The 55,998-nt window shown below is 69.2% G+C and carries 50 protein-coding genes and 8 pseudogenes; 14 read left to right on the top strand and 44 right to left on the bottom strand.

The genetic code is table 11. The features are described 5' to 3' along the window. Positions 1–50: 50 nt before the first annotated feature. The 11 genes and pseudogenes from KCH87_RS48665 to KCH87_RS50655 all read right to left on the bottom strand — a co-directional run. Positions 51–212 (bottom strand): annotated as a pseudogene (locus KCH87_RS48665) (DedA family protein); the annotation flags it as partial. After that, positions 209–334, bottom strand: coding sequence for a hypothetical protein (locus KCH87_RS49965; RefSeq protein ID WP_282612913.1), 126 nt, complete (start codon positions 332–334; stop codon positions 209–211). The pseudogene KCH87_RS48665 and the gene KCH87_RS49965, both read right to left, overlap by 4 nt. A gap of 5 nt (positions 335–339) precedes the next feature. After that, positions 340–1,116, bottom strand: a complete 777-nt coding sequence (locus tag KCH87_RS00540) for a phosphatase PAP2 family protein (RefSeq protein ID WP_210583212.1) — start codon at positions 1,114–1,116, stop codon at positions 340–342. A 428-nt stretch (positions 1,117–1,544) separates the two neighbouring features. Continuing rightward, positions 1,545–2,225, bottom strand: coding sequence for a TetR/AcrR family transcriptional regulator (locus KCH87_RS00535; RefSeq protein ID WP_210583210.1), 681 nt, complete (start codon positions 2,223–2,225; stop codon positions 1,545–1,547). 597 nt (positions 2,226–2,822) lie between these two features. Continuing rightward, complete coding sequence (locus KCH87_RS00530) at positions 2,823–3,914, bottom strand: LLM class flavin-dependent oxidoreductase (RefSeq protein WP_308298703.1); 1,092 nt, start codon at positions 3,912–3,914, stop codon at positions 2,823–2,825. A 57-nt stretch (positions 3,915–3,971) separates the two neighbouring features. Further along, entirely contained in the window at positions 3,972–5,186 is a 1,215-nt protein-coding gene (locus tag KCH87_RS00525; protein WP_210583208.1) for an NAD(P)-binding domain-containing protein, read from the bottom strand. Then, positions 5,176–5,907, bottom strand: a complete 732-nt coding sequence (locus KCH87_RS00520) for a CE1759 family FMN reductase (protein ID WP_210583206.1) — start codon at positions 5,905–5,907, stop codon at positions 5,176–5,178. Before KCH87_RS00520 ends, KCH87_RS00525 begins: the two co-directional genes overlap by 11 nt. Then, positions 5,904–6,395: a MarR family winged helix-turn-helix transcriptional regulator gene (locus KCH87_RS00515; protein WP_210583204.1), complete on the bottom strand. Its 492-nt coding sequence runs from the start codon at positions 6,393–6,395 to the stop codon at positions 5,904–5,906. The genes KCH87_RS00520 and KCH87_RS00515 overlap by 4 nt, the downstream gene beginning before the upstream one ends. Next, positions 6,395–7,582: a CE1758 family FMN-dependent luciferase-like monooxygenase gene (locus KCH87_RS00510; protein WP_210583202.1), complete on the bottom strand. Its 1,188-nt coding sequence runs from the start codon at positions 7,580–7,582 to the stop codon at positions 6,395–6,397. The genes KCH87_RS00515 and KCH87_RS00510 overlap by 1 nt, the downstream gene beginning before the upstream one ends. Before the next feature lie 162 nt (positions 7,583–7,744). Next, positions 7,745–7,999: pseudogene (locus tag KCH87_RS00505) on the bottom strand (aldo/keto reductase); the annotation flags it as partial. A gap of 347 nt (positions 8,000–8,346) precedes the next feature. After that, positions 8,347–8,559, bottom strand: a complete 213-nt coding sequence (locus KCH87_RS50655) for an integrase core domain-containing protein (RefSeq protein WP_374198944.1) — start codon at positions 8,557–8,559, stop codon at positions 8,347–8,349. Between KCH87_RS50655 and KCH87_RS48660 the strand changes: the two genes are divergently transcribed. Beyond that, entirely contained in the window at positions 8,512–8,766 is a 255-nt protein-coding gene (locus tag KCH87_RS48660; protein ID WP_247195513.1) for a hypothetical protein, read from the top strand. The two genes, KCH87_RS50655 and KCH87_RS48660, sit on opposite strands and share 48 nt — an antisense overlap. Positions 8,767–8,815: 49 nt before the next feature. Next, a pseudogene (locus KCH87_RS00495) lies at positions 8,816–9,121 on the top strand (hypothetical protein); the annotation flags it as partial. Here the strand turns inward: KCH87_RS00495 and KCH87_RS50360 are convergent. After that, positions 9,073–9,554, bottom strand: a pseudogene (locus KCH87_RS50360) (helix-turn-helix domain-containing protein); the annotation flags it as partial. The pseudogenes KCH87_RS00495 and KCH87_RS50360 sit on opposite strands and share 49 nt — an antisense overlap. 869 nt (positions 9,555–10,423) lie before the next feature. On the opposite strand from KCH87_RS50360, the pseudogene KCH87_RS00485 reads away from it, so the two are divergent. Both KCH87_RS00485 and KCH87_RS00480 read left to right on the top strand, forming a co-directional pair. After that, positions 10,424–11,401 (top strand): annotated as a pseudogene (locus KCH87_RS00485) (ScyD/ScyE family protein); the annotation flags it as partial. 209 nt (positions 11,402–11,610) lie between these two features. Next, a complete protein-coding gene (locus KCH87_RS00480) occupies positions 11,611–12,615 on the top strand; it encodes an NAD(P)-dependent alcohol dehydrogenase (protein ID WP_308298702.1) in 1,005 nt (334 codons plus the stop codon). A gap of 97 nt (positions 12,616–12,712) precedes the next feature. On the opposite strand, the gene KCH87_RS00475 is transcribed toward KCH87_RS00480, so the two are convergent. Continuing rightward, on the bottom strand, positions 12,713–15,496 hold the full coding sequence (locus tag KCH87_RS00475; protein WP_210583193.1) for a LuxR family transcriptional regulator: 2,784 nt from the start codon (positions 15,494–15,496) through the stop codon (positions 12,713–12,715). A 493-nt stretch (positions 15,497–15,989) separates the two neighbouring features. On the opposite strand from KCH87_RS00475, the gene KCH87_RS00470 reads away from it, so the two are divergent. After that, positions 15,990–16,544, top strand: coding sequence for an ester cyclase (locus tag KCH87_RS00470; protein WP_210583191.1), 555 nt, complete (start codon positions 15,990–15,992; stop codon positions 16,542–16,544). A gap of 690 nt (positions 16,545–17,234) precedes the next feature. Here KCH87_RS00470 and KCH87_RS00465 read toward each other — a convergent pair. Next, a complete protein-coding gene (locus KCH87_RS00465; RefSeq protein WP_210583190.1) occupies positions 17,235–18,104 on the bottom strand; it encodes a LysR family transcriptional regulator in 870 nt (289 codons plus the stop codon). A 145-nt stretch (positions 18,105–18,249) separates the two neighbouring features. Between KCH87_RS00465 and KCH87_RS00460 the strand changes: the two genes are divergently transcribed. The 3 genes from KCH87_RS00460 (at position 18,250) to KCH87_RS00450 (ending at position 20,789) form a co-directional block, all read left to right on the top strand. Further along, positions 18,250–20,040 carry an amidohydrolase gene (locus KCH87_RS00460; RefSeq protein ID WP_210583188.1) on the top strand — a complete coding sequence of 597 codons (1,791 nt, stop codon included), beginning with the start codon at positions 18,250–18,252 and terminating at the stop codon, positions 20,038–20,040. 220 nt (positions 20,041–20,260) lie between these two features. After that, on the top strand, positions 20,261–20,449 hold the full coding sequence (locus KCH87_RS48655; protein WP_210583186.1) for a transposase: 189 nt from the start codon (positions 20,261–20,263) through the stop codon (positions 20,447–20,449). 112 nt (positions 20,450–20,561) lie between these two features. Beyond that, positions 20,562–20,789 (top strand): hypothetical protein, encoded by a 228-nt coding sequence (locus tag KCH87_RS00450; RefSeq protein ID WP_210583185.1) that lies wholly within the window; start codon positions 20,562–20,564, stop codon positions 20,787–20,789. Between the two features lie 706 nt (positions 20,790–21,495). Here the strand turns inward: KCH87_RS00450 and KCH87_RS00445 are convergent. The 19 genes and pseudogenes from KCH87_RS00445 to KCH87_RS00360 all read right to left on the bottom strand — a co-directional run bounded on the left by KCH87_RS00445 (position 21,496) and on the right by KCH87_RS00360 (position 40,427). Then, on the bottom strand, positions 21,496–22,104 hold the full coding sequence (locus tag KCH87_RS00445; protein ID WP_247195582.1) for an MFS transporter: 609 nt from the start codon (positions 22,102–22,104) through the stop codon (positions 21,496–21,498). Further along, positions 22,101–22,295, bottom strand: a complete 195-nt coding sequence (locus KCH87_RS48650) for a hypothetical protein (RefSeq protein WP_247195688.1) — start codon at positions 22,293–22,295, stop codon at positions 22,101–22,103. The genes KCH87_RS00445 and KCH87_RS48650 overlap by 4 nt, the downstream gene beginning before the upstream one ends. A 213-nt stretch (positions 22,296–22,508) precedes the next feature. Then, positions 22,509–23,702 (bottom strand): FAD-binding oxidoreductase, encoded by a 1,194-nt coding sequence (locus KCH87_RS00440; protein ID WP_210583183.1) that lies wholly within the window; start codon positions 23,700–23,702, stop codon positions 22,509–22,511. Beyond that, positions 23,699–25,066 (bottom strand): FMN-binding glutamate synthase family protein, encoded by a 1,368-nt coding sequence (locus KCH87_RS00435; RefSeq protein ID WP_210583181.1) that lies wholly within the window; start codon positions 25,064–25,066, stop codon positions 23,699–23,701. Before KCH87_RS00435 ends, KCH87_RS00440 begins: the two co-directional genes overlap by 4 nt. A gap of 13 nt (positions 25,067–25,079) precedes the next feature. Next, on the bottom strand, positions 25,080–25,763 hold the full coding sequence (locus KCH87_RS00430) for a glutamate synthase (RefSeq protein WP_210583180.1): 684 nt from the start codon (positions 25,761–25,763) through the stop codon (positions 25,080–25,082). Further along, positions 25,751–26,623, bottom strand: a complete 873-nt coding sequence (locus tag KCH87_RS00425) for a glutamine amidotransferase (protein WP_210583179.1) — start codon at positions 26,621–26,623, stop codon at positions 25,751–25,753. The genes KCH87_RS00430 and KCH87_RS00425 overlap by 13 nt, the downstream gene beginning before the upstream one ends. Before the next feature lie 98 nt (positions 26,624–26,721). Then, on the bottom strand, positions 26,722–28,041 hold the full coding sequence (gene glnT / locus KCH87_RS00420; RefSeq protein WP_210583178.1) for a type III glutamate--ammonia ligase: 1,320 nt from the start codon (positions 28,039–28,041) through the stop codon (positions 26,722–26,724). Next, positions 28,038–29,063 (bottom strand): DUF3445 domain-containing protein, encoded by a 1,026-nt coding sequence (locus KCH87_RS00415; RefSeq protein ID WP_308298701.1) that lies wholly within the window; start codon positions 29,061–29,063, stop codon positions 28,038–28,040. The genes glnT and KCH87_RS00415 overlap by 4 nt, the downstream gene beginning before the upstream one ends. Beyond that, entirely contained in the window at positions 29,060–29,992 is a 933-nt protein-coding gene (locus KCH87_RS00410) for a PDR/VanB family oxidoreductase (RefSeq protein ID WP_210583177.1), read from the bottom strand. The genes KCH87_RS00415 and KCH87_RS00410 overlap by 4 nt, the downstream gene beginning before the upstream one ends. Then, entirely contained in the window at positions 29,989–30,504 is a 516-nt protein-coding gene (locus KCH87_RS00405; protein ID WP_210583176.1) for a dimethylamine monooxygenase subunit DmmA family protein, read from the bottom strand. Before KCH87_RS00405 ends, KCH87_RS00410 begins: the two co-directional genes overlap by 4 nt. A gap of 1 nt (position 30,505) precedes the next feature. Continuing rightward, entirely contained in the window at positions 30,506–30,865 is a 360-nt protein-coding gene (locus KCH87_RS00400; protein WP_210583175.1) for a cupin domain-containing protein, read from the bottom strand. An 85-nt stretch (positions 30,866–30,950) separates the two neighbouring features. Continuing rightward, positions 30,951–32,306, bottom strand: coding sequence for an NAD(P)-binding domain-containing protein (locus KCH87_RS00395; RefSeq protein WP_210583173.1), 1,356 nt, complete (start codon positions 32,304–32,306; stop codon positions 30,951–30,953). A gap of 44 nt (positions 32,307–32,350) precedes the next feature. Beyond that, positions 32,351–34,657, bottom strand: a complete 2,307-nt coding sequence (locus KCH87_RS00390; RefSeq protein WP_210583171.1) for a DUF1989 domain-containing protein — start codon at positions 34,655–34,657, stop codon at positions 32,351–32,353. A gap of 186 nt (positions 34,658–34,843) precedes the next feature. Further along, on the bottom strand, positions 34,844–36,193 hold the full coding sequence (locus KCH87_RS00385; protein WP_210583170.1) for an ammonium transporter: 1,350 nt from the start codon (positions 36,191–36,193) through the stop codon (positions 34,844–34,846). A 135-nt stretch (positions 36,194–36,328) separates the two neighbouring features. Next, positions 36,329–36,991 (bottom strand): XRE family transcriptional regulator, encoded by a 663-nt coding sequence (locus tag KCH87_RS00380; protein ID WP_210583168.1) that lies wholly within the window; start codon positions 36,989–36,991, stop codon positions 36,329–36,331. Between the two features lie 542 nt (positions 36,992–37,533). Further along, positions 37,534–38,415, bottom strand: a complete 882-nt coding sequence (locus KCH87_RS00375; protein ID WP_210583166.1) for a helix-turn-helix transcriptional regulator — start codon at positions 38,413–38,415, stop codon at positions 37,534–37,536. A gap of 159 nt (positions 38,416–38,574) precedes the next feature. Further along, positions 38,575–38,994 carry a nuclear transport factor 2 family protein gene (locus KCH87_RS00370; protein WP_210583164.1) on the bottom strand — a complete coding sequence of 140 codons (420 nt, stop codon included), beginning with the start codon at positions 38,992–38,994 and terminating at the stop codon, positions 38,575–38,577. 133 nt (positions 38,995–39,127) lie between these two features. After that, positions 39,128–39,679 (bottom strand): annotated as a pseudogene (locus KCH87_RS00365) (transposase); the annotation flags it as partial. 559 nt (positions 39,680–40,238) lie between these two features. Beyond that, positions 40,239–40,427: a hypothetical protein gene (locus KCH87_RS00360; protein ID WP_210583162.1), complete on the bottom strand. Its 189-nt coding sequence runs from the start codon at positions 40,425–40,427 to the stop codon at positions 40,239–40,241. Positions 40,428–40,505: 78 nt separating this feature from the next. On the opposite strand from KCH87_RS00360, the pseudogene KCH87_RS48640 reads away from it, so the two are divergent. Next, positions 40,506–40,613 (top strand): annotated as a pseudogene (locus KCH87_RS48640) (carbohydrate ABC transporter permease); the annotation flags it as partial. A gap of 78 nt (positions 40,614–40,691) precedes the next feature. Here KCH87_RS48640 and KCH87_RS00355 read toward each other — a convergent pair. After that, a complete protein-coding gene (locus tag KCH87_RS00355) occupies positions 40,692–41,180 on the bottom strand; it encodes a hypothetical protein (RefSeq protein WP_210583160.1) in 489 nt (162 codons plus the stop codon). Positions 41,181–41,589: 409 nt separating this feature from the next. Here KCH87_RS00355 and KCH87_RS00350 point away from each other — a divergent pair, with 409 nt between their 5' ends. Both KCH87_RS00350 and KCH87_RS00345 read left to right on the top strand, forming a co-directional pair. After that, positions 41,590–42,081, top strand: coding sequence for a hypothetical protein (locus KCH87_RS00350; protein ID WP_210583158.1), 492 nt, complete (start codon positions 41,590–41,592; stop codon positions 42,079–42,081). A 64-nt stretch (positions 42,082–42,145) separates the two neighbouring features. Further along, positions 42,146–43,387, top strand: a complete 1,242-nt coding sequence (locus tag KCH87_RS00345) for an IS701 family transposase (protein ID WP_210583156.1) — start codon at positions 42,146–42,148, stop codon at positions 43,385–43,387. Positions 43,388–43,966: 579 nt separating this feature from the next. Here KCH87_RS00345 and KCH87_RS00340 read toward each other — a convergent pair. The 4 genes from KCH87_RS00340 to KCH87_RS00325 form a co-directional block, all read right to left on the bottom strand. Further along, entirely contained in the window at positions 43,967–45,412 is a 1,446-nt protein-coding gene (locus KCH87_RS00340; RefSeq protein ID WP_210583154.1) for a carboxylesterase/lipase family protein, read from the bottom strand. Positions 45,413–45,493: 81 nt separating this feature from the next. Next, complete coding sequence (locus tag KCH87_RS00335; RefSeq protein ID WP_247195511.1) at positions 45,494–46,399, bottom strand: MBL fold metallo-hydrolase; 906 nt, start codon at positions 46,397–46,399, stop codon at positions 45,494–45,496. A 128-nt stretch (positions 46,400–46,527) separates the two neighbouring features. Further along, positions 46,528–47,493 (bottom strand): SMP-30/gluconolactonase/LRE family protein, encoded by a 966-nt coding sequence (locus KCH87_RS00330; protein WP_210583151.1) that lies wholly within the window; start codon positions 47,491–47,493, stop codon positions 46,528–46,530. Between the two features lie 183 nt (positions 47,494–47,676). Continuing rightward, positions 47,677–48,576 (bottom strand): helix-turn-helix domain-containing protein, encoded by a 900-nt coding sequence (locus KCH87_RS00325; protein ID WP_210583150.1) that lies wholly within the window; start codon positions 48,574–48,576, stop codon positions 47,677–47,679. Between the two features lie 224 nt (positions 48,577–48,800). Between KCH87_RS00325 and KCH87_RS00320 the strand changes: the two genes are divergently transcribed. Then, positions 48,801–49,439 (top strand): serine hydrolase, encoded by a 639-nt coding sequence (locus KCH87_RS00320; protein ID WP_308298700.1) that lies wholly within the window; start codon positions 48,801–48,803, stop codon positions 49,437–49,439. Positions 49,440–49,647: 208 nt separating this feature from the next. Here the strand turns inward: KCH87_RS00320 and KCH87_RS48635 are convergent, their stop codons facing one another. Beyond that, positions 49,648–49,986: a C40 family peptidase gene (locus KCH87_RS48635; protein WP_308298699.1), complete on the bottom strand. Its 339-nt coding sequence runs from the start codon at positions 49,984–49,986 to the stop codon at positions 49,648–49,650. A gap of 231 nt (positions 49,987–50,217) precedes the next feature. Beyond that, positions 50,218–50,370: a hypothetical protein gene (locus tag KCH87_RS00310; protein WP_210583148.1), complete on the bottom strand. Its 153-nt coding sequence runs from the start codon at positions 50,368–50,370 to the stop codon at positions 50,218–50,220. A 234-nt stretch (positions 50,371–50,604) separates the two neighbouring features. Here KCH87_RS00310 and KCH87_RS00305 point away from each other — a divergent pair, with 234 nt between their 5' ends. Then, positions 50,605–51,228, top strand: coding sequence for a histidine phosphatase family protein (locus tag KCH87_RS00305; protein ID WP_210583147.1), 624 nt, complete (start codon positions 50,605–50,607; stop codon positions 51,226–51,228). An 8-nt stretch (positions 51,229–51,236) separates the two neighbouring features. Here KCH87_RS00305 and KCH87_RS00300 read toward each other — a convergent pair whose 3' ends face one another. Together KCH87_RS00300 and KCH87_RS00295 are read right to left on the bottom strand one after the other, a co-directional pair. Further along, positions 51,237–52,046 (bottom strand): hypothetical protein, encoded by an 810-nt coding sequence (locus KCH87_RS00300; RefSeq protein ID WP_210583146.1) that lies wholly within the window; start codon positions 52,044–52,046, stop codon positions 51,237–51,239. Positions 52,047–52,311: 265 nt separating this feature from the next. Next, positions 52,312–53,289, bottom strand: coding sequence for a winged helix-turn-helix domain-containing protein (locus KCH87_RS00295; protein WP_210583145.1), 978 nt, complete (start codon positions 53,287–53,289; stop codon positions 52,312–52,314). Positions 53,290–53,378: 89 nt separating this feature from the next. Here KCH87_RS00295 and KCH87_RS00290 point away from each other — a divergent pair, with 89 nt between their 5' ends. Beyond that, the gene (locus KCH87_RS00290) at positions 53,379–54,695 is read left to right on the top strand and encodes an MFS transporter (RefSeq protein WP_210583144.1); all 1,317 of its coding nucleotides are present in this window, start codon (positions 53,379–53,381) and stop codon (positions 54,693–54,695) included. A gap of 137 nt (positions 54,696–54,832) precedes the next feature. Here the strand turns inward: KCH87_RS00290 and KCH87_RS00285 are convergent. Beyond that, positions 54,833–55,080 (bottom strand): annotated as a pseudogene (locus KCH87_RS00285) (IS1182 family transposase); the annotation flags it as partial. Between the two features lie 104 nt (positions 55,081–55,184). Continuing rightward, on the bottom strand, positions 55,185–55,997 hold the full coding sequence (locus tag KCH87_RS00280) for a helix-turn-helix transcriptional regulator (protein WP_210583143.1): 813 nt from the start codon (positions 55,995–55,997) through the stop codon (positions 55,185–55,187). Position 55,998: the final 1 nt, after the last annotated feature.

The following is a 55,998-nucleotide window of genomic DNA, read 5'->3' as shown; positions in this document are numbered from 1 at the left end:
CGCATCCCCGCGGCTCCGGCCACGAAGGGCAGGAAGGTCCGTACGAAGCCGACGAACCGCCCGGTGAACACCGCCGGCCCGCCGTGCCGCAGCGGAAAGTCCCCGGACCGGCGGATCCCGCTGCCGGGCCCGACGCGACGGCGCAGCCGCTGAGCGCTGGGCCGGCGCTCATACCAGTGGCCCAGCGCATAGCCGAGACTGTCCCCGATCATGCCCCCGGCGACCACGACGGCGGCCAGCGCCACGGGGTCGAGATCGCCGCCGCGAGGAGAATGAGTAAGACCACGACGTAGGACCACCAGCCGGCCGCCTCGACCAGGGCGTCGATGTTCATGGGCGTCAGCCCGCCGGTCGCAGCGGCACGGCATCGGCCTCGGGCCACCGCGACGGAGCCACGGGCCGAGGCACGAGCGGGATGGGAGCCGCGATGTCTTCCGGTACGTCGGGTACGTCCTCCGTGCTGTCGCGTCGCGCCCCGGGTCGGCCCTGGAGTGCTCCCGCGGTGAACCAAATGAGGAACGCCGCACCCGCACCCGCCATTGCGTTCGGCAGGGAGTGGTCGGCGGCCAGCGCGACCGCGAGGCTCATCGACAGGCCGAGCACAGTTGCCAGTACCCGCACCCGGGGCTGCCGCGCGACGGTGAGGGTCGCGAGCGTCATCAGGAGGATCACGCTGATGTGCAGACTCGGCAGCGTGGCGAAGTCATGAGAGAGCGCCGTGGCGTCCAGTACGCGATACGCCTCGGACTGCTGGGTCATGCCGGGCGCTGTGCCGGCGGCGGCCGTGCCGGACGGGAGACCCGGGAGCGCGGCGAGAATGACCAGGCCGGCGGCTGCGGACAGCATTAGCGCGATGCCCGTACGGACGTACACCCGCTGGTGGCGGCGCGCCAACCAGAGCAGCATCAGTGCGGTCAGCGGCCAGTGGCCGAAGGCCTGCAGCCAGCTCAGCAGTTGTGCGCTGCCGTGTTCGAAAGCCGACCAGCCCTCCACCAGTGACTCCCGGTAGGTGTCCGCACGTTCCGCAGGGGTGGCGGCAGGCCGGGACTCGGCGGCCTCAGCGCTGCCGTTGGTCAGTTCAAGAAGGAAGACGTAGACAACCGCGGTCCCTGTCACGACCGCAGCCGCGTGCCGAAAGCTGTGCCGTGCCGAACCGCCCGGCGGAGACAGGGGCCGGCTGACGGTAACCACCTCGTACAGCGAGCGGCGAATGCGACGTATGCCTGCGGCGGCGGACATCATCGGAACTCTGCTCTTCCAGACGCGGCGGTCGGGGCCCGCGAGCCGGTGTCGGCGTACGGAGACCACTGATCGGTGCCCGATGGCCCGACCGCCTCCCACAGCGGCAGAACCCGCTGGTGATCGGGTTCGCCCGATGTCCGGGACGGGGGTTCACCGTCCGCTGCGGACGTGTGTGGGTTCACGGCAGCCTCCTGGTCGGCCGAGGGCGTGTCACCTCTTGAGGAGCGCGCCCTGTCCCGGTTCGCTGACCAGGTAACCGGACAGGTATCTCCGTTTATTTCGATTTCTCGCTGTGATGCAGCTCACGCTCGCGGGATGACACCCATCGCGGTCGCGTGCCCCAGCATCGCCCGTTCCGTCTGCAGGGCGGTCGGTGCGGCGGGGAGGGGCCCGGCGTTGGCCGGACGGCAGGCCTCCAGGAGGAAGGCGACCAGCCGCCGCCACGCGTGTGGGGCGGCGCAGTGGGTCACCTGGGAAACTCCGGCGTTGGCCATGAGGAACAGGAAGATGTCCTCCACGACGAAGTCCTCACGCAGTGCGCCCGCCTCCTGTGCCCGCAGGACAAGGTCCGCCAGGGCGCGGGTCTGGCGCGCGCAGAGGGATGCGGTCACTTGCGAAGTGGGCAACTTCATGATGATCAGGTCGCTGAAGCCCCGGTCGGTCGCCATCGTGGCGCAGATCCGCTCGATGAACGTACTGAACCCGACCCACGGATCCTCGCACGCGAGTGCTTCCTCCGCGATCGTCGCCCACTTCCGCAACTCGTCCTCGAAGACCGCCTCCAGAAGGTCCTCGCGGGTGGGGAAGCGGCGGTACAGCGTGCCCGCACCTACCTCGGCGCGCTCCGCGATCTCGTCCAGCGGCACATCGATCCCGCGCTCTTCGAAGAGCGCTTGGGCGGCCTCCACGATCCGCAGGCGGTTCCGCACGGCGTCCGCGCGCAGTGACCGGTCGGAGGTCCGGGCGTCATCCGTTGCAGCCATGGACCTAGGCTACCAAACGGAGACTCTCGTCCGCTTTGCGCGATCGTGCCAGGTGGAGACGGCGATCTTCTCTGGTCCTACGTGATGCCTCGGACGGAGAGCCGGTTCGGGCACGACGGGACCCTCGGCAGGATCCGGGCGCGGACCATCGCCGCCCCGAACAGGGCGCAGCCCACGGCGAACACGGTCGCGGAGCCGATGAGCGCGGGGACCGTGGGGCCGGTCAGGGTCTCCTTGATGACGCGCCATGTCGGTCCATTCCAGTGGGAACGAGCACCTGCGACCCTGCCCGTCGCGGACCAACACCACATCCCCCGCGCCACGAGTTGAGCCGCTCGAGAAACTCGAAAGCCTCACCGCACCGGGGATGAAACGGATGGATCAGCCGCACACATCCATCGTCAACGCGGGGAACGAGCGCATATCACGAGTAACGTACATGACCTGCGAGGCAGCCCGGCAGGACATTACCCGGTACATCGAGTTCTGGTAAAATCGCACCCCTCAGCGTCCACACACTCACCATGCTGGGGCTGCCAAGTTGTCCGCGAGCGGGACCGGCTGAGGGTACGTCAAGTAAGGTTCGTGTGGCGGCGATCAGCGCTGAGCCCACTCGATCTTCGTGGCGGCGTCAGCGACAGTCCGGCCATGGACGGCGGGGCGCCCACCGTAGGGGTCCTCATCGCTCCACAGAGTCGTCGGGGCAGCCTTGCGGATAACCGGTATGACCTCACTGGCGAACCGTTCGAGCATGTTGAGCTGTTGTTCATGCGGGATCATCGTCGGGAGGCTGAAGGACTGCAGATCGTGTCCGAACCCCTCGTGGAACCAGAGGATCTTCTCGGCGATCTGCTGCGGCGAACCGACCAAGACTGGGCCACGCGCGATGGCGTCATCGATGGTCGCGAACGTCATCTCGTTGCCGGGCGTGTGGTTCCCAGGCTGGTTGAAGTAGGCCACGATCTGCTCGTACGTCGACCCGAAGGCCTTCCGCGCCTCCTGGGTCGTGTCGGCCAGGTAGAGGAAGCCCGCACCCGCGCCGACATAGGCGAACCGGGGGTCGTGCCCGTGCTGGGCGTACTCCGTGCGGTAGTGGTCGATGAGTACGGTGTATTTGTCGCGGGGCTGGATGGCGTTGGCGGAGAAGAGCGGGTCGCCCCACTTCGCCGCGAGGCTCGCCGAGGTCAGCGTGGTCGCTGATCCGTGCCACACGCGAGGAGCGCCGGCGAAGGGGCGCGGTAGGCTGGCGACCTCGTTGAGTGGTCCGCGAAAGCGACCCTGCCAGGTGAGGTTCTCCTCGCGCCACAGTCGGCGGAGCAGCTCGTACTTCTCCGCCAGCGCGTCCCACTGGTCGCCGTTTTCGATACCGAACATCGGCAGCTGACGCAGCTCGTTACCCTTACCGATGACGAGCTCCAGCCGACCACGGGAGAGCTGGTCGATCGTGGCGTAGTCCTCGGCGACGCGCAACGGGTCGTGGATCGACAGGACCGAGACACCTGTCTGGATCCGGATCCGGCTGGTGGTCGCGGCGATCGCACCGAGCAGGACCGTGACGCCGCTGGAAAGGAAGGCGCCGGCGTGCCGCTCGCCCAGCGCGACCGCGTCATACCCGAACTCCTCGGCGTAGCGTGCCGAGGTCAGCGCCTGGGAGTACCGCTCGTCGGTGCGGATTTCACGCCCGGTCACCGGGTTCTTGAGGTTCGGCAGAATGCGTCATGCGGCCGGGAGTGGCGACGGGGCGGGTCACGTCTTCGAGGCCCTCCCTGCGTATGCACTTGCCGCGAAACCTGAGCCGCTCGGCGAACCGTTCGAAGCAGCGTTCCACTGCCGCAACAGGCTGTTGACTGCCTGACGGCCGGAGCGGTTGGAGCCGACGGTGGACTGAGACGGTCCGAAGCCGACCAAGTGCACGCGTGGTTCGCCGGCCACCTGGGTGCCACGCATCGTGATCCCACCGAACTCGTTGCGCAGCCCCAGAGGCTCCAGGTGCGCCAGGGCGGCCTTGAAACCTGTGGCCCACACGATCGCGTCCACCGGGGTGAAGGAACCGTCTGCCTCGCGGACGCCGCTGCGTTCGATGGCGGTGAACATGGGACGACGCTGGAGTGCCCCGCGCTCCTTCGCCGCCAACGCGTACGGAGTCCAGGCCAGGTCGGTATAGGAGACGACGCTGCCGGTGGGCCTGCCTGCTTCGACATCGGCGGCGACCTTGGCGACGATCTCACGGCCGGCGACCTCGGCCTCGAACTCACCGTCACGGAAGACGGGTTCGCGACGCGTGTACCAGAACGTGGTGGCCACCCGTGAGATCTCCTCCAACTGCTGGAGTGCCGAGATGCCACCGCCGACGATGGCGACCCGCAGCCCGGCGAGCCGGTCGGCCGAGACGTAGTCGTGGGTGTGCAACTGGATGCCGGTGAAACTCTCCTGCCCCGGGTAGCGGGGACGGACGGGGTTGGTCCAGGTGCCGGTGGCGTTGATGACCGCCCGGGCAGTCCATCTCCCTCCGCTGGAGTCGACCACCAGCTCCCCGTCGCGCTGGGCGTCCACACGTCGTACGGCGGTGACGGTCACCGGCCGCAGGATCGGCAGATCGGTCACGTGCTCGAAGGCAGCGAAGTAGCGCGGCACCGCTGTCCGACTCGGCTCGTCGGGGTCGACGGGCGGTTGCGGGAAGTCGGGCAGGTCGAAGATGCCGTTCACGGTCGCCATCCGCAGCGACTCCCACCGGTGCCGCCACGCCCCACCGGCTGCCGGTTCGGCATCGAGCACCACGAAGGTCCGATCGCTGTCAGGGCCATCCGTGCCCGGCAAGGGGCTGGTGAAGCCGCGCCGCTTCAGGTGGTAGCCGGCCGAGAGCCCCGACTGCCCGCCGCCTATGACCACCACCGTCGCGCGCCCACCGGCTCGCTCGGGTCCCGCTGGTCCGCGTGCCGGGGTGGGTGCGTCAGCGGACATCGGCCCGGTCACCGACCGGGGGACGTGCGGTTCCGCCGGTGGCCAGGCGCATGAGATCAGTGTCGAAGTCGATGTCCTCGATGCTGTGTTCGGCGCGGGTGGCGTTGCCGCCGAACGCGTGCTGGTAGCCCGCCCAGTTGCCGTCGGCGATGTCGCGGCCGACGCCGCTGCGCAGGACGGCGGCGAGTTCGCCGGCCGCGCGGGCGATGCGCTTGCCGAGGTCGGTCGAGCCCCAGTCCTCCGGTACGGCGTAAAGGGAGGTTGGCATCGGGATCGCCCGTAGGAACGCGAACAGCGGCCGGAGGTGGTCGTCGACGACCATGCTGTGCCTGGCCGAACCGCCGGTGGCGGCAAGGATGACCGGTTTGGCGATGAGCAGGTCGTTGTCGATCAGGTCGGCAAACGACTTGAACAGGCCGCTGATCCCCGCCTTGTAGACCGGAGCAGCGGCGATGACCGCGTCCGACTCGGCGAGCTGTGCGATGGCATCTTGCACCTTCGAGTCGGGCATCCCCGAGACGATCGACCGTGCGATCTCAACGGCGAGAGGTCCCAGATCGATGGAGCGCACGGTCGCGGCCATGCCGATGTCACGGAGGGCGTCGATACTCTTCTGGGCGATCCGATCAGCCAGCAACCGGGTCGAGGACGGATCACTCACCCCGGCATTGACGACCGTGATGGTGAGGACTTGCTGGGGAGCGACGGGCGGGTTGTTCATGCGACGTTCCTTGAGTCCGGCTTCGAGTGCTGCGAGCTCGCCGACGGGGCTGCGGCGGCAAGCGCTTTCCCGAGGTCGCGCAGCGTTGTCAGTTGTGACCGGGTGAGTGCGCGGGTCATCGCCGTCGTGACGTGTCGCGCATGTGCGCGACCGAGGCGCCGCTGAACATCGCGTCCCTCACTGGTCAGGACAATGCGGCAGGCACGGCCGTCGTCGGGATCCGCGAGACGCTCGACAAGGCCGCGTTTCTCCAGCCGCGCCACCAGCCGGGAGACCCCGGCCTGAGTCAGCAGGACGTCGTCGATCAGATCGGTGATGCGCAGACCATCCTCGGCGTCGGCAAGGGCATAGAGCACGCCGTACTCCCGGGGCGGGAAGCCGCCCCAGTCACCGGAGAACTCGAACTCTTGCGCGAGGGTCGCCTGCGCCCTGAACATCGCTTCCCAGGCCTCGTTCGCCAGCCTGGCCAGGCCCCTGGTTTCCGTCATCACGGCCCCACGGGGAAGCGAGCCGCCTGATTCGGGTCACTGTCCTGGTAGGGCGAGGTACCCGAGAGGTTGTCACCCCGGTTGGGGTTCGGCCGCAACTGACGCGGTTCGGCGTCACCGTACTTCGCCTTGACCAGCGAAGCGTGCGTGGGCGCGTCCGGGACGCCGGGCTTGCGGCGCGCCTCCATCTCCTTGCGCAGCACCGGGACCACCTCGGTGCCCAGCAGCTCGACCTGCTCCAGCGCCATGTCGAGCGGGAGGCCGAGCGCGTCGACGTTGAAGAGCTGGCGCTGGTAGTCGCCGAATCCCTCCTGGAAGGTGAGCACCTTCTCGATGACCTCTTGCGGGCTGCCCACCGTCAGCGGCGTGCCGGCCATGTAGTCCTCCAGCTTCGAGCCCCGGAACATCGGGAAGTTCTCGAAGTAGGGCCGGAAGGTGTTGATCGCGTCCTGGGAATGCTTGGCGATGAACGCCTGGCCGCCCAGCCCGACGATGGCCTGCTCCGCGGTTCCGTGACCGTAGTGCTCGAAACGCCGCCGGTAGAGGTCGACGAGCGGCTTGAAGTGGAAGTTCGGGGCCAGGATGTGGTTGGCGAAGAACCCGTTGCCGTAGTACGCCGCCTGCTCCGCGGTCTCAGGGGTACGGATCGAGCCGTGCCACACGAACGGCGGGACGTCGTCCAACGGGCGCGGGGTAGAGGTGAAGCCCTGCAGCGGGGTGCGGAACTGTCCCTCCCAGTCGACCACGTCCTCGCGCCACAACCGGTGGAGCAGGTTGTAGTTCTCCAGGGAGAGTGCGACGCCCTCGCGGATGTCCTTTCCGAACCACGGGTAGACCGGAACGGTGTTCCCGCGTCCGAGCATCAGGTCCAGCCGCCCCTTGGCGACATGCTGCACCATTGCATAGTCCTCAGCGATCTTCACCGGGTCATTGGTCGTGATCAGGGTTACCGCCGTGCTCAGGATGATCTGCTCCGTCAGCGCCGCGATGTGAGCAAGCAGCGCCGGCGGCGAGGACGGCACGAACGGTGGGTTGTGATGCTCACCCATTGCGAAGACGTCGAGGCCAACCTCGTCGGCCCGCCGGGCGACCTTGATGATGTTGTTGATCCGCTCCGCTTCGCTTTGGGTGCGACCCGTCGTCGGGTCGGACGAGACGTCGCCGATTCCGAAGATGCCGAACTGCATGGTGCACTCCTTGCTGATACTTGACTCTACAAGTACACCAAACAACATGACGGCGCATGTATTCCCGGCCTGCCCGGCGGCGCTGTGATCCTGGTCATAGCACCTACGACAACTCGGCTTGTCGTCGGCGAGGCCGCGGCCCGGGACCTGGTGAGGGCGTGGTCACCGGCCGATAGCGTCGAGCTCCGCGATCGCGTCGGCGGGCAGGACCAGGTCGGCGGCCGCGATGTTCTCGCGCAGGTGGGCCACGGAGGAGGTGCCGGGGATCAGCACCATGGAGGGCGAACGCGGCAGCAACCACGCCAGGGCCACCTGCTGGCGTGAGGCGCCCAAGCGCTCGGAGACGTCGGTGAGTGTCTGCGACTGCAGGGGGTTGAAGCCGCCGAGCGGGAAATGCGGGGCGTAGGCGATGTTCTGGAACTTGGCACCGGTCGTCATGGGGCCTTCCGGGGGTCTGGGAAAGCTGCCTCTGGTGAGGCGTCGGCAGCCCGCGTGTACCAAAGCGTTGGCAACTACGGCCAGGCAGCAGAAACTGACGGAGATTGTGAAGCCGTGCTCGCTGATGTCTCCCCGGAGGGTCTCGGGCGGAGTTGGACGGATCGTCCCCTGGCCCCATCCCTTGCTGCCGTTCGGCGGCGGTGCGGTCAGTCCCCGAGCCGGTCGAGCCGGCGGATCTTGTTGGTCGCGTCCTGTAGGGCTCAAATACGGGATTCGGCCGCTGATCTGCGGGTTCGTAGCGGTGTCAACTGGCGATCTGGTACTCGTCAATGAGTCCGCCGAGGACCGCTGTGCGGTGGAGGCGGTGCTCGGCGAAGTCGATGGGGCGCGGAGGTCCCGGCTTCAGCTTGCGATGGACAGAGCTGGCTCAGTGCGCGGTGAGGCCGGTGCCCGTTGTAGTGCTCCAGGTACCTGGTGAGGGTTCGGCGCAGGTGCCATTCGTTGAGGATGAGTGTCCGGTCGAGGAGCTCGCGGCGCAGGGTGCCGATGGACCCTTCGCAGTGTGCGTTCGCTTTCGGGACATGGGGCGGGCTTTTGAGGACGCGCAGGCCGACGTCGGCGTCGAAGGCGTCGGTGAACTGGCCGCCGCGGTCATGGATCAGGAACTTGATGCTTGCGATGTTCATGCCGGTCTCCACGAAGCGGATCGTCACCTGATCGGTGGCCAGCTCGAAGAAGCACAGTGAGCGGAAAACCGCTCGACGGGCCGGACCGGAGCCGTCATGATCCGCGCTCGTGACCACTCCGAAGCAGCTCCTGGTCCGGGCCGCCGCCCGCAACAACGCCGAGCGGTGCGCAGCGATGAGTCGGTCGCACGGCTTGACGGGCGAGTTCGCGGCACAGGCTTGGGCCGCTCCGTCTCGCACCCCGCTCTACTGCCCCGACGCGGTGACGCTGGTGCCTGCCGCCGACCGAAGCGCGCTGGCGGCCCGGATCGACACCACTGCACCTGGTGCCTCCGTGAAGGACAGTTTCGCCGACCTCGACCTGACGGAGGTGACCTCCAACGCCCCCAGCACGGTCAGCTGGCGGTTCTTGCCCGGAGTGGGGTTGTGCGTCCGGCGGCCGGGAAGCGTCCAGTTGGAGCGGACGTGGGGCAGCGGGTGCAGGTGAGTCTCGTCGGCGGCCCATACCACCGCCCCCGCCGGCAGCAGGCGCAGGCGTTTCGCGGTCGCGGCCGCTCCAGCAGCGCGGCGATCCATGCGGTCAGCCGGCTGCCGCCCAGCCTGGGCCGTCCGCTGCGGGGCCGATCGTGAAGGCCCGCCACACCGTCGGTGTTGAAGCGGCCGATCCAGCGGCCCACCGTGGCCGGGTCGCACTCCATCAGCACGGCGATCTGCGCCGGTGACAGGCCCTGCAGTGACAGTAGTACCATCACCGCCCGCACCGCGGGCAGCGGTTGGCCCCGCAGCAGGCTGCGTAACCTCTCGCACTCGGAGTCGGACGCATTGGCGAACACGGTGGGCGGGCGCACACTGACGACGACCTCGCCGGGTGAGCGGACCATGCTGACACCTCGATCGAACGCCCGGCGAGGGCGGTGTCAACGCGTCCGGCATCAGACGGCCTCAACTCGCGTTACGCGCAGCAGCCCGGGTCGATCAGTCCGGCAGTGCTCCAAGAAGCCGAGCCGGTGCCGCTACCAACGAATTAGGGCTTGTAGGGGTCCAGGGTGCTGGGGAGGTTCTGCCAGCGGCCAGTGGTGCCGTCCGCTACCCCGGTTCCGGGCGTTGGCGGTATGAACTGCCGTTTCTTCACGCTGGCCGGCCTGGCCGGTGTCAGCGGGCCCGTGCCGGGCGTTGGTTGGGCCAGTTTTGCCGGCCCTTGGTGCGGATCTACGCACCTCCGATGCGCCTTCGACCGGTGGGCCGGTTGGATCGAAACTGGCCAGTTGCACTGTGCCCTGGCGGATGCGAGCGCGGCTCGACAAGTTCGACAATCGGCGGGATTCGGCTGGTGCCACGCAGGCACGTAATGGACCCGGCGGCCCCGGCGCACCTCAGTGACTTGGTCCGGATCGGTCGCGTCGCAGTACCCGAGGCCGAGCAGCATATGACAGGCCATCACTCAGATAACGGCAAGGTCGCACTGGTCGGCGGCGCGGGCCGCGGTCAGGGCGTACGCACGCCCTGGCTCTCGCCCATATCGGCCAATACATGCGCAACGGGTTCACAAACACCAGGAGGAGATCAATGGTGAGGCTCAAACTCCGGTCTATCAGCGCGGTCGTTGCCGTCGCTGGACTCGTCGTCGCATCGGGACCCAGCACGGCGATGGCGGCCCCAAGTAGGACCGGCACCGACGGCATGACGGTGGTCGCCACCGGGCTCGACAACCCCCGGGGGGCTGGCTGTGGAGTCCGGGGGAGTCGTGCTCGTCGTCGAGGCCGGCAGAGGCGGCCAGGGACCATGCATCACCGGCGCGCAGGGCCAGACGTTCTGTCTCGGCGCCACGGGCGCGATCACCACGGTCTGGGGGCGCCACCAGAAGCGAATCGTTACCGGACTTCCGTCACTGGGGACCCCGAACCAGTCCGAGGTCTTCGGGCCGCACGACATCGCCCTTACCAAGGCCGGCCCGCTCGTTACCATCGGCCTGGGCACGGACCCGGAGCGCCGGGCCCAACTGGGTCCCGCTGGGGCGCTGATCGGCCAGACCATCCGGCTCGGGCCTTCGGGCTCCGGCGCCTTCGCCGACCTGGCCGGATACGAGGCGGCAAACGACCCGGATCAGGACCAGCCCGCCACTGGGCCGGACAGCAATCCGTACGGCCTCCTGCCGTACAGCGATGGTGCCGTGGCGACCGACGCGGGCGGCAATGACCTGCTGCGTCTCGACCGGCATGGTCGCATCTCCACGCTCGCCGTCTTCCCGACGACGCCGACTCCGAACCCGCTCGGTGGACCGGACATCCCGATGCAGTTCGTGCCGACCACGGTAGCGACGGGTCCCGACAGGGCGCTGTACGTCGGCCAGCTGACCGGATTCCCGTTCCCCGTCGGCGGCGCGAAGGTGTGGCGCGTCACGCCGGGCGACGCGCCCACCGTCTTCGCCGAGGGCTTTACGAACATCATCGACATCGCCTTTGACGAACTGGGCAGGCTGCTTGTCCTCGAGATCTCAGCCAACGGCTTGCTGAGCGGCGACCCGACCGGCGCATTGATCAGGGTGGAACCTGACGGCTCGCGCACAGAACTCGCCCGGGCCGGTCTCGTCGCGCCCATGAGTGTGGCGGTCGCTCCTGACGGCACGATCTACATCTCCAACAAAGGCACCGTGGTTGGTCAGGGCGAGGTTCTGCGGCTGCGAGTGCGCGGCTAGTCGGCATGACCGCGAGCTGTTGGGCGGGTCGGGTGACAAGCCGGTCAGCGTTCGCGGTGTGGCGTTGGGTGTGGGGTAGCGAGAGTCCTCGCAGGCGCGCACACCGTCCGGAAATACCGGCGGCAGCGGCTGGATCCGTTCGGCAGCCCGGTACCTCGGGTCGCCTCGCCAATAGCTGCGCTGCAGCGTCTGTCTGCAACATCGACATCGTGACATCCAGAATCGGCGAGTGGAGAAACACAATGAAGGCGATTCGCTACTACACGTATGGCTCGCCGGACGTCCTCGAACTCCCGGACATCGACATGCCAGTCGTCGGCGACGACGACGTACTTGTGCGAGTGAGAGCGGCTTCGGCCAACGTGTTGGATCTCGCGCTCATGAGGGGTATGCCGTACATCATGCGCGGTCAGGCCGGGCTGTCCCGACCCAAGGCCCACGGACTGGGTATGGACATGGCAGGGTACGTCGAGGCGGTGGGCAAGAACGTCACGAAGTTCCGGCCGGGGGACGAGGTGTTCGGCGGCGGCGCCGGGACGTTCGCCGAGTACGTCAGTGTTCGCGAAGACTCAGCGGTGTTGAGAAAGCCGGCCAGTCTGACGTTCGAGCAGGCGGCGTCCGTGCCCGTGGCGGCACTGACCGCCTTGCAGGCTGTTCGCCACAAGGGGCACATCCAGCCGGGGCACAAGGTTTTGGTCAACGGTGCGGCGGGAGGTGTAGGGACGTTTGCGGTCCAGATCGCCAAGGCGCTCGGCGCCGAGGTGACCGGCGTGTGCAGCACCCGGAACGTGGACATGGTCCGGTCGATCGGCGCCGACAAAGTCATCGACTACACCCAGGAGGACTTCACCCGAATCGGACCGCGCTACGACCTGCTCGTTGACATGGTGGGGAATCGGACCCTGTCCGAGCGCAGACGCGTACTTGCTTCCAAGGGCGTACTCGTGGCAGTCGGAGGGCCGAGCAAGGGACGCTGGCTGGGGCCGATGGCCGGTTGGGTCAAGATGGCCGTGGTCTCGCCGGTCGTGAGCCAGTCGTTGGTCTCCTTCATGCTGCAACGGAACAGAGAAGACCTTGTCGTGGTGAGCGAGTTCCTCGAGGCCGGAAGTGTCACGCCGGTCATCGACCGAACGTTTCCGCTCGGCGACGTTGCCGAGGCTTTCCGCTACTTCGAAGCAGGACACGCCAAGGGAAAGGTCGTCATCACAGTGTGAACCGACCGCACAGGGCTCCCTGACCGCGAACCGGCCGGCATGCCACGGCCGTGTCCGCCGGTGCTCGGCGCCAGTCGCCGGCTGGCCGGACGGGCCCCTACCGCGGCGAGTCGGTGTCAGGGGCGCTGGGTAGGACGCGGTCGAGTTCGTTGCGCGAGCTGATGCCGAGCTTGGCGAATACCTTGCTCAGATGGTACTGGACCGTGCGCGGGCTGATGAACAACCGGGTGCCGATCTCCGGGTTCGACAGTCCGTCGCGGGCCAGCCACGCGACCTGGGCCTCTTGGGCGGTCAGCACGTCACGGGTCTGCTGGGTGCGTTTGCGGACCGTCTCACCGGTCGCCACCAGTTCGCGCCGCGCTCGTTCGGCGAACGCCTCGACGCCCATCGTCGTAAGCATCTCGTGCGCGGTCCGCAATTCCGTGCGCGCATCGGCGCGCCGGGGCTCGCGGCGCAGCCACTCGCCGTAGAGCAGGTGGGTACGGGCGAGTTCTACGCGCGCCCGGGTGCGGCCGAGGCGGGCGATCGACTCGCGGTAGAGACTCTCGGCGGCGTCGCCCTCGGTGAGCAGCGCGCGGATGCGGGCTTCAATCCCCAACGACCAGTCGTTCGGGGTGACCCGCGTGCGTTCGGACAGCCACTCGAGCGCGGCCTTGACGAGCGCGACGTCACCGGTCCGCGCTGCTGCCTCGGCCAACTCCGGTACAACAAGCGGCCCGTATCCCACCTCGTCGCCCTCGAATGCCCGCCAGGCGGCGTCGCGTGCGGCGTCGTAGCGGCCGAGGCCGTTGTGGAGCACCGAAGCTGCATAGTTGGCGAAGGTGACCACCCAGCCCAGCCCGCCTGCGGTGGCCTGGTGCACGGCGGCCTCGATCAGCGCGGACGCCCGCACGTCCTGGCCGCGCCAGGCCGCGAGCATCATCTCCATGTAGGCAACCGGCGGGTTTCTGGTTACCTCGGCGATCAGGCGATCTTCGTCGAGCAACGCTGCTGCTGCGGTCAACTCGCCGGCAAGCAGGTTGCTCCAGGCCAGACAGTTGAGCGCGAGCGGCAGGTGCACCAGCGCACCCGCGTCGCGGGCGAACCGGACCTGGCGCGTGGCCAGGGCGTGCCAGGATTCAGCGTTCCAGAGCTCCAGCGCCATGATGTCGGTGGCGGGAACCGCCGACCAGAGCCAGCGGGCGACGTCGTCGGTGAGGCGCAGAGCGGCAAACGACTCGAGTGCTCGGGTCAGCAGCGGCGCGGCCGCCGTGTATCCCTTGGTGCACCGCACCGCGAACGCGTCGAGCAGCAGATCAACCGTGCGCGGCGGTTCGCCGGCCCGGGGTGCGGCGCATGCGGCGGCAGCCGCCTCCCGCAGGCCGCCAGGGCGGTCCTGGTCACCGACCCATATGGCGGCCCCGAGTGCCGCCAGGTGCGCCTCGCGTGCCGCGCCGGCATCGACCGGCTCCAGGCGCCTGGCCGCGCTCAGCAGGAGCCGAGCAGCGTCGCCGGCGCGACGCTGGTCGAAGGCGATCTGTCCGCGTAGGTGCTGCAGTTGGGCGGTCAACTGCGCGTCGAGCGGGCCGGCCTCAACACTGACCAACAGCCCGAGCGCCGCATCGATCGCGCCCGCGTCGTGCTTCGCCTGGGCAGCCGCGAGGAGGCGCTGCGACCGGCGACCGGGTTCGCCGGTCAGCTCCGCGGAGCGTTCGAGGAACGCGGCCGCCGCGGCCAGCCCACCACGCACTCGCGCTCGGCCGGCCGATCGCTCCAGCTCCGCGGCGACGTCCTCATCGGGCCCGGACGCGGCGTGCGCCCGGTGCCAGGCGCGGCGGTCGGGATCAGACACGGGGTCGGTGGCCTCCGCCAGGGCACGGTGCACCTCCTGCCTCTCCTGAAGTGTCGCCGACCGGTAGGCCGCCGAGCGCACCAGCGGATGCCGAAACCGCACCCGGGCATGAAACTCGAGCAGGTCGGCCTCGGCTGCCGGCGTCGCCGCTGCAGCCTGGATCCCGAGCCGTCCGGCTGCTCGCCGCACCAGGACCGGGTCGCCGACCGGATCGGCCGCCGCCAACTGCACCAGGCGCCGCGTCTGCGCCGGAAGTGCGGCGAGGCGCCGGGCGAAGGTCTCCTCGATGCTGCCCGAGAGTGGTCCCCCGCCAGGAAGTCCGAAGCCGCCCGCCAGCTCCGCCGGTGTCAACTCCCTGAGCAGTTCCAACAGCGCCAGCGGGTTGCCGCGCGTCTCCGCGACGATCTGGTCGCGGACCCCCGCGTCCAACGGCGCGGTGAGTACCGTGTCCAGCAGCGCCCACGCATCGTCCTCACGTAGGCCCTTGACCACCAGCTCCGACAACCCCGCCAGCCGGTCGCTCGGCGCACGCACCGCAAAGACCAAGCCGACCGACTCTGCCTCCAGCCGGCGCGCCACAAACGCGAGGACCTGCGCCGATGCATGATCGAGCCACTGCTCGTCATCCACCAGGCAGACCAGCGGCTGCTCCTCGGCCACATCAGCGAGCAGGCCCAACACGGCCAGGCCGATGAAGAACCGGTCCGGCGCCGGCCCGACGCTGAGACCGAACGCGACGCGCAGCGCATCACGCTGCGGAACCGGCAGACGCTCGAGGCGATCCAGCATCGGCGCCACCAACTGATGCAACCCGGCGAAGGCCAGCTCCATCTCCGACTGGACACCGACGGCACGCGCCACCCAGCAGCCCGAGGCTTGCCCGGCCATGTACTCAAGCAACGCCGTCTTGCCCACACCCGGATCGCCGCGCACCACCAGCACCCGGCTCCCACCTGCACGGACCGCGTTCACCAGCCCATCCAGGACCTCGCACTCGTCGCGTCGGCCCGTCAGCCCTGTCGGCCGCCCGCGGACGCTGCCATCTGCCATCTGCCATCTGCTCAATGTCGTGGTGGCCGGCAGCCAGTCGCCAGCCGGTTGACCGCCGTGTCCGGGAGACCGGTTACCGGGCTCCGGCGCAGATGCTACCGACCGCCCGTCCGATGAGGAATGGCCATTGACGGATGCGAACGTGTCTCCACCCGCGACGACCCCGAGGTCCTCGCGTTGCGGCCGGCCGTAACGCCGGTCGGTCGATGTCCCGCTGTCGGTGGGTCGGCGGCCCGAGACTGGCCATCTGCACTGCCCCCTGGCGGATGCGAGCGCGGCCCGGCCGGCCCGAGCATCGGGAGGACGCGGCTGCTGGCCCGGCAGGCACGTGATGAACAGGGCGACCCCCAAACATCGGTGACCCAAGTCCGCCTCGAGTGCACCCGGCACCGCGATGGATGCGTGCGCCGGGGCGCACCAGGCCGCCGCCTTCCCCTACGCCTCGCCGCCCGGTGAGGTCTCCATCGTCGACAAGATCCGAAGGAGGCGTGCAATGAGCACGCAGAGTGACAACGAGACCCCGTCTGTCGGCCGCCGGACGGTGCTCGCCGGGAGCGCCGCGCTGGTGGCCGCCGCCACGGTCGCCGCGGCACCGTCGGCCGCGCAGGCACACCGACCCTCACCCGAGCACGTGAACACGTGGTTGGCCCGCGCGTACATCAGAGAGGTGTTCAACGGGCACCGGGCGGACCTTGCCCCGAGGTACCTGGCCCCCGAGGTGATCTGGCACGGCGGAACTCTCGGCACCGTGGTCGGGCTGAGCAACGTCACCGGTCTGCTCCAGGGCATCATCGGCGGGTTGCCGGACCTGGTCGTGACCGAGCAGGACATCATCGCGGATGGCGACACAGTCGTCATGCGTCTGACGGTCGAGGGGACCCAACTGGGGCCTCTGCTGGGGATTCCGGCCACCGGGCGCCGGGTGCGCTGGGACGCCGTCGACGTGTTCCGCTTCTCGAACAGGAAAATCGTCGAGGAGTGGGCCGCCGACGACACGACCGCCGTCCTCTACCAGCTCGGCCAGTACACGCCGCTCTGGCTCGCCTGAGTTCCACCGAGGTCAACGCCACCGATGACGGGCCGAATTGCGATGCCCTTCTCGCCGACCGGATCTGAGGCTGCACGGACGGTAGCGCCCCGGTGGCGCGGTACGGCTGCCTTTGGTGCGCGGCGGGAAGGCTCGGAGCGGTCGGACTCCCCAGAGCGTTCGCGCAACACGGCGACGGTGTGCGGGGTCCGGCGCTACTGCGCGGACACCGGTGGCGGTCTTCGGCTCCGGCGAGCGCCCCGAGCAGGCGGCCCGCTTACCGGCGAAGGCGGCGATCGCGGCGCTGGCCCGGGGCGTGTATCACGCCGGCGAAGCTGATGGACTCCCGCCGTCCGGAACAGCGGCGGCGACCACGTGAGGATATGCGGGTTCGGCGACTTCTCCACGTGCGGCACGCAGAGCCTCGACAGCAGGAACGTCCCCGGGTGTTGATGCCCTGCATGAGACGCCGGCCTGCTGGACGCAGACCTCTTCCTCGACCCGCTCAGCCCGTGACCCGACCCGAGACGGATGTGAGGATCGACGTCAAGAACGCTGTGGCCGTGATCAGCGGAGAGGATCCGGCCTCGGCCTGGCGACACCGCCGAGGATGCACCGAACCACTCGCCAAGATCAAGCCGCACAGTCAGGAATCGGCTGAGTGGTTACTGGACAACAAGTTTCGTCGGTCGGTGGCCGGCCGTAGCCGGGTCAGCTGAGGAGTTGGGCGAAGACCGTGCGCAAGCGCGGCACGTTCTCGCGTCCGCGTCGCATCGCGAGATATAGCGAGTTGAGCACTGGCCGCGGTGCGGTGTGGACGATCGCCAGCGTCTCCTCGGTCAATGCAGACTCGACGCCAAGCCGCGGTATGACCGTCAAACCCGCGCCCGCCTGCACCGCGCTCACCACCGCGCGCATATCCGGCATCGTGAGCGCCGGAGTGGGCGGTGCCAGGCCCCAGCAGTTGCGGAAGTATCGGCGGGCCATGGGCATGGACTCCGAGTAGCCGACGAACCGGCGGCTGGTGTCCCGCGGATCGTAGGGGGGCGCCCCCGCCCTATCAATGAGCACCAGGTCCTCGTCCTTCCAGTGCACCAGGTGCAGCTTCGCGGTCGGGATGCCTTCGATCTTGGTGAGCACGGCGATGTCGATCTCGTCGCCCAGAACGGCCTCGACCAGTTGATCTGAGAGGCCCGCCCGGCACCTCAGCAGGATGCCCTCGTCGAGCAGGCCGATGATCCGGGGCACGAAGACTGCGGAGAACAGGTCCGCAGGCGCGCCGAGGAACACGGTGCCGCCGTGGCCTGTGCGGGTGGGTCGCAGGTCCGCGACCGCTTGCTCCAGCGCGTCCATGTGTTCGCCGACGTTCGCGGCCAGGCTGTGGCCCGCTTCCGTCGGCGCGATCCCGCGCCCCGACCGAGCGAACAGGGGACGGCCCGCCGCGCGCTCGATCGTCTTGAGGTGGTAAGAGACCGCGGGCTGGGACAGGTGCAGAGCTTCAGCCGCCTTGCCCACTCCGCCCCAGCGGTAGACCGCCAGGAAGGACCGCAGGGCCACCAGTTCGGGCTTGCCTTCGCTCACATCAGCAGACTTTAACAGTGGTGCAGGACACAAGATATTTCTGGATGAATCATGACCCAGATCTCGATTCCATGGGGTCGTGGACCGTAGTTGAGTCGTGGACGTCGGATGGCATGGCAACGCGAGCACGAAAGAAGACCAGGTGATGGCAGAAAAGTCCTTCGTCTCCCGCAGGCAGGTGATCGTCGCCGCCGGGCTCGGCGCAGCGGCCGCCGTGACAGCCGGTCCGCCCGCGGCGGCTTCTCCCCCGGACGTAGACCTGGTGCTGTACAACGGCAAACTGACCACCCTCGATGAGCGCGAGCCTGCCGCGGAGGCGATCGCGATCCGGGACGACCGGATCGTCGCGGTCGGCTCGGAGGGGCAGATCCGCGCCCTCGCCCGGCGTGACACGCCGCAGATCAACCTGCGCGGGCGCCGGGTCATACCGGGGCTGAACGACTCGCACACCCATCTGATCCGGCAGGGACTCAGCTACACCAACGAGCTTTCCCTTGCCGGCGCACGTTCAGTCGGCGAGGCGCTCACGTTGATCAAGTGTCAGGCCGAGCAGACACCAGCGCCGCAATGGGTGCGGGTGGCGGGCGGGTTCACCCGGTTCCAGTTCGCCGAACAGCGGTTGCCGACCTTCGCCGAACTGAATCAGGCGTCCGGGGACACCCCGGTGTTCCTGTTACATCTCTACGACCGCGCGATGATCAACGCCGCCGGCATGCGCATCCTTGGTTACGACACGAATCCGCCTCAGCTGCCTGGTTCCGTGGTGGAGCTGGACACCGCCGGACGGCCCACCGGAATGCTGATCGCCAACCCCAACCCGACGATCCTGTACGCCACGCTGGCGAAGCTGCCCATTCTCGATCCGGAGTCGCAGGTCGTCTCGACCCGGCTCTACATGCGGCACCTGAACCGCCGCGGGGTGACCAGCATCATCGACGCCGCCGGTGGCGGTCATGTCTTTCCGGACAACTACAACGTCGTCCGGGACCTGCACGCGCAGGGACAACTGACGGTGCGGATCGGATACCACCTCATGCCCCAGCAAGCGGGCACCGAGCTGGTGGCCTTCCAGCAACTCGCGTCGCTGGTCACCCCTGGCGAGGGAGACGCGATGCTGCGGATGGTCGGCGCCGGCGAGCTGCTGGTCTTCTCCGGCGTGGACCTCGAGAACTTCGTCCTACCACGCCCAGACCTGTCGGCGACGATGGAACGCGACCTGACCGCGGTGTTGAACTTCTTCCGTGAGCGACGGTGGCCGTTCCGGCTACACGCCACCTACGACGAGTCGATTACCCGGTTCCTCGACGTGTTCGAACAGGTCTACGGGCCGGAAGGCCCCGGCGTCCGGTTCATCCTCGATCATGCGGAGACGATCTCGGCCCGCAATATCGACCGGGTGGCGGCGATGGGCGGCGGGATCTCCGTGCAGCACCGGATGTCGTTCCAGGGCGAGCTGTTCATCGAACGGTACGGCCTCGCCGCAGCGCAGGACACACCGCCGGTGCGGCGGATCGCGGCCGCCGGCGTGCCGCTCGGGCTAGGTACCGACGCCACCCGCGTGGCCAGTGACAACATTTGGAACGTGCTGTACTGGCTGGTCTCCGGTCGCATCATGGGCGGTCGCGAGCTGTACCCGGAGCGTCAGCGACTGTCTCGAGTGGACGCCCTGCGCCATATGACCAGCGGCGGCGCCTGGCTGTCCGGTGAGGATGCCGAGAAGGGCCGGCTTATCGCCGGGCAGCTGGCCGATCTCGCTGTCCTGTCGGAGGACTACCTGCGTGTGGACACGCAGCGGATACCCGGGATCACCTCGGTGCTGACCATGGTGGGCGGCCGGATCGTGCACGCCGAGGCCGAACACCGCGCACTCAACCCCGCCCTGCCTCCGGTCCAGCCCCGGCATTCGCCACTGGTGGTCGGCACCAACTCGTTCTGAGGCGAAGCGTGTCCGGGTCGGTGCCTGCGCACCGGACCGACCGACCGCTCGCGGTGCACTCGCCCTGCTCAGCGCCGATGGATACCCCCGGGCCACCGTCTCTGATCCTGGGGAACGAAGGGTGCTCGGTGCACCCGTCGCCGAGCGGGGAGTTGAAGCTTCCCCTTGATCACGTACACCTGGAGACTGGGACGTGAGGTTCCAGAGGAAGTAGTGCCAGGTGGGAAGCAAGAGCAATCGCAGCAGGCGGTACACGGAGGAGTTCAAACGGGACGCGGTCGCGCTCGTGCACTCCTCCGGTAAGACCGTCACCGAGGTGGCCCGGGAGCTCGGGGTCAGTGCCGAGGGACTGCGCAACTGGGTAAGGCAGGACGCAGTCGACCGCGGGCAGGGGTGCCGGGAGCGTTGACGACGGCTGAGCGTGAAGAGCTGCGCCGGCTGCGGAGGCAGGCCGCCGAGCAGGCGGAGACGATCGAGGTGCTGCGAAAAGCGGCGGTCTTCTTCGCGAAGGAGAGCGATCGATGAGCGAGGTGTACGCGTTCATCGAGGCGGAGAAGACCACCCACCATGTTGCTCTGTTGTGCCGGCTGCTGAAGGTGGCCCGATCCTCCTTCTACGCGTGGCTGGCCAGCGAGAAGTCCCGGCGGGCGAAGCAGGCCGCGGACGACGTCCTGGCGCACGAGATCACCGTGCTGCACCTCGCCTCCCGCGGCGCCTACGGGGTGCCACGGATCCATGCCGGGCCCTGACCAAGTCGTGGACGCCGGTGCGCCGAAGCGCCCTGTGTTACGCATTCAATCAAGCGAAGGAGAGAGTCCGAGCGCGGGGAGTCGACATTCCGCAGGAGGCCACCTTCCGGGATCTTGGGCACTTCGCCGACGCGGTCCTGATCGCGTCCGGAGTGGAGCCGCGCAAGATCCAGGCCCGTATGCGCCATGCCCATCTTGCGGAGATCCTGGACACATATGGCTACCTGGTTTGGGAGGTCGATTGGGAGAACGCTCCCGCCTCGTTCGAGGAGCTGTACGGGATACCCGTCCCGCCCGGACTGCCGGCGTCCGCCCTGGTACCTGCGGCTGAGCGGAGGTTGCGCCGTGAAAATTCCTGACTTCGTCCACGTTGTTCGCCGTAGGTTGTGCAGGCGCACCGAAGAAGGGGCGTCGCGCGTGCGGCCGACCGCAGCGCGGCGTACTCACCGCTATGAGGTCAAGGAACGGTCAGGAGCAGTGATCACCGAGGTGCGCTCTCCCACCGCTGAGGTTCACCGGTCGCTGGCAGGTGTGCACGCGTTGTGCACCGGGTTCCTGCGACCGATGTGTTTCCGCAGCTCAGAAGATGTCTCGAGGTATTCCCACCGTGTTCCCGGCGTACAGCCCGACTCGTCTGCCATCGGGGCTCTGCCTGAACTGTCGGCGAGCGTGCTCCAGGTCGGCAGTGCGGCTTGTGGTGAAGTCCTCACAGGGCGACCGCGACGAGGAGGACGGCGGCATGCCCTGCGTACGCACCCAGCGCCAGCATCGCGGTCGCGAGCAGGGCGAGCGCCCCCAGCAGGGTCCGTCGCAGGTGCCGGTCGACCAGCACGCCCGTGACCCGGATCCCGACGACGGTCGCGGCACCGAACACCAGCAGCACCAGCCCTGTACGGCCGAAGCCCGCGTGCTGGGCGAGAGGCGCGCCGTATGTGTACATCACCTGATGGCCGACCAGCAGGGTCAGCGTGACCGACAGCACCGTGCCGATCCCGGGCAGCGCGGCGACGCGAAGCAGCGGTACGTGCTCGCCCGGCGCCTCGCCGGCAAAGCCGGGCACCCGGCGCCGTATCCCCACCACCAGCAGCACGGCCGGCACCGCCGGCGCGGCGAAAGCCGCACGCCGGCCGAGCGCGTCGGCCGGCGCCGTACCCGCGGGCAGCCCCAGGGAGAGCGCGAGTGTGATGTCCGCCGGCACGATCGCGATGGCCCGGCCGCGCCGCTCGGCGGGCAGCATACGTGCGGCGTACCCGACGAGCATCGCCCACAGCGTGCCACCCATGACCCCGGCCACGAGCCGCGCCGAGAACGTCAGACCGTACGAGGACGACAGCGCGGTGACGGTGTTGGCGGCTGCGAACCGAGGAGCGCGCCGATGAGCTCGGGCCGCCGTGGCAGACCGCGCAGCGCGGCCGTGAGCGGGGTCGCGGCGAGGAACGACGCGACCGCGTACCCCGTCACCAGATAGCCCACGCGCGCCTCGGAGACCCCGAGCTCCGGCGCCATCCTTGGCAGCAGACCCGCCGGCAGCAGTTCCGTCACCACGGCGGTGAAGGCGGCCGTGGACAGAGCCAGCAGCCCTGACAGCGGCAGGCCGGGCCTGGCGGGGGAGGGCGCGCCGGAGCTTTCGGCGATCGACGCGGTCGTCGTACGGGCATGCTGAAGCCTTCACATCAGTGAGAAGGCAGGCCCGGCATCCGAAGAAGTTGTGGCCGGGAGTCAGCGCATCTCACCGGCTCCCACATACGGATGCGGACTGGCGAGCGGTCTGCCCTCCGCGAACCGGCCTAGGGAGAAGTCCTCCGCCGGTACCGCCGGGTCACGCGAGTCCCCGAACTCGACCAGATCCGCGACCAGTTCACCCACGGCGGGCGAGATCTTGAAGCCGTGCCCGCTGAAGCCCGTCGCGACGATCAGACCCTCGACGCCCGCCGGGCCGATGACGGGATTGAAGTCGGGCGTGACGTCGTAACAGCCCGCGTAGGTGCTCGCGATCGAGGCGTCCGGCAGACCGGGGAGCCGGTGGGCCAGCTTCTCGACGGCCGTCTCCAGGAAGGCGGGGTCGGCCCGGTCGGCGTACCGGTCGGGGTCGGCGGGCTCGGGGCGGCTGAGGTCGCTGTTGCCGAAGAGGAGTTCGCCGGAGGTCTCGGCCCTGATGTACTGGAGGGACACCAGGTCGGAGAAGACCGGGACCTTGGAGACGTCCAGGCCCGGCCCCGGTGAGATCAGCACGATCTGTTCGCGGTGCACCGTGATGGGCAGGCCGATGCCCAGGGGTGCGAGGAGGGCCACCGACCAGGGGCCCGCCGCGACGACGACCGAGCGCGTGGCGATCTCCTCCCCGGAGGCCAGCCGAACCCCGCTGACCCCCTTGGCGTCGCTGAGGAGCGCGGCGACCGGCGTGCCCTGCCGGACCCGGGCACCGTCGTGGCGTGCGGCCGTGGCGAAGGCCTGGGCGGTGAGGTACGCGTCGCCGTAGCCGCCGCGCGGCTCCCAGCCGAAGGCCGCGAAGTCGTCGAGGAACGCGGTGGGCCACAACTCGGCCACGTCCTCACGGGAGATGGTGCCGGTCTCGATGCCGAGGGCCCGCTGGGCGTCGAGGTTGGCGCGCAGCGCGTCGGTGTTCTGTTCGCCGACTCCGACGACGTATCCGGTCTGGTGGAAGCCGACGTCGGTGCCGAGGACGTCGGCGGCGTTCTCGAAGAGGGCGAGCCCCTTCCAGGCCATGGCGGCCAGCGAGTTCACGCCGTAGTGGCAGCGGACCACGCCGCTGGACTTGCCGGTGCCGCCGGAGCCGACGGTGTCGCGCTCGCAGACGACGACATCGGTGACGCCGCGGCGGGCCAGCGCCCAGGCGATGGCCGCGCCCTCGATACCGCCGCCGACGATGACGACCTCGGCTGTCGTGGTCACAGTCCGCTCCCCGAAACCTGGCCGCTCCCCGTCGCGTGCCCGCTGCCCGTCGCCTGCCCGCTCCCCGGAATCCAGGACGTCCCTGCCAACGGCACCCGCGCCATCGCGGCGGCCTCGATGGTCAGCGCCACCAGGTCCTCGGGTTCGAGGTTGCGCAGATGGGCCTTGCCGCAGGCGCGGGCCAGGGTCTGGGCCTCCATGGTCAGCACCCGGAGGTAGTTGGCGATACGACGGCCGCCCTCGACCGGGTCGAGGCGGGCGGCGAGTTCCGGGTCCTGGGTGGTGATGCCGGCCGGGTCGCGCCCGTCCTGGTAGTCGTCGTAGAACCCGGCGGCGGAGCCCAGCCGCTCGTACTCGGAGGCGTGCCGCGGGTGGTTGTCGCCGAGCGCGATCAGCGCGGCGGTGCCGATGGCCACGGCGTCCGCGCCGAGCGCCATCGCCTTGGCCACGTCGGCGCCGGTGCGGATGCCCCCGGAGACGATCAGCTGGACCTTGCGGTGCAGGCCCAGCTCCTGGAGGGCCTGCACGGCCTGGGGGATCGCGGCCAGTGTCGGGATGCCGACGTGCTCGATGAACACGTCCTGGGTGGCGGCCGTGCCGCCCTGCATCCCGTCGACCACGACCACGTCGGCGCCGGCCGCGACGGCGAGTTTCACGTCGTAGTACGTACGGGTCGCACCGACCTTCACATAGACCGGCTTCTCCCAGTCGGTGATCTCGCGCAGTTCGAGGATCTTGATGGCGAGGTCGTCGGGTCCTGTCCAGTCGGGGTGGCGGCATGCGCTGCGCTGGTCGATGCCCGGGGGCAGGGTGCGCATACCGGCGACCCGGTCGCTGATCTTCTGGCCGAGCAGCATCCCGCCGCCGCCCGGCTTGGCGCCCTGGCCGAGGACGATCTCGATGGCGTCGGCCTTGCGGAGGTCCTCGGGATTCATGCCGTAGCGTGACGGCAGGTACTGGTACACGAGGTGCTTGGACTGACCGCGCTCCTCGGGCGTCATCCCGCCGTCACCGGTGGTGGTGGAGGTACCGACCTCACTCGCGCCGCGCCCCAGCGCCTCCTTCGCCTGGGCCGACAGGGCACCGAAGCTCATGCCGGCGATGGTGACGGGGATGTCCAGATGGAGCGGGAAGGCGGCATGCCGGTCGCCGAGGACGACATCGGTGCCGCAGCGCTCGCGGTAACCCTCCAGCGGATAGCGGGACATGGAGGCGCCGAGGAAGAGCAGGTCGTCGAAGTGCGGCAGCGGGCGTTTGGCGCCCCAGCCGCGGATGTCGTACACGCCGGTCTCGGCGGCGCGCTGGATGGCGGCGATCGTGCCCCGGTCGAAGGTCGCGGACTCGCGCAGGTGAGCTGTGGACATGACGGCAACCTCCTCAGTACGCGGCCGAGTTGCCGGCGGCGAAGTGGTAGAGCGCGCGGGCGGAGCCGTAGCGGCGGAACTCGGACGGGTCGTGCGCGAGGTCGGCAGAAGCGAGCAACTCGGCTACCTCCGCGAGGTGTTCGGGCCGCATCTCCTTCTCGACGCAGTCCGCGCCGAGCGAGGCCACCCGGCCGCGTACGTACAGCCGGGCCTCGTAGATCGAGTCGCCGAGCGCCTCGCCCGCGTCCCCGCAGACGACCAGTCGTCCGGCCTGTGCCATGAAGGCACTCATCGGGCCGATGTCGCCGCCGACCACGATGTCCACGCCCTTCATGGAGATCCCGCAGCGCATCGACGCGCTGCCCTCGATGAGGATCAGTCCGCCGTGGGCGGTGGCGCCCGCCGACTGCGAGGCGTCCCCGGTGACCCGTACGGTCCCCGACATCATGTTCTCGGCAAGTCCTGTGCCCGCGCTGCCGTGGACGGTGACGGTGCCGCCGTCGTTCATGCCGGCGCAGTAGTAGCCCACGTGCCCGTGGATGTCGACGGTCACCGGGTGCCGCAGGCCGACGGCGACGGCGTGTTTGCCCTGCGGGTTGAGCACCTCCACGGCCTCCAGCGACCCGGTGTGGAGCTTGGCGTTGAGGTCGCGTACGGGGCTGGTGGCCAGGTCGATGCGGGACGTCAGCGGTGCCATGCGTAGACCCTCTCCGGCTCGGGCTCGTAGATCCGGGCCTCGTCGATGCCCGGCAGGACGGCCAGGGCGCGGAACTCCGAGGCCATCGCCACCCACGTGCCGGTCTCGGCGATGATCGCGGGCTTGCAGGCGATGGCGTCGCGGACCACGGCGAAGCCGTTGCCGTTGGTGACCAGGAGGGTGTAGAAGCCGTCGAAGCGCTCGCAGAGGGCGACCAGCGCCTTCTCCAGGTCCTCGCCCTGAGCGAGCCTGGAGGCGACGAACCGGGCACCGACCTCGGAGTCGTTCTCGCTGTCGAACTGCACGCCCTCGGCGGCCAGTTCACGGCGGATGGTGGCGTGGTTCGCGAACGAGCCGTTGTGCACGAGGCACTGGTCGTCGCCGACGGAGAACGGGTGGCAGCCCTCCGGGGTGACCGCCGACTCGGTCGCCATCCGGGTGTGTGCCAGGCCCTGCCAGCCCTGCGCGTTCACCAGGTCGTACGTCGCGGACAGTTCGCGCGGATGGCCGGTGCCCTTGTACACGGTCAGCTCGGTGCCACTGCCGACGATCCGGGCGCCGGGCGCGGCCTCACGCACCGTCGCGGTCAGAGCGTCCGGTGCGAGCGGCGCGGCGACGACGGTGGTGTCACCGGCGGCCGTGATCAGCGCGTCGGGCAGTGCCTGGGCCAGTGACTGAGGCGCACCGAGGAGGGACACAGCGGCGTATCCCTCCGGGCAGCGGCGCCGGTCGCCGTACACCGCGACGCCGGCCGAGTCCGGGCCGCGCTCGACGACCTGACCCAGCATGGCGTCCAGCAGGGTGCCGAGCCGCGGATACAGCCCGGGGTCACGCAGATGGAGCCCCACGATCCCGCACATGGGTGCAACTCCCTTCCACAGAGAGGTGGTTCATTGGAGAGGTGGTTCGTTGGAAAGCGGTTCCGACCGCGGCCGAGGGGCCAGAACGCGGCGAGGTGTCAGAACGCGGTGAGGTAGCGGTCGATCTCCCACGAGCCGACCGTGTTGTGCCAGGCGAAGAACTCTTCGCGCTTGAGGGCGGCGAAGTAGTCGCACACCCCCGCGCCCGCCGCGTCCAGCGCCCCGCTCACCACGGGATCACCCGCCAGCGCGTCCACCGCGTGCAGCAGCGTCAGCGGCAGCTCGGGACGCTTCGGGCCGTCCGCTCCCGGCGCTCCCGGGTCCAGCCCTCGCCCGATCCCGTCGAGCCCGGCTGCCAGCGCCGCCGCGAGCGCCAGATACGGGTTCGCCGAACCGTCCCCGCCGCGCAGCTCGATGCGGTTGCCGTCGGGGACCCGGACGAAGTGCGTACGGTCGTTGCCGCCGTACGACGCCCGCCGCGGAGACCAGGTGGCACCCGAGCGCGTCGAGACCGCGCCGGTCCGCTTGTAGGAGTTCACGGTCGGCGCGAGCACGGCCTGCATACCGGGCGCGTGCTCCAGCACACCGGCCAGGAAGGAGTACGCCAACTCGGAGAGCCCCAGGGCCCGTTCGTCCTCCTCGGCCGGGAAGAGAGCGATGGAGCCGTTCCACAGCGACAGGTGCAGATGCATTCCGCTGCCGGTCCGGTCGGTGAACGGCTTGGGCATGAACGTGGCGGTCATACCGCGCTGTTCGGCGAGCATGGAGATCAGATAGCGGGCGGTGACGACCCGGTCGGCCGTGGTCAGCGCGTCCGCGTAGGCGAAGTTCTGCTCGAACTGGCCGTTGCCGTCCTCGTGGTCGTTGGCGTAGTTGCCCCAGCCCAGCTCGTTCATGGCCGCCGAGACCGCGGTGAGGTGGTCGTACATCCGGGTCAACCCGCGTGCGTCGTAACAGGGTTGGGCGCCGGTGTCCTTGGCGTCGGAGGGCGTGATGCGTCCCTCGGCGTCCCGCGAGACGAGGAAGTACTCGACCTCCGCGCCCGCGTACAGCTCCAGTTCCCGCTCCCGGGCCCGCTCGATCAGCTTCTTGAGGATCACCCGGGGCGCGTACGGCCACGGTGTGCCCTCGACGTGCGGGTCGCAGTGGACCAGGGCCAGGCCCTCGCGCACCCAGGGGAGGGGCGTGTACGAGGTCAGGTCGGGGATCGCGATCAGGTCCGGGTCGCACGGCTGCTGGCCGATCGCGCCGACCGCGTATCCGGCGAACCCCACGCCCTCGTGCTGGAGTTCGTCGGCGGCCTCGACGGGGACGAGCTTGGCGCACGGCTTGCCCGTCAGGTCGACGAAGAGCGCGAGCAGGAACTTCACCCCGTCGGCCCGGGCGCGAGAGGCGAGGTCGGCGTCGACTGTGGTCATGAGGGCTCCTGGGGCTGGGACCGGGGCGGTGCGAAGGAGGAGGGGGACAGCAGCCAGTCCGCCGCGCGACGGCGGAAGCGGGCCAGGCCCTTGTACTCGGCCATGTCGTCGGGCAGTTCGGCCAGCACGTGACCGAACCGGGCCCGCCATGCCGGTACTTGTGCCAGCTCGGCCAGCGACAGCATGTAGGTGCGGATGAGGAACATCACCGCCCCGGACGCGCCGAGCCGGATCAGATGCTGGACCTCGACGCGCAGCTGAAGTCGCTCGGCGAGTTCGGCGGCCGGCGCCTCGGCGGCCAGCCGGCGGTCCCTGCCCCACTCCGGATAGACCTCGGTGGACTGGTCGAGCCGACGTCCCACGGACATGGTCCAGTTGGTACGCCGGTACTCCTGGCCGGGTTCGAGCCGCATCAGGAAACGTTCGGCCCGCGCGATGATCCCCTCCTCGTGGACCCTCGGCACCGGGCCGTGCACCTCCAGGAAGCGCATACCGACGTCGAAGCGCAGCGACCAGTCGGCGGCGAAGGTGACCAGACCGGCGTCGGCCCACAGGGAGCCCTCGCGCTGGTCGAGCAGCACGATGTCGTCCTGCACCTGGCTGCCGAGGAAGCCGAGCGGGCCGCCGGGCAGGGAGGCGTCCTCGCCGTCCCGGAACCGCTGCTCGATGCCGAGCAGGTCGTTGCGCCAGAGGTAGGTGTCGGAGCCCAGGTGCCGCAGCTCCATGACTGAGGGATGTCGGTCCGCCAGCTCGCGCAGCAGGGTGTGCAGTGCGTCCCAGCAGGCCGGGCGCATGTGCGGCAGCACGGTCAGCCGGGTCGGGTCGGCGGCCAGAATCCGTTCCCGTTCGGCGAGTTCGGCCGCGTACTCGTCGTCGACGTCGAGGATCCCGGCGCCCCACTCACCCGCCTCCGTCGGCACCGGCACACGGGCCGGCTCGACGTTGGTGGAGTAGCGGTAGGAGTCGGCGCGGAACGGGAAGGGAAAGCCGGCGATCCGGGTCGGGAGTGCGGTGACCGTCACAGGTCGACCTCCAGAAGCTCGGTCTCGCTGCGGGACACACAGCACATGACGCTGTCGCCCGCGGCGCGCTCGTCCTCGGACAGGTACTCGTCGCGATGCAGCGGCCGCCCGGTGAGCACCGGCACCCGGCACTCCCCGCAGACGCCCTGCCGGCACATGTTCGGCACCCGGACCCCGGCCCTCTCCAGCGCGTCGAGCAGACTCGTCTCCGACGACACCGCAACGTTCAGGGCCGAGCGCCGCAGCCGCGCGGTGAACGGCCGCCCGGGAACCGGATCGGCCGGCGTGAACCGCTCCAGATGCAGCCGCTGCGGCGGCCACCCGGCGGCGCGCGCCTCCTGGGTCACCCGCTCCATCAGCGGGCCGGGCCCGCACACGTACAGATGGGTGCCGATCGGCTGCGACACCAGCGCCTCGTCGAGCAGTGCGCCGAACTCGCCCCCGCGGACGGTCCGTCGCAGCCTCCCGCCGAGCAGTTCCGTCAGCTCGTCGACGTACGCGCCCGCCCCGGTCCGGTGCACATACAGCATCCGTACGTCCCGCCCCCAGCGCACCGCGTCGCGTGCGTGGCTGAGCATCGGTGTCACCCCGATGCCCCCGGCGATCAACAGATGCCGCCGGGCGGTCGCCACCGGTGCGAAGGCGCTGCGCGGAACGCTCACCGACACCCGGTCGCCGACGCGGAAGAGATGCATCCGCTCCGAACCGCCCCGTCCGCCGGGCCGACGCAGCACGGCCACGGTGTACTCGTACGGTCTGATCCCGCTGCTGGTCAGCGAGTAGGCGTTGCGGCGCTGTCCGCACTCGACGACCACATGGCTGCCCGGCGGATGCCCGGGCAGCGGACCGCCGTCGAGGCGCGCCAGCGTCAACTCCCTTGTGTTTTCGGCGATTTCGGTGCTGCGCCGCACGACCAGTTCGAGCGTCATGGCACCTCCTCCGCATCGGTCATGAATCCCAGATGTGCGGCGTGCAGCCGCGACACGTGGTGGTAGACGAACAGTGAGCGCCCGCAGCCCGCGCAGGGGACCTCCGCGCCGAGCATCACCTCGGCGGAGGTCGTCGACTCGCAGTGCGCGCACCACACCCGGCGATGCTCCGTCTCCGTCACCACCACGGTGATCTCCGCGTCGAGGACGCCTCCACGCACCGCCTCGGAGTACGCGGCCAGCACCTCGGACTGCGGCCCGGCGAGCAGGAGCCGCCATCCGACCGTGGCGGCCGAGATCTGCGCGCGGAGTTCGGCGAGGCAGTCGGCCGTGGCCTGCTCGTCGTGCCGGGACCACACCGGACGTCCCAGCGTCTCCAGTGCGCTCTGCCAGGCCGCCGCCAGCACCGAGGCGGCGGGCCCGAAGGTCAGGACCGCGTAGGCACGGCCGGTGCGGTCCAGCTCCGGGGCGACCGTCGGCCAGCGAGGCACGCTGGTGTGCTGTGCGCCCATGTCAGGGAGCGAACGTCCGGTGGCCGGCGTAGAAGCCGATCGCGTGGTCCGAGGTCTCGAACTTGACCGTCGTGCCCTTGGGGAAGAACAGCACATCCCCCTTGACCGCTTCGACGACCTGGCCGGTCGCCATGTCGGTGAGCGTGAAATCCCCCTCGACGACGTACTTGGTCTCGTCGTACGTGTACTCGTAGACGAGCGGCTCGGAGTGGAACAGCTCGAAGAAGCCGGAGCAGATCACCGCGCCGCCCGGGTTGACGAACGCGTCGCCGATGAACGCCTTGGAACCCTCGACCTCCATGCTGGGGAGATCGGTCGCGCCGTCCTGCACCTTCAGGATCGGACCCTGGGTTGTGGTCATCCTCGCCCTCCTGGTGTGGTTCCTCTGGTGAAATTAAGTATCGTGCAGTGAAACAGTGGTTGGGTTACGCCGTCGTGAAGTTGGGTTACGGCATGTTCTGCGGCGCGGTGCGCAGGAAGGTGCCCGAAGAGTCGTCGAGCTCCTCCCACCACGGGGTGTGGTGGACCGGCGCGGCCGTGCCGGTGCAGGGGGAGGTGAAGGACCGGTCGCGGTAGCCGGTGATGGACTCCTCCTTGTGGTGCTCCCAGGTCGCGAAGTGCTCGCGGGCCAGGTCCAGGTCGAAGACGGGGTAGTCGGTGGCGGTGAGCAGCTCGCGCAGGTAGTCGGTCTGGAAGTCGATGTCGTCCATCGGGCCGGTGAGGGTGTCCTGCCGCTCGCGCCAGGCCGCGATGTCCGCTTCCATGGCGCTCGCGTCGGGCAGGCCGATCCGGCCGAGCACGATGTCGCGCACATAGAAGGCCTGCGCGTCGAACATCGTGAACGTGTAGTACTGGTCCTGCATCGCGAGGTACATGAACTTCGGGTTGGCCGTCCAGGCCACGCCCTTGTAGAGCTTCTCGGGGTAGAGGTTGTTGTCCGTACGGAGCCTCAACTCCTCCTCCACGAACGGGAACCGGTGCTGGTACCCGGTGCACAGGACGATGGCGTCCACGTCCTGCGCGGTGCCGTCGGCGAAGTGCGCGGTGCGGCCCTCGACCCGGTCCAGACAGGGCACTTCGCGGATGCCGTCGGGCCAGCCGAAGCCCATCGGGCTGCTGCGGTAGGAGATGGTCACGGACTTCGCGCCGTACTTGAGCGACTGCAGCGCGATGTCCTCGGCCGAGTAGCTGCCGCCGAGGACGAGCAGGTCCTTGCCCGCGAACTCGCCCGCGTCACGGAAGTCGTGGGAGTGCAGCACCCGACCGGGGAAGGTCGAAAAGCCGGGGTACTCCGGGAAGTTGGGGGTGGAGAAATGCCCCGTACCGACGATCACCCAGTCGAACTCCTCGGTGAGCGTGGTGCCGTCGGCCCGGTTCTCCACCGTGACCGTGAAGGTCTCCGAGGCGGCGTCGTACGCGATCCAGCGCACAGGCGTGTCGAACCGTATGTACTGGCGGACGTTGCTCTTCTTCGCCCGGCCGGTGATGTACTCGTACAGCACCTCGCGCGGCGGGAACGACGGGATGGGGCCGCCGAAGTGCTCGTCGAAGGTGTAGTCGGCGAACTCCAGGCACTCCTTGGGTCCGTTGGACCACAGATAGCGGTACATCGAGCCGTGCACCGGGTCGCCGTGCTCGTCGAGGCCGGTGCGCCAGGTGTAGTTCCACAGGCCGCCCCAGTCGCTCTGCTTCTCGAAGCAGACGACCTCGGGCACCGCGGCACCGGCCCGTCGGGCCTCCTCGAAGGCGTGGAGCTGGGCCAGGCCGCTGGGGCCCGCACCGATGATGGCAACGCGGGACATGCTGAACCTCCGAAGGGCAGGCGGGAGTTGAGGCAGGGGGAGAGTCAGGAGCGGGGCCGGGTCTTGTCGGGGTCGTAGAACGGGAAGCGGACGACCTGGGCAGGGATGCGTTTGCGGTGGCCGTCGAGCTTGCCGACCTCGACGGCGGTGCCCAGGGCGGCGTACTGGACGGCGATCCGGCACAGGGCGATGTTCTTGCGCAGGACGGGGGAGCGGGTGGCGCTGGTGACCACGCCGACCTGGGAGCGGCCTACGTGGACGCAGTCGCCGTGCCGCGCGGGCTCGTCGCCCGCCAGCTCCAGGCCGACCAGGGTGCGCTGCGGACTCGCCCTGCGGGCGAGCAGTGCCTCACGGCCCACGAAGTCGTCCTCCTTGGTCTTCAGGGGGACGGTGAAGCCGATGCCCGCCTCGTACGGGTCGGTCTGGTCGCAGAACTCGTATCCCGCGAAGGCGAGTCCGGCCTCGATGCGCAGCATGTCAAGGGCCTGGAGCCCGAGCGGGGTGAGGCCGTACGGTTCGCCGGCCTCGCGGACCGCGTCCCACAGCGCGGTGGCGTGGAGCGGGTGGGTCCACAGCTCGTAGCCGAGTTCGCCGGAGTAGCCGGTGCGGGAGACGAGCAGGGGAACGCCGTCCGGTCCGCCCAGCCGGCCGATCGCGAAGCGGAACCAGCCGAGGCCGGCGAAGGCGGGCTGGGTCTGCGGGGTCCAGACGATCTCGGCGAGCAGGTCCCGGCTGGCCGGACCCTGCACGGCGAGGTTGTGCAGCTGGTCGGTGGACGGCTTGATCCACACCCGGTCGAGGCCGAGCCGCAGCGCCTGTTCGCGCAGCCAGACGCCGTCGTAGTCGTCGCCGCCCACCAGGCGGAAGTTGGTGTCGCCGAGCCGGAAGACCGTGCAGTCGTCGATCATTCCGCCGGTCTCGTTGCACATCGCCGAGTAGACGACCTGGCCGTGCGACAGCTTGCGGATGTTGCGGGTGAGGGTCGCCTGCAGCAGCGCCTCCGCGTCCGGCCCGGTGACCTCGAACTTGCGCAGCGCGGACAGATCCATCACGGCGGCTCGCTCGCGGCAGGCCCAGTACTCCTCCTGCGGTCCGTGCCGGTCGTAGGTGTCGGGCAGCCAGAAGCCGCGGTACTCCGTGAACTGCCGCGTCAGCGCCTGAGTGCGCGGCGCGAACGCGGACGGCCGGGTGAGGCGTGGTTCCGCGTCCGGGGTGACGCGGTGGGCGATGGCCATGGAGAACGTCCTCCTCGCGTCGTACACACGGACGTGGATGTCGGTCGGCACCCAGGCGTTCGACGGATCGATGTCGTCGGGGCAGGCGGAGGAGGCGCAGACGAGATCGGTCATCGCGCGCAGCAGGACGTAGTCGCCGGGCCGGGACCAGGGTTCGTCGAACACGAACCGGTGGTCGGCGTCGAAGTCGGTGTTGTAGAAGAGATTCAGGGCGGGCCAGCCGGATCGGGCGGCGATGCCGTAGCCACCGAGCTGCCCGTTGAAGTTGTCGGTGCAGTTGGGGTGGCCCGGATAGCCCATGTCCTCGTAGTACTTGGCGTTGCAGGCGAGACCGAAGGTGTCGTGGCGGCCGACGGTGTCACGCACCACGTCGAGCAGCGGCCGGGCATCGGCGTCGTAGAACTTGCCGTGCAGGCCGGGCTGCGGATAGGCGCGGCCGGTGAACGAGCGGGTGGCGGTCGCGTCGAGGCCGCGCTCCACGCCGTCCTGGAGCCGGCGGGCGCCGAACGCCAGGAAGTCGGAGCACTGGCGGCCCTCGACGTCGATGACCTGTATGTACTGCCCCTTCTTCACCTCGTACGCGCGAGCCGTGGTGGCGTCGATCCTGAGGTCGAGCACGGGCTCGGCGAGGGGCTCGGGGAGCAGCGGGCCGGGCGCGTGGTGCGGCGCGGACCGGCGTATCTCCAGCAGCAGTTCGGACGGCGGGTTGGCTTCTTCCTCTTGTACGTCCATGGGGGCGCCGGGCGCTCCGACGAGGCTGACGCATTCCTCGGTCGCCGTGAACTCCTCCCGGGACCCGGCGGGTGACCACGGCCCGAACAGCCGTATCGCGAGGGCGGATCGAGGATCGACACCGTGCTCCGCGGCCAGGGGCGATGTGCGCAGCACGGTCGCGGGCGCGTCCTGGACGGCTCCGAATGCCGTGCCGGTGCGGTCGATCACGGTGAGTTCGGCGGGCTGTCGGCCGTAGCGGTCGATCACGGTGAGCCGGTCGCCGGGGGAGAGCCGGACGCCGGTGAGGCCTCCGGGGCGTACGGGATAGGTCTCGAGGCCCGGCTCGCGAGGGGTGAGGCCGGGGAGGAGCAGGCGTGGGGGCGGTGCTGACGGCAAGGTCATGCGAGCTCACCTCTCGGTGTCCTCTGGTGAAATCAAGTATCACGTCAGGAAACAGTGAGGGTGGTTAACCGACGGTTAAGGCGTGTTACGTTCCGCCCGCCGCCGATCGGTCACCATGTCGAAGACCCGGCCCTGTTGGTGCACAGGACCGGGTCTTCCGGGGTGTCGGGACAGGGTTCGGAGCCGTCAGCTCTTCGTGTTCTCTGCCGCGGCGGACGTGAGCGCCTCCGCCTTCTCGACCACCGCGCGTGAGCGCTCGGCCGGCTTGGGGGTGGGGCCGAAGAGGGCGCCCTCCAGGTCCCAGGCGACCTCGCCGTGCACGGTCACGTCGACGCCGTTCTCCTCGGCCTCCGGCTCCAGGCGCATGCCCATCGTCTTGTCGAGCGCCTTCACCAGGAGCCAGGTGACGACGAAGGAGTAGGTGAGGACGGCGAGCGAGGCCACGGTCTGGATGCCGAGCAGCTTGAAGCCGCCGCCGTAGAAGAGGCCGCTCGCGCCGCTCGGCGCGTCCGAGGTGGCGAAGAGACCCACCAGCAATGTGCCCGCCACGCCGCCGACCAGGTGGACGCCGACCACGTCGAGCGAATCGTCGTACCCGAGGCGGTACTTGAGCTTGATGGCGAGCGGGCACAGGGCGCCCGCGATCGCGCCGACCGCCAGCGATCCGATCGGCGACACGGCACCGCAGGCAGGGGTGATCGCGACCAGACCGGCGATCATGCCGGACACCGCGCCGAGCGCGGTCGGGTGCCCGTGGGTGAACCGCTCGACGGCGACCCAGGCCAGCAGGCCCGCGAAGGAGGCGTTCATGGTGATCAGGACGACCACGGCCGCGCTGTTGCCCGCGGCCAGCGCCGAGCCGCCGTTGAAGCCGAACCAGCCGAAGAACAGGATGCCGCCGCCGAGCACCGTGAGCGGGATGCTGCTCGGGCGGGGCTGCCGCGGCCAGCCGCGCCGGGCGCCGAGCGCGAGGACCGCGGCCAGGCCCGCGATACCGGAGTTGATGTGCACGGCGGTGCCACCCGCGAAGTCCACCGCGCCCAGCTCGTTGAGGATCCAGCCACCGGTGAGCGAGCCGTCCTCGGCACTGAGCGAGAACACCCAGTGACCGATGGGCAGATACACGAAGGTCACCCACAGCCCGGAGAAGACGATCCAGGCGCCGAACTTCACCCGGTCCACCAGGGCGCCGGCGATGATGCCCACCGTGATCGCCGCGAACAGGGCCTGGAAGGCGGCGAAGAGCGCGGGTGGGATTGCCGCGTCCTTGTCGCCGGTCAATACATCGGTGAGACCCGCGTGTTCGGTGACGTCGCCGAGCAGGCCGAGCCCTCCGTACGAGTCGCCGAACACCGCGGAGTAGCCGTACAGGGTCCATACGACGGCCCCGGCGGCGCACGCGCCGAGCACCATCATGATCATGTTGAGGGTGGAGCGGGCGCCGGCCATGCCGCCGTAGAAGAGAGCGAGGCCGGGAACCATCAGGCTCACCGCCGTGAAGGCGGCGAGAATCCAGGCGGTACTTGCTGCGTCCATGCTGTGCTGTCCTCCCCATAGTGCGGGGCCCTCTCGGGTCTCCTGAGAGGAACCAATGTTGCAAGAGGGTGGACGAAATGTGTTACGAGGCGCCGCACGCACGATAAAGAGTGTGTTGCTCCCTCAGGTGCTCCCTCAGGACTCGATGTCTCCGTAGGCCACGACCGACAGGAAGCGGATCGGCAACTCCACCAACTCCTGCGGGCCGTGCACGCCCTCGCCGTCCAGCTGCAGCGCGTCGCCGGGACGCATCCGGTACGCGGCGTCGCAGTGCCCGTAGACCATCTCGCCGTCGAGCATGAACAGCAGCTCGGTGCCCGGGTGTTGGAACAGCGGGAACACCTCGCTCTGCTCGGTCAGCGTGACGAGGTGGGCCTCCATCCGCTTGTGCGGGCCGCGCAGCGCGCCGAGCAGGGTGTAGTCGTGGCCCACCCGCGACCCGCGCTGAATGATCCGGGCGCCCGCGCCGGACGGGGTGAACACCGCCTCGCGCTGGGTGTCGGCCCCCCGGAAGAGCGCGGTCACCGGCACGTCCAGGGCGGCCGCGAGCCGGGCCAGGGTGGTGAGACTGCAGGACGTCTGGGCGTTCTCGATCTTCGACAGCATGGCCTTGGAGATACCCGCGCGGATCGCCATGTCGCCGACCGTCAGTCCGATCGCCTGCCGGTAGCGGCGCACCTGCACGGCGATCGCCCGCTCCAGGGCACCGTCGACGGGCGACGGCTGGTCCACCTCGCGGGCGGCCGGGCCGTGATCGGTCCGCTCCTGCTGACCGGGGGTCTGCTGCGCCTCGCTCATCGTTCGCCGTCCATCCGCGCAGCATAACCAACGGGCCGACGGACGCCTCGGCGCTCTCCGTCACCGGGGTACGGCCTGCTCCCGGTACTCCCTGCTAGGTAGGAGCATCAGCTGCGCGCGTAGGACGACAGGGCAGGAAGGCTTCCGAGGATGGTGACAACCGTGTGGAAGGAGCCTTCCGTGCGCCATGTCCCGCATTCCTCGCGACGGTCCCTGGCCGCACTCACCGCGGTCCTGTTGCTGGCCCTCGCCCTGGCGGGCACCTCGGCCATTGCTTCCGGGAGGTGGCGGAATTGGGCCATGGGGGCGGGCGCGGTCCTCGGCGCCGAAGAGGCGGCGCAGGCGGGCATCTTGGTCGGCTGTCCAGCCGACAGCGCTGTCCGAGACGTTCCACCAGAGGGCGAGAGCGTCGCCGGGGTGCAGTACTCTCCTCGACACCATCCACACTCGAGCAGGTACGCACCAACTTGGGCCAAGTCGGGTGTGGGAGTGGTGATCAGGTCACCGTGGCCCGCCGTCCTGTCCACGGGCAGGGTGGTGGGTCACGACGCGGAGTGCGGCGTGGTGTCGGGGGACGCCGCCCCGGTGCCTTCGGTCCGGTCCGCGGCCGGCGTCGACAGCAGCCGCAGGCCCTTCTCACTGGCGGACCCGGGCTCGGCCTGGCACACGACGAGGTGCCCGCCATCGACATCGGCCACCGCGAACGAGTGGTAGGTCAACGTCAGCTCACCGACGTGCGGGTGGGTGAGCCGCTTCGCCTCCCGTGTCTTCGAGGCGACGGTGTGCCCCCGCCAGAGACGGTCGAAGTCCTCGCTGCCCGCACACAGTTCGGCGATCAGCGGCTCCAGCCGCCCGCGTGCGGCGGGACGGCCCCAGGCCTGCCGCAGCGATCCGGCGTTCGCGGCCGCGATACGTTGCCAGTCGAGGAAGAACCGCCGGCCCTCGGGATCCAGGAAGATCATCCGCGCGAAGTTGTCCGAGGATATGAACCCGCTGTGCAGTGCTGTCCCCAGAGTGTTCGCCGCGAGGATCTGCTGGGTCTCGTCGATCACGAACGCGGGCGTCGACGGGAACTGGCCCAGCAGCTGATGCAGCGAAGGATGGACCGCACGGCCGCCGGCACCACCCGCGGCGGGCGCCGGGTTGCCCGCGAGCCGGCACAGGTGGGCGTGCTCGTCGTGGTCGAGGTTCAGCGCGGCGGCAAGCGCGTCCAGCATCTGTGTCGAGGGATGACGCTCACGACCCTGTTCCAGACGCGTGTAGTAGTCGGCACTGGCCCCGGCCAGTGCCGCCACCTCCTCCCGCCGCAACCCCGCGACGCGGCGGTGCCCTCGCGGCAGGCCTACCTCCTCCGGAGCGACCGCCGCGCGCCGCGCCCGCAGGAAGTCGCCCAGCTGCGAGCCAGACTTGTCTCGATTCGTCATCACCGACCAGCGTAAGCCGATAGCGACGCCGCGAGGTGGGTGTGCCACACCCACCTCGAAGGCCCGCCCGCCGGGCGGATGTCCTCGGCCGGGATGCTCGGCTGGCGGCCCACGAGTTCTCCGCCACCTAGGCCACGAGCGCGCGGCCCGGCCTGTGACTCACAGCCGCACGCGATCGATGATCTCGTAGTAGGCATGGAGGTCGAGCCATTCGATACCGGACACGACCTTCCCGTTCTTCATGGTGAGAATGTAGAGATAGCCGTTGTGATACGGCTCACCGTCAATCGCGACGCCCGTGCTCTCGATCCGGACGATGACGTCGTCGCCGTCGGCCCACAGGCCGCGTGGCGTGATCGAAAGCGGACCGTCGAGCCTGTCGAACAGTGCCGCCTCGGCATTCTCGTGGAGATCCTTCAAGCCGTGGTAGATCCCGGCGACCGGACCGTGACCGGCGATCTCCCATTCGGTGTCGTTGGTGAAGATCTTCGTGAAGAACTTGGTGAAGTCGTCTTTTCCTTCGGCGAGGGCGTCCCTGACGATCCGCAGGTTGCTTTCCTCGTGAGGCGAGTAGGACATGTGTTTCCCATCAGGTTTTCCGAGTTTCTACCGGCGCTCTTCGGCCCGTTCGAGGCCGTCGAGCCGCATTCGACGTTATACGCGATCCGGCCGAGGTCAGAGGCCGCGTCGTACCTAGGTGTGGCACGTCCCCTCAGCCTTTCCGTCGGCGACGAGGACCCGGAACTCGGTAACGTCGGGCTGGCCGGTTGTTCGACCTGACTGTCCCTGTAGTCCATGAACTGGGCAGCGGTATCCCGCTGGGTGTCGTCTCGTCCGTTATGCGCTTGGTGGGGTTGTCGATCGAGGCGACGTGGAAGCCGCGAACTCCTGGGTTTCTGTTGACGACTTCGACGTCGATTCCGAGGCTGGCGCCGTGCTCGATGACGGCGTTCTTGAAGCCCGTGTCGACCCAACTCTTGGAGACGCTGGGGTAGGTCTTCTTGGCCTGGTCGAGGAGCTGGATTCCGACGGCGTTCTCGGACAGGCTCGCGGCGGTGACGGTCACGGCGAGGAGCAGACCGAGTGTGTCGGTGATGATGCCCCGTTTCCTGCCGACGATCTTCTTGGCGGCGTCGGTTCCCTGGCTGGTCAGAGGCACATTGATGGCGGTCTTTACGCTCTGGGTGTCGATCACGGAAGCGGTCGGTTCGGGTCTGCGTCCTTCCTTCACGCGGGCCAGGCGGGTCAGGTCGTAGGTGAGCTGGTCAGCCAAGGTGGGGGTGACGGGCATCGTCCAGCGCATGAGTGTGCCGGGGACCGTGGTCGTGGGGCGGGTTCGCCAGTCTCCCCGTCGAGTGGCGGCAGCAGGTCATGCGCCGTATGGGCACCGGCACCACCCCCATGGCTGCCATCGCCGTAGCCGTCCGCGCCCGCACTCACGCCATCCGGCACGACGGCCCAACTGTGACTGAGCGCTTCAGTTGGCGGATGAGCGCGCTACCTGGCGGAACTGTGCGTTGTAGTTGGCGGAACCGCTGGTGCTGGGGGCGGGGGCAGCCCGTGTTCATGCTGGTGATGCGTTGGGTGGCCAGGGGTGTGCTCCAGGGCGGTTGCCGAACAGTAGTCGGTCCAGGTGGTGGGGCAGGAAGTGCGGGCGCCCCGGACGCTCGGCGACCATCGCTGCTGCCAGCCAGAGCGGCTGCCCATCGACCCAGGGCACGATGAGTGACCCTCCGGGGCGCGGGGCCGGGTGGCGAGTGTAAGGCGGCTACGGTGCTTGAGTTCGGCGACGGCCTGCTTCGGCAGTTGGACGGATTGGGAGATCAGATGAGGCGGCGGGCCTCGTCGTACGCGGCCGTGCGCCCGTGGAGGTTGCCGCCGGTGTCAAGGGCGGTGTGCAGCAGCTTGGCACCGCGATCCAGGGCGCGTTGCTCGTCGGCGAGCAGGTAGCGGTGGCCGACCTTGCGGGCGTGGGCGTCGGCGGCCTGCAAGGTGATCTGCAGGTCGGTCATGGCGCGGCGGGCGTTGCCAGCGGCTGCCGGAGCGTGGATGAGCGCGGCGGTCTGGGTGAGCGACGGTGACGTCGTTGCAACCTCCTCGTGGCAGGCTCGGTGCTGGTGTCGCTCCCGACCATCCTGGTGTTCCTGCTCCTGCAGCGGCACTTCAGCGCGGGGCTGACCCTCGGTTCGAACAAGGGGCAGCCGTTGACCTGCGGGCGGGCACCCCTCGTGAGGTCGGCGCCCGCCCGCAGGTGCGCCCTGTTGCTCGGGTCGTGATCAGAACTCGGGGTTGTCCCGCTTGGGACCGCGCACGCAAGTGTTGGTCGGGCCCCAGTCGTCATTGCAGAGAATCACCCGCGCCCAGGAGATCGCCCCCATGGGAGCGTGCTGATAGGAGACGCCTTCCGTGTGGCCGGTACCTCCCATGCAGCCCTCGCCCCAGGCCGTTGTGTCGTCGACGATCTCAACGTGGCCGTTGCCATGCTTTACTTCCAGCCGCGCATAAACGTTATTGCCGTCGCACGAGGTGTCATTGGCGTAAGTCCAAATGTCTTCGATCGTGCTGTCTCCGGTGAATTTGAACCACGCACCGCCGAACCCGAAGTACTCATCGGCACCCGAGTGCACATCATCCGCCGCGGCGGGCCGCTGCTGGGCGGTCACGACCGCTGCGCCGACACCAGTCTGCGGCTGGGCCTGAGCTGCTTGAACCGGGAGTAGCAGCGATGTGGCCGCTAATGTGCTGAAGAGCCAGAGTTTACGCATCCGTTCTTCCCTTCCGTTCTTGGCGCACCACACCCCGCTGTGGCGCTATGGTCTCTGGAATTCCCCTTCCTGGCGGAACCAGCTCACCCTGACCGTAGATGCGCGCGGCAGCCGCACCCCAGGACCTTCGGCCCCATCCGAAAGACGAACCCCTTCTTCCGGAACCGAACGTCGAGGGGGGCAACCTGAGGGGCAGCCACACCACCAGCATGAATACAGGCTGCCCCCGCCCCCAGCGCCAGTGGTTCCGCCAACTACAACGCACAGTTCCGCCAGGTAGCGCGCTCATCCGCCAACTGAAGCGCTCAGTCACACCAACCTCGTCCGACAACTGCCCCAAGGGCGCCTAGTACTCCAGCCGTAGATCGTGATCATGGATACGGAGACTGCTCGCCGGTAGCCTGCCTGCGTGGCTGAGATCTGGGGCGAAGAGCAGTTGATCGCGGACGGCTTCGAGCGGGTGTACGCCGAGTCGGAGTGGTACGGCGAACCGTGGGCCGGCCTTGCTGACATCGACGGGAAGCCTCACTACTTCGAGATGCACGTCTACGACCACAGCCATGAAGTCGATGAGTACCAGGTCTGGCCCGCAAGCGAGACGGTGGCGGAGCTGGAGCGCGAGCAGTGGGCGATCTACGCCAGGTGGTATGAGCGCCGTGAGGCGGGCGAGGTCGGCCAGGAGAGCCATCCGGGCCACGGCGGGGTCGACGCCCGCTATGACGAGCTGGAGCTGCTGTTGGCGCCGCACCGCTTGGCGCCGGACGGCGCCCGTCGGCTCGTGTGTGAGCTGCGGTTCGTTGCCGGTGTCGACGTTCGCTACCGAGTCGAGGGGCCCGACTACTGGCTTCGGTGGCGTCCGAGGCCGCCGTTGATCATGGGGTGTTGTGTGGACAACCAATGATCACGCGGCGGCCTCGGACGCCGGCGTAGTGCCTGCCCACTGGCAGGAGGCATTCGAAGGACTGATGAGCCGGATCGCCGGCCGGTTCTCCCGAGTTGAACCCCGTCGCCGGGTGCGGCGGTTGGTCTCCGGGCTGCTGTCGGACCTGCCGAGGAAGAACTGCTGGACCCTGGCCGAGCACGCGGGTGATGCCACTCCGGACGGCATGCAGCACCTGCTCCACCGGGCGAAATGGGACGCCGACGCGATTCGTGACGACATACGGGCCTACGTGGTCGAGCACCTGCGCGACACCGAGGCGGTGCTCGTGGTCGACGAGACGGGCGATTTGAAGAAGGGCACCGCGACCGTCGGCGTCCAGCGTCAGTACACCGGCACGGCCGGCCGAGTCGAGAACGCCCAGGTCGCCGTTTATCTCGTGTACTCCGCCGCCCGCGGACACGCCGCCATCGACCGAGCCCTGTATGTGCCGCGCTCGTGGACCGAGGCACCGGACCGCTGCCGGAGCGCGGGCATCCCCGACGACCTGGCCTTCGCCACCAAACCCCAACTTGCCGCCCGCATGGTCGAGCGGGCCTTGGACGCGGGAGCACCCGCGCGCTGGGTCGCGGGCGACGAGGTCTACGGCGACAACCCGCACCTGCGGATCGCCCTGGAACATCGTCGGACCGGCTACGTCCTGGCGGTGTCCAGCACCCACTCCGTCATCACGCCCGCCGGTAAGTTCCAGGCGAAGACCCTGGCCGCGCGGATCCCGAAGCGGGCCTGGCAGCGGCTGTCGGCCGGAGCAGGCGCGAAGGGTGAGCGGTACTACGACTGGGCCCAGATCGACATCCTCGACGCCGCCGGTTGGCCCGGCCAGTGGTGCCTGTTGGTCCGTCGCAACCGTCGCACCGGTGAACTCGCCTCATACCGCTGCTTCTCACCGCGTCCGGTGCCGATGTCCGAGCTGGTGCGGGTGGCCGGACGGCGCTGGACGATCGAGGAGACGTTCCAGGCAAGCAAGGGCTTGACCGGCCTGGACGAGCACCAGGTCCGCCGCTGGGCCTCCTGGCACCGCTGGGCCACCCTCGCCATGCTCGCCCACGCCTTCCTCGCCTGCACTGCAGCCACCGAACGCCGCGACCGACCCGCCCCCGACGACCTGATCCCCATGACCGGCAACGAGATCCAGCACCAGTTCGCGGCATTGATCCGCCCAGCCCACGACCTCGCACACCGCCTGCGCTGGTCACACTGGCGACGTCGGCATCAAGCCCGCGCGCACCGGTGCCACTACCGACATCAAGCGGCCGTCCAGCCATGAAGATCACGATCTACGGCTGGAGTACTAGACGCCTCGCGGACCCGCAGGGACAGGACCTGCGGGGCGCCCGCGCGCCCTTGGTCTCCCAGGGGCGGGCGCCATCCTGTCCCGACCTTTGACCACCGCAGACCATCGCTGCCCGTGCGTGCCGACAAAGGCACGGGCAGCCTCCCGCCTGCGGAGCGGTCGCCGCCGGTGCGGGCGATGGGACGGCAGGCACGGATATCCCGGTGATCATGAAACGTATGGAATCTCCCTGGTCGGGTGAACCGTGCCTGCACTGCTACGTCCGCCCAGTTCGGCGCCTACTGGCGGGCGGATGGCTCATTCGGAACCGTGTGCATCGAGACCTGTAATTCCTGCGCTGCGCAACACTCGAGACTCCTGCCGAACGCGGAATCACCTTGGTTCTCGCGGGTGAGGACCTCGGCGGCTCGTGCCGAACCGCCGGCGGCTGCGGGTTCTCGGCCAGTGGGCGCGGGGGTGATCAGGTCCCGGTGGCCTGCTCGGGTGTCATCGCGAGCAGCGTCTCCCGGCCGTCGGCGCGCAGCGCGCGGCGCCGTTGCCCGCGGTTGGCGGTCAGGCGGCGCCGATGTGCTGGATGCGGCCCCCGGCCGGTTCGTGGACGGGCCAGCCGGGATTGCCGGTCTCAGCGAACTGTATCCACGATTGGTGGACACGAGTGGCGAGTGGGGCGGGCGGTGCGGCGTTGCCGAGGAGCCCTCGTGGGCCGCGCAGCGATGGCAGGGACAGGCGGTCGAAGACGAACGGCAACTCCATGACATGGCTGGCGCCCAGTTGTCCGTCGATCGCGTCGGAGCGCCAGACGAATTCGTAGCAGTACGTGCGCCCGTCCGCGGCGCTCGCGTGAGCGGCGGCCATCTGCCGGGTGCCGGCTGTGAACAGCCCGTCACCGAGGATGGTGGTGCGCAGGTCGGCGGCTGAGGCGGACGGGTGCTGTGTTCGGTAGGCACGGACGGCCTCGTCGGGGTCGGGGTGGAACCTTGCTGCGGTGTCCCGGACATCGGCATCGGTGGTCCTCGCCAGGAGTCCCAACGGGGCCAGGTAGAGAGCGCCCTCGTCGAGATTGGTGCCGATCAGCAAGTCGATCTCGCTTCCCTGGCCGGCGGCGACCGCAGTGGCAGGCTGGTGCTCGCTGACCAGGCTGAAGGAGGTGATGCCGCCGAGCGGGTCGTGGTGGGTGGAGGTGCGCACGTCCAGGCCGGTCAGGCCGGCCATGACGGCGACGAGGCGCTCGTCGGGGATGTCGGCCAGGGTCTTGACGCTGGGTTCGAGGTCCAGCTCGCGTCCGACCGCCGCGGTGACGATGCCGGCCTGGTCGGGAGTGAAGGTGCCGGTGCCGGTGCCGCTCTGGATGATCGCCCGTCGGACCAGGCCGGAGGAGGCCGGGTCGGCGAGGACGCCGCAGACGATGATGGCTCCGGCGGACTGGCCGAAGAGGGTGACGTTGCCGGGGTCGCCGCCGAATTGGGCGGCATTCTCCTGGATCCAGTGCAGGGCGGCCAGGACGTCGAGCATGCCGCGGTTGTCCGGGGCGTCGGGCAGGTGGAGGAAGCCGGGGATGCCCAGGCGGTAGTTGACGGTGATCAGCACGACGCCGTCGCGGGCGAAAGCCGTTCCGTCGTAGAGCGGTGCACGGCCGGAGCCCGCGACGAACCCTCCGCCGTGCACGAACACCATGACCGGCCGGGTCGGCCCATCCGGCTGCGGGGCCCAGATGTTGACGGTGAGGTAGTCGTCGCCGCGCTGCCAGCCCGGTCCGAAGTAGGGCGACATGTCGAGGGTGCCGAAGGAGTCCCGGGTGGGCTGGGGCGCGGTCGGTCCCGGCCGCGTCGCGTCACGGACTCCGGTCCACCGTTGGTGCGGGCTCGGCGCGGCGAAACGCCTACGTCCGACGGGCGGTGCGGAGTAGGGGACATCGAGGAAGACAGTCCCGTGTCCGTGGCGGCGACCGCGGACAGGGCCTGAGGTGGTGGTGACGGTGGCGGGATCGGCGGGTGCCATCTCGGATCTCCTGGCTGCTGGTTGCTCACGTCGATGCCGCCGCTCCGGGGTGGCCGGAGCGACGGCGGGGTGGAGTCGGGGTCAGTACCTCGTGATCGGTGCCCACTTCTTGATCATGAACCCGCTGCCCTTGTGCTCGACTTCGAGGGCGCTGTGGCCGCTGAAGTGGGCGGGCAGGACGAGGGCGCCTGTGTCGGCGGCCCAGCCGAGCAGCCTGCGGCGGGTTTTGCGGGCCTGGGCCGGGTCGTGGCAGAAGCAGCTGTTGTGGTCGGGGTGCGTGACCTGAAGGGGAGTGTGCATCAGGTCGCCGGCGAACAGGGCCCGGTCGCTGCGGGAGGCCAGCATGACGATGCTGGATCCGGGCGTGTGGCCGGGGGCTGCTTCCAGCCGCAGGTGCGCGTCGATGGTGTGGCCTTCCTCCCACAGCTGCACCTGGCCCGCGGCGTGTACGGGGGCGACGCTGTCCTCGAAGACGTTCTCGTTGACGCCGCCGGCGATGCCGGGGTTGTTCGCCGGATTCCAGAACTCGAAGTCGGCCTTGGGCATCAAATAGTTGGCGTTCGGGAACGTGGGTACCCAGGCGCCGTCGATCAGGCGGGTGTTCCAGCCGACGTGGTCGACGTGCAGGTGGGTGTTGACCACAAGGTCGACGTCCTCGGGCCGCACACCGGCGCGCGCGAGGTTGCCGAGGTAGTCCAGCCGTAGGTGGTCCCACGCAGCGACGGCCGGGCGGGACTTGTCGTTGCCGACGCCGGTGTCGACCAGGATGGTCCTGCCCTCGCTGCGCAACAGCCAGGTCTGCATCGCGACATGGACCATGGCGTCGTCGGCGCCCAGGTGGTCGGGCACGAGCATGGCACGCTGGTCCTTCCATGCCTGCTCGGGCAGGTCCGGGAAGAACTGGTCCGTGGGCATGATCGGCCCGTGCAGCTCCTCGATCCGGGTGATGGTGACATCGCCCAGGGTGATCTCGTGGGTGTCCTGCAAGGTGCTTCTCCGTTCGGTGCGCGGGGCTTGGAGTGCTCGGGGTGGCATGACGGGGCGGCCTGTCGACAAGGACGCGGTCGTCCGGGACGAGCCGGTGCAACTCCTCGGCGGGTCGGTGCCCGCGACGCTCAGCGGTTCAGGTGGGCGCGGAGCAGGTTGGGGTCCTGGGCGGTGGTATAGGCGGCGCTCGTCACGTAGACGGTGTTGCCGCTCAGGGCGATGGACGTGGGGTTCCGCAGGCCGTCGGCCTGGGTCAGCACGGTGGAGTGGCTGCCGTCGGGCTGGACGAGCGCGACCTGGTTGGGGCCGTTGAGGGCGGCCAGCAGTTGGTTTCCGTGGCCGGTGAAGGCGAAGTCGTCGATCCCCGGCAGACCGGTGGCCTCGGTCCTGAGCGAACCGGCGCGCCCGTCCCGGAGGATGGGGATGCGCACGACGGTGCCCTTGTCGAGGTTGGTGGCCCAGACCGCCCCGTTGTGGATCTTCAGGCCGTTGGCGCCGAGAAAGCCGGCGGGGGCAAGTTCGGGGGCGGTGGACCAAGCGGTGGGGGTGCCGCCGGTGGTGGGCACGCTCCAGACGGTGCCGAGCACGGAGTCGGTGACGTAGAGGGTGCGGGTACGCGGGTCCAGCGCCAGGCCGTTGGGCAGGCCGCCCGCGGGCAGTGCGGCGATCCGCTGCGGCTTGCCACCGGGGCGCAATCGCCACACACCAGTGAGGTCGGCGGTTCCGGTGGCGTACAGAAAGTACAGGGTGCCGTCGTGGGCACGGACGATTCCGACGGTCAGCGGGAAGCCCAGGACCGGGGTGTGGATACCGCCGTCGGCGGGCAGAGGCAGGGTGGCCAGGATCCGGGACGTGCCGTTGGGGGAGACCTTGGCGACCTGGCGGCCCTGGGCGAAAGTGACGTACGTGGTGCCGCCCGGTGCCAGGGCGATGTTCTCCGGCATCTGCCCCTTGGTCAGGTCGAAGTGCGCGGCGATTCGCGCCCTGCTCAGCGGAGCGGACTCGACCGACGCCGACGCCGGAGTGGGCGCTGCGGCAGCGGCCGCGACAAGGACGGCCGCCGATACAGCGGACATGGAGAGCTTCTTGAACATGGATCCTTCACTGGTTTTCGGGCATGCGGCAGCAACACGCCGACGCACGGGTTGGGCAGGTGGGCTCTGCTCGGGGGCCATGCGGCCCCGGAGCTGCTCCCGGCGGCGGCCGGTCGTCGGCCGAGCCCGGGCGGAACGGGTGCTCGCAGGTGCAAGCCGAGCGCCCGGTGACGTTGTGTGAGGTCAGGCAGTGGCGGCCCGGGGCCCCCTCCGCGCCGGGTCAGCCGGGACAGTGTCCTGGGTGATGGCCTGGGCGAGCAGGGCCAGCGCGGCCCGCGAGGGCGAGCCCGCCTCCGTGGTGGCAACCACCATGTTGGGGCCCGGCCCGCTGCTCAGGGTCTGCTGAACGACGCTCAGCGGGCCGACCAGCGGGTGCCGCATCTCATAGGTAGCGACGGTGCACGCCTTGACCCGATGGTCGGCCCACATCGAGGAGAACTCAGAACTCTTGGCGCTCAGTTCACCCAGCAGCGCGTGCAACGCGGTGTCCTGCGGATGCTGGGCCGCCACCAGGCGCAGGTTCCCCACCACCGCCCTGGCCTTGCTCGGCCAGTCCGCATACAGGTCGCGGGTATGACAGTCGAGGAACACCAGTCTGGCCATGTTGGGCCGCTGCCCCGACAGGTCCGGGGCGCCACGGTCCAGGTGTCCGGCGAACAGCGCGTGACCCAGGCGATTCCACGCCAGCACGTCACTGCGCAGGCCGAGCACGATCGCGGGAACGCCCGCCAGCACGTCCAGCAACTGAGCCGTCGCCTCCGTCACCCGCTCCGGCGCAGGCCGCCGGCCCCGAGTGCGTTGCCTGTCCGCCCGAGCCAGGTCGTGCAGGTACCGCCGCTCGGACTCGTCCAGCCGCAGAGCCCCGGCGATCGCGTCCAGCACCTCAGAGGACGCGCTCAGCGACTGCCCCTGCTCAAGCCGGGTGTAGTAGGAGGCGCTCACACCCGCCAGCAGCGCCAACTCCTCGCGCCGAAGACCCGGCACACGCCGACGCTCCCCGTAGGTGGGCACCCCGACATCGTCAGGGCGCAGCTGGGAGCGCCGCGCCTGCAGGAAGTCCCCGAGCTGCGATTTTCCGGTCATGGATCCGAGTATGGGCCGACTCGAAACGCACAGCCTGCCCCAGCTGTGGATAGGCACCATCGGGTCTGGCTCCCCGGCATAACCGGTGGTGACGTGGGCGGAGCCGACCCGGCATCATCCCGCACGCACCCAGGAGGATGCCTTGAGCGCCACCGCCAGCGAACACGACCTCTTCGAGGCTCTGGACGCATCAGCCTTCGCCTTCACCAGACGCGCGTGGGTCGATGCCGCACCCGCCCGGGTCTATGACGTGGTCAGTGATGTGTCCGCGATCGGCCGCTGGAGCCCCAACGCGAGCCGGGCACCGTTTGCCCTACAACTCCGGGGAGACGCAGGTGCTGGGCGCGCTCGTGGCCCGTGCGACAGGCCGCACGATGGGCGACTACATGCAGGAAAAGCTGTGCGAGCCGCTCGGCATGACCTCGCCCGGCTACTGGGTCCTCGACCCGGCCGGAACGGAGATGGCTTACGGCGGGCTCAACCTCACCGCCCGCGACTACGCCCGGATCGGCGAGCTGTACCGGTGCGGCGGCGTGTGGCAGGGCGAGCAGATCATCCCCGCCGCATGGGTGCGCGACTCGCTGACCGTCGCCGCCCCGCACCTGGAGCCCGGCCGCCCGATCATCGGCGGCCACCCGACCGGCCTGGGTTACGGCCACCACTGGTGGCTCCCAGCCGGCGACCGCGGCGAGTTCAGCGCGATCGGTGTCTACAACCAGTTCGTCTATGTCGACCCGACCGCCCGCACCACCATCGTCAAGCTCTCCGCCAATCGCAGGTACGGCACCTCTGCAACAGAGTCCACCAACCGCGAGATGGAGACGCTCACCTTCCTGCGCGCGCTCGCTCGACGCGACAACTGAGAAGGCATGTCCCGGCGTTGCCACCCCTTGCCCATAAAGGAGTTGCTCCACTTCCCGTGACCCGGAACATGTGGCTGACCATCGGGCCTTGATTCCGGGACTTCACCCAGGCTGCCATGGCGGTGTTGTCGGCGACGGCGACCAACACCGCCAGGTACGCGGGTCATGGATTTGAGCAGCCTGATGGCTTCGCGGGCGGCGATCTGCTTCACCGGGCACCCCCACCTGGTACCGCGGGCCTGGTCGCGCCCTGGAAGGAGGGGGTGTCGGTGTTCGCGGGGCCTTCGCGGACGACCGCGCTGGGGCGTGGTGCGTCGATGGCGTTTCCGTGGCCGGTGTAGAGCGAGACATGCGTGATGTTGCCGGGGCTGGTGCCGAAGAACAGCAGGTCGCCTGGGGACAGTTGCTCGCCTTGCGGGAGGCGGAGGCCTGCGTCGTACTGGGCCTGGGCGACGCGGGGGATGGTGATGCCGGCGGTGCGGTAGGCGGCCTGGGTCAGGCCGGAGCAGTCGAAGCCGCCCTCGGCCGGGCCGTCGCCGCCCCACACGTACGGGGTGCCGAGCTGGGCGCGGGTGAAGGCAACCGCCTTGGCGGCAGCACTACTTGGGGCGGGCGCGGCGACCGCATATGTTTCTGCGATCTTGAGGACTTGGGTGACGTAGGTATCGTAAGGGTCGTAGTGCCAGATCGCGCGCCGGAGGGTGCTACGAGCCGCCGTGCAAGTGCTCGGCGCAGGTGTCTGAACGAGATTCTCACCGACGGGCTGAAGTCCTGAAGGTCACCAGCCCGCGGGGCCGTTCACGTCGAAGAAGCCGCCGCTGGGACCGTCCGCCGGGAGCGTGGCGGCGCGCACGACGACCTGCGCGCCCTGTGATGGATGCTGCGTTCCGAGGTTGTTATTCAGATCGGTGGCGATGTAGCCCGGGCACACAGCTGACACCTGTCGGCAGTCAGGCGTGGTGCAAGGCCGCGTGGCCGGGGCCGAGGTAAGTGGCAGGGATGGGTCACGCCCAGAATTACTCGGACGCGACTCGCTGACGCTTGGGAGTGATCGGGCTTGGGTGTGGCTCTTCCGCAGGGACCGAATACGCGTGACGGGAACTACACGATTCCGAGTGGCGTCCTGGAGACCAGGTGATCTTGAAACGGTCGAAGGGTGTCGCACATGTCGGGAACAGCCGCTCGTTACCTTTACCTCGCCCGGCATGGTGAGGCGTCGGACGACGAGAGCGAGCTGTCCGCGCAGGGCCGCCGCCAGGCTGAACTGCTCGGTGAACGGCTTCGCCACGCGCCCCTGTCAACGATCCACCACGGTCCCCTCGCGCGCGCGGCGCAGACGGCCCACCTGATCCACGGCCGTCTCGGCGATGTCCCCATCCAGCCGTCAGAGTTGGTCGGGGACTACCTCCCCCATCTCCCGGCCCGAGATGAGCTGCCGCCCGAGACAGCCGATGCCATGCTGGATCGCCTGGCTCAGTTCCCCAAGGGGGAGCGCGAGTCGGGACCCGGTCTCGCGCGGGCAGTCCTCGCGCGGTTCACCGGGCCGGTGAATGGTGATCAACCGCGCCACGAGCTTGTTGTCACCCACAACTTCCTGGTCGCCTGGCTGGTCCGCGATGCCCTCAACGCCCCGAACTGGCGTTGGATCGGACTCAACCACGCCAACGCCGCGCTGACGGTCATCCGCTATGCACCCGGCCGTCCAGCCGCCCTGCTCGTTTACAACGACACGGGACACCTTCCTCCCGAACTTCGCTGGACGGGCTTCCCGTCCGAACTCCGCGTCTGAATTACTGATCAGGAGACGAGGCCGTATCTGTCCTGATCAGGGCTTTCATGGACACGGTGATGTTCGTGAGCTGTATGGAACCGCCAATACGCCGGGAAGTCGTCGTTGCTGATGACGGCACGGAGGATGAGGAGGGCCTCAGCGCCCGGCACGCTCCATCTGCTGCCGGTAATGTCGAGTCGGTCGGCGATGAGGTGGCGGGCCGTGCCTTCGACGCCGCCGCTGGCGATCGGCCAGCCGGCAGTGAGAGCCCGGTCGTAGTGAACGAACTCGGCGTTGTTGGCGAGGTATTGACAGGCTTTGTCGATGGCGGTCCGTTGATCGCCTGCCAGCTTGCGGTGATCGGCCTCGGCGCGGATCTCGTCGGCGGCCTGCTGGGCGCATCCGCGAAGGATGCGGGCGGTCTGGACGGCGATCCAGTCCTCGGTAGCCGGGTCGGCGGGAGCGTGGAAGCAGTGGGAGGCGGCCCGGAGTTTCTCGATCACGTGGACCAGGTCGAGGACGATGTGGATGGTCACGCCGCGGCGCTTGGCCTCGGCCCGGATCAGGTCGAGTTGGTGGCGGGCGCCGTTGACGAGGACCACCCAGCACCTATGGTGCTGCGGGCCGCGGGCCGCGGGTCGCTCCTGGGCCTGGACGAAGGCGGCGGCAATGACGTACTCGGGATCATGCTCGACCGATCCGGTCAGCCACTTGGCCTGCGCTTTCGGCCCGGGGCGCGGGATTCGGGCGGTGCTGCGGCCGCCGGGCGGGGCGATGACGTCATGCGGGCGGCGCACGGCCGGATCGGCGTCATAGACGGCGGCCAGAGTCGCCATACGTTTCCGGATCCTCAGGGCCCGCAACACCGCCATGCTCGAAGCAGTCGCGGAACTTCCGCCCGCCATCATCAGCGACCTGTTTGGTGTCCATCCCCAGATCGCCCACACTTGGGCCAACTACGCCCGGGGCAGTTGGGCACACTACCTCGCTGCTCGCGCCACATCATCCTGATCAGCAAAGGATGCCTCGAACCAACGACTTGCGGTCCCAGCGACCAAAAACCTTGATCGGGTGCCGTTCCTCAAGGGAATTGCTGAACCGTCAGCCCGAACCGGCGACCAGCGCCTCGCCGAGCGGGGTGCGCCGATAGAGCACCGACCGTCCGGACCGGGCGCGGACGAGGAGCCCCGCGCCTCGCAGAATTGCGAGGTGGTCTCCTACCGCGCCAGGTGCCATGGCGAGGCTTCGGGCGAGGTGACTGGTACTGGCCGGGGCGTCCAGCGCCAACAGCAGCCGGGCTCGGGCCCGGCCGACCAGAGCGGTCAGCGCGTCCGGTTGGGGGACGGTCTCCTGTTCGCCCCACAGGGCGGCGGTGCCGCGGGCAGGGTAGACCAAGGTCCTGGGCCAGGGGTCTTCCGTGTGGGCGGCGATATGCCCGACGACGGCCGAAGGGATCAGCAGGAGCCCGTCGCCGGCGAGGCGGACTGTTCCGCCTCGGAAGAAGCCGATCTCGATGCCGCCGGCTTGCCAGGCGATGCCCGGGTGCAGGCTCTCGATGGTCGTGGCCCATCCGTGTTCGCCGATCACACCCACCCGGTGCACGACATCGCGCTCACAGATCGCGCACAGTTGCGGCCAGTCCGTGGCGAGCAGTTCGTGCCAGGCCTGGTCCATCGCCTCGGCGATCCTGGGGACGGCGTCCGTCGAGTCCAGCACTGCGCGTACGCGGGGATCGTGGGCGGACGGGCCGGTCGCGTTGGTGGCGATCTCGTGGCGGGCCGCTTCCGGCGGTGTGGCCCGGATCATGGCCAGGTCGTCTGCCCAGGTCTGGTTGAGGCCGCGTGGAGGCGGGGCGACGAAGTTCGGTCCGGATTGCGGGGTCTGCAGGGCGAGGGCGGCGTTCAGTTCGGTCTCGCGGCGAAGGCGTTCAAAGGCCGGCATGAGCCGGGTGGCCCATGCTCGCGGCAGCGGCCGGTCTTGACCGGCGAGCGAGCGCAGCAGTAGGCAGAGGTCCAGCGCGGGCGACAGTGCGAAGCGGCTGCGCAGCAGGTCCTCGACGGGGACTTCGAAGCGCAGCACCCCGCGATGCTACCGCGGCAGGCCTGTTCCGATTCGTCCAGCGACGAATCATTGGTGAGTGGCGTAGGCGCACGGCGAGGCTCGGCGTCATGACCCCAACCGCCGAACCCGCGCAGAGCAACCACCGTGCCACCTACCGGGAGGTGCTGGCCGAGCCGCGATTCCGGCTGCTCTTCTCAACCCGCACCGTCGCGATCACTGCGGACGCGCTGCGGATCACCACGTTCTCGGTTCTGGTCTTCTCGGTCACCGGCTCCGCGCTGCTGAGCGCACTGGCCTTCGGCATCGGCTTCATCCCGCAGCTGTTCGGTTCGCTGCTACTGGGCTCACTGGCCGACCGACTGCCGCCCCGCGCGCTCATCACCGGCGGCTACGCCTTGACGTGCGCCGCCGCCCTACTGCTCGCCCTGGTGCGGATGCCGATCGCGGCAAGCCTCGGTGTCGTGGCGCTGGTCGCCCTCGCTACACCGGTGTTTCACGGCGCGTCGAGTCGGCTGGTCGCGCAGTCGCTGGAGGGCGACGCCTATGTACTGGGCCGTTCACTGAACAACATCGCTGCCTCCGGCGCGCAACTGTTCGGCCTGGCACTGGGAGGTGCGGCCGTCGCGGTACTCGGCCCGCACCGGGCACTCGCGGTCAGCGCCGCCCTCTACCTCGGCTGCGCCCTCGCCATCCGCATCCGGCTACCCCGACTGCAACCGGGACAGTTCGGCGGCACACCCGGCAGCGCTGGGGGCGATGGCGGGACCGTCCGGGCAAGCCTGAACGGCGCCGGCCTGCTGCTGCGCGAACGTACGGTACGACGACTGATGCTGGCCCAGTGGCTACCACCCGCGTTCGTAGCGGGCGCGGAAGGCCTGATCGTCGCCTACGCCGGGGGACGCCACTTCGCGCCCGGCTGGTACGCGGTGCTGATGGGCTGCCTGCCGGTCGGCATGCTTGTCGGAGACCTGCTGGTGGGCCGACTCCTACGACCGCCCACCCGGGAGCGACTGGTAGTCCCGTTGATTGCGCTGATGGGACTGCCGCTGGTCGGCTTCGCTGCCGAGCCCGGAGTGGGCGTCTCGTCCTGTCTGCTGTTGCTCTGCGGCTTCGGATTCGCCTACGGTCTCGGCCTGCAGCGGCCGTTCCTGGACGCCCTGCCGCAGGATGGCCAGGGCCAGGCCTTCGGTCTGCTCGGCTCCGGCAGCATGACGCTGCAGGGCGTCGGGCCGGCCTGCTTCGGCTCGGTGGCCGCAGGTATCGGAACAGGCGGCGCAATCGCCCTTGCAGGCGGCTCGGCGGCGCTTACCGCCGGCTGGATTCTCACCTGGCACCGGCCCACCTCCCCGGTCCCCGTGCCGAACTACTCAACAGGATCAGAGAACGGCACCGAACAGCATGCGTGTAGTCCCCCTGCGCAGTAACCGTCGCAGGTCGGGTCGGCCGCGTGCCGTCACGCACCCCACCCCCACGTCTCTCTGACAGACAGTCATTCCCGGCAGGTCATTCTTTCCTGCAGAGGAACTGCACCCACCTTGATCTGCCCTCCGAGCGACCGGCACAGCATCAGCCGGGGATCGTAGGGTGGGTAGCCGCGCTTTTCGGTGTAGTCCGCCAGGACCGGCCCCAGATCGAGCGCCTCGTCGACCAGCTCGGCGACGAACCGCGCCAAATGGTCCTGGGGCAGCCAGTCGTCCAGCGACGGGGGCAGCAGCAGGACCTGGTGCGGGTCGAACGCCCGAAACGTCTTGTCCACCGCCGCCGGACGGCCCTGCGGCTGCTTCTTTCGGCCGGCTCGGCCTCGAACAGCCCATCCCCACCATGCATACCGCCAGCATCCCGTATGAATGGTCACGAAACCCAGGCGGGTTGCCAGTTGGTGAGACCGTCCATGCGTCAGGCCTCGCACTGCTTCAGGCCACCCGTGCGGCGAGCCTGCGCAGGGTCCGCGCGGAAGGTGATCCGGGATCCGCCGTCATCAGGACGACTTCCTGGTCGTCCTCGGGGACGAGCAGTACGTCGCAGTTCAACCGCAGTTTGCCTGCCGTCGGGTGGTCGAGGGTCTTGGTGCGGTGCCCGGGAGCGTGGACCGGGCGAGTTTCCCAGATCTGCCGGAACTCCTCGCTTCCGGAGCGCAGTTCGGTCAGCAGATCGGCGAGCTGCGCGTCGTGCGGGTAGCGGTCTGCGGCCCGGCGCAGCCGCGCCACCACAATGTGCCCGAATTCCTCTGCGCTGGAGCTCCCGTACATGCGCCCCTGACCGAGGAAGCGGCGCTGGGCCAGGTTCGTCGTCCCGCGTCCGAGGTCATCGCCCAGCAGAGCCTGCGCGAGGGGGTTCCAGGCGACGACGCCATAGGCCGCGTCGGTGACGATCGCGCCGGTCTCCGGCAGTCGCCGCAGCATCCGGGCCACCTGCGGGCGCACCCCCTGCACGGCGTTGGTGCCGGGCGGCGCGGATGATCCGGCCAGGCGGAACAGGTGGCTGCGTTCGGCCGGGGTGAGCCGCAGAGCCTGGGCCAGCGCGTCCAGGATCCGGGGCGACGGCCGGGGCCCGCGAGCCTGCTCGAGTCGTGTGTAGTAGTCGACTGACATGTAAGCCAGCTCTGCCACCTCTTCGCGTCGCAGGCCCGGTATGCGGCGAGGGGTACTCGTCGGCAGGCCGATCTCGTGCGGGCGCAGCCCCTCACGGCGTTCCCGCAGGAAGCGGGCCAGCTCCTCCCGCGCCATG

The organism is Streptomyces sp. GESEQ-35 (assembly GCF_017948485.1).
Lineage (GTDB): Bacteria > Actinomycetota > Actinomycetes > Streptomycetales > Streptomycetaceae > Streptomyces.
Note: the sequence above shows the minus strand (reverse complement) of the source record. Positions and strands in the feature narration are given on the sequence as shown.

What these genes read in the sequence shown, in the direction of transcription:
- KCH87_RS49965 (WP_282612913.1), bottom strand. Translation starts at nt 334, where the DNA reads ATGAACATCGACGCCCTGGTCGAGGCGGCCGGCTGGTGGTCCTACGTC.
- KCH87_RS00535 (WP_210583210.1), bottom strand. Translation starts at nt 2,225, where the DNA reads ATGGCTGCAACGGATGACGCCCGGACCTCCGACCGGTCACTGCGCGCG.
- KCH87_RS00525 (WP_210583208.1), bottom strand. Translation starts at nt 5,186, where the DNA reads ATGTCCGCTGACGCACCCACCCCGGCACGCGGACCAGCGGGACCCGAG.
- KCH87_RS00520 (WP_210583206.1), bottom strand. Translation starts at nt 5,907, where the DNA reads ATGAACAACCCGCCCGTCGCTCCCCAGCAAGTCCTCACCATCACGGTC.
- KCH87_RS00515 (WP_210583204.1), bottom strand. Translation starts at nt 6,395, where the DNA reads ATGACGGAAACCAGGGGCCTGGCCAGGCTGGCGAACGAGGCCTGGGAA.
- KCH87_RS00510 (WP_210583202.1), bottom strand. Translation starts at nt 7,582, where the DNA reads ATGCAGTTCGGCATCTTCGGAATCGGCGACGTCTCGTCCGACCCGACG.
- KCH87_RS00475 (WP_210583193.1), bottom strand. Translation starts at nt 15,496, where the DNA reads ATGGCAGATGGCAGCGTCCGCGGGCGGCCGACAGGGCTGACGGGCCGA.
- KCH87_RS00470 (WP_210583191.1), top strand. Translation starts at nt 15,990, where the DNA reads ATGAGCACGCAGAGTGACAACGAGACCCCGTCTGTCGGCCGCCGGACG.
- KCH87_RS00460 (WP_210583188.1), top strand. Translation starts at nt 18,250, where the DNA reads ATGGCAGAAAAGTCCTTCGTCTCCCGCAGGCAGGTGATCGTCGCCGCC.
- KCH87_RS00450 (WP_210583185.1), top strand. Translation starts at nt 20,562, where the DNA reads ATGAGCGAGGTGTACGCGTTCATCGAGGCGGAGAAGACCACCCACCAT.
- KCH87_RS48650 (WP_247195688.1), bottom strand. Translation starts at nt 22,295, where the DNA reads ATGGCGCCGGAGCTCGGGGTCTCCGAGGCGCGCGTGGGCTATCTGGTG.
- KCH87_RS00435 (WP_210583181.1), bottom strand. Translation starts at nt 25,066, where the DNA reads ATGTCCACAGCTCACCTGCGCGAGTCCGCGACCTTCGACCGGGGCACG.
- KCH87_RS00430 (WP_210583180.1), bottom strand. Translation starts at nt 25,763, where the DNA reads ATGGCACCGCTGACGTCCCGCATCGACCTGGCCACCAGCCCCGTACGC.
- KCH87_RS00425 (WP_210583179.1), bottom strand. Translation starts at nt 26,623, where the DNA reads ATGTGCGGGATCGTGGGGCTCCATCTGCGTGACCCCGGGCTGTATCCG.
- glnT (WP_210583178.1), bottom strand. Translation starts at nt 28,041, where the DNA reads ATGACCACAGTCGACGCCGACCTCGCCTCTCGCGCCCGGGCCGACGGG.
- KCH87_RS00410 (WP_210583177.1), bottom strand. Translation starts at nt 29,992, where the DNA reads ATGACGCTCGAACTGGTCGTGCGGCGCAGCACCGAAATCGCCGAAAAC.
- KCH87_RS00405 (WP_210583176.1), bottom strand. Translation starts at nt 30,504, where the DNA reads ATGGGCGCACAGCACACCAGCGTGCCTCGCTGGCCGACGGTCGCCCCG.
- KCH87_RS00400 (WP_210583175.1), bottom strand. Translation starts at nt 30,865, where the DNA reads ATGACCACAACCCAGGGTCCGATCCTGAAGGTGCAGGACGGCGCGACC.
- KCH87_RS00395 (WP_210583173.1), bottom strand. Translation starts at nt 32,306, where the DNA reads ATGTCCCGCGTTGCCATCATCGGTGCGGGCCCCAGCGGCCTGGCCCAG.
- KCH87_RS00390 (WP_210583171.1), bottom strand. Translation starts at nt 34,657, where the DNA reads ATGACCTTGCCGTCAGCACCGCCCCCACGCCTGCTCCTCCCCGGCCTC.
- KCH87_RS00385 (WP_210583170.1), bottom strand. Translation starts at nt 36,193, where the DNA reads ATGGACGCAGCAAGTACCGCCTGGATTCTCGCCGCCTTCACGGCGGTG.
- KCH87_RS00380 (WP_210583168.1), bottom strand. Translation starts at nt 36,991, where the DNA reads ATGAGCGAGGCGCAGCAGACCCCCGGTCAGCAGGAGCGGACCGATCAC.
- KCH87_RS00375 (WP_210583166.1), bottom strand. Translation starts at nt 38,415, where the DNA reads ATGACGAATCGAGACAAGTCTGGCTCGCAGCTGGGCGACTTCCTGCGG.
- KCH87_RS00370 (WP_210583164.1), bottom strand. Translation starts at nt 38,994, where the DNA reads ATGTCCTACTCGCCTCACGAGGAAAGCAACCTGCGGATCGTCAGGGAC.
- KCH87_RS00360 (WP_210583162.1), bottom strand. Translation starts at nt 40,427, where the DNA reads ATGACCGACCTGCAGATCACCTTGCAGGCCGCCGACGCCCACGCCCGC.
- KCH87_RS00355 (WP_210583160.1), bottom strand. Translation starts at nt 41,180, where the DNA reads ATGCGTAAACTCTGGCTCTTCAGCACATTAGCGGCCACATCGCTGCTA.
- KCH87_RS00345 (WP_210583156.1), top strand. Translation starts at nt 42,146, where the DNA reads ATGAGCCGGATCGCCGGCCGGTTCTCCCGAGTTGAACCCCGTCGCCGG.
- KCH87_RS00340 (WP_210583154.1), bottom strand. Translation starts at nt 45,412, where the DNA reads ATGGCACCCGCCGATCCCGCCACCGTCACCACCACCTCAGGCCCTGTC.
- KCH87_RS00330 (WP_210583151.1), bottom strand. Translation starts at nt 47,493, where the DNA reads ATGTTCAAGAAGCTCTCCATGTCCGCTGTATCGGCGGCCGTCCTTGTC.
- KCH87_RS00325 (WP_210583150.1), bottom strand. Translation starts at nt 48,576, where the DNA reads ATGACCGGAAAATCGCAGCTCGGGGACTTCCTGCAGGCGCGGCGCTCC.
- KCH87_RS00320 (WP_308298700.1), top strand. Translation starts at nt 48,801, where the DNA reads ATGCCGCACCCGCCCGGGTCTATGACGTGGTCAGTGATGTGTCCGCGA.
- KCH87_RS00305 (WP_210583147.1), top strand. Translation starts at nt 50,605, where the DNA reads ATGTCGGGAACAGCCGCTCGTTACCTTTACCTCGCCCGGCATGGTGAG.
- KCH87_RS00300 (WP_210583146.1), bottom strand. Translation starts at nt 52,046, where the DNA reads ATGGCGACTCTGGCCGCCGTCTATGACGCCGATCCGGCCGTGCGCCGC.
- KCH87_RS00290 (WP_210583144.1), top strand. Translation starts at nt 53,379, where the DNA reads ATGACCCCAACCGCCGAACCCGCGCAGAGCAACCACCGTGCCACCTAC.
- KCH87_RS00280 (WP_210583143.1), bottom strand. Translation starts at nt 55,997, where the DNA reads ATGGCGCGGGAGGAGCTGGCCCGCTTCCTGCGGGAACGCCGTGAGGGG.